Origin of the sequence: Streptomyces sp. AA4 (genome assembly GCF_000158875.1) — a bacterium.
GTDB lineage: Bacteria > Actinomycetota > Actinomycetes > Mycobacteriales > Pseudonocardiaceae > Amycolatopsis.
Genome location: NZ_GG657746.1, coordinates 727,967 through 784,129, shown reverse-complemented (window position 1 = coordinate 784,129; position 56,163 = coordinate 727,967). Strand labels below are relative to the sequence as shown.

Genomic DNA, 56,163 nt, shown 5'->3' with positions numbered 1-56,163 from the left:
TCGGCCTTGATCCCGGCCGCGACTTCGCGTTCGGCGAACGCCGAGTGCCCGGTGTCGGCGAGCACGGTCAGCACCAGGTCCTTGGTCTCGGGGTCGAGCCAGCTGGCGACCTCGCGGTAGAGATCGGCCGCGAGCCCGTCGCCGACATACGCCTTGACCAGCGATTCCAGCCACGATTTGGGCCGGGTGGAGGCGTGCCAGGCGTCCACTTGGGACACGAACGGGGCCATCGCGTCCTCGACCGCGACGCCGTTCGCGGCCAGATGCTTCGAGAGCAGATCGAGGTGCCCGATCTCGGCGGCCGCCATCGAGGCGAGCGCCGCGCGGCCGGCCAGCGTCGGCGCGCTGCGGGCGTCCTCGGCCATCCGGTCGAACGCGGACAGCTCCAGGTAGGCGATCACGCCGAGCAGGTCGACGACGCCTTCGCTGATCGTGGGCGGGGAGACGGCGGGCGCGGACGGCGCTTCGGGCGCGGCTTCGGCGGGGTCGGTCACGGCGACGAGGGTATCGCCGAACCGCAGGCCCGTGCCGCTAAGAGACCGATCCCACGCCGCGCCGCCGCTCCCGGTATTCCCCGGAAAACACCTGACCAGGTACAGTGGGGACGGATAAACAGAGCTTCGCCGCGCCGGACGTCCTTTTCCGAGAGGTCCCAGGAGCGGCGGGAACCAGGCGAACGGCCGGTGCCACCAGGGCGGCCGGGGTTCGCCGCAAGTGTGCGTGCACGCCTCCCAGCGGCATTCCCGGGAGGGCGGCTCCGGCACCACCGGCCTCCACAGCAGAGGCCGCGGTGCGAGTCAGGCCCCCGGTCGAGTGTCGAGTGACAACCCGGCCTGTGCGCGCTGGTCACGAGAGAGGCGATCACCCTGACCGCAGAACAGTCCACAACCGAACAGACCGAACCCGCGCAGGCCACCGCCGCTGTCGCCCTCGAGCACAGCGAGAACGGTCCGGCCGCGCTGGACACGTCGCACCCGCTGCAGGCCGGTGCCCCGGTGACCGAAGAGGCACCGACGTTCGAGTCGTTCGGAGTGAAGCCCGAAATCGTCAAAGCGCTCGCCGAAGCGGGCATCGAGCACACGTTCGCCATCCAGGCGCTGACCCTGCCGCTCGCCATGGCCGGCGACGACCTCATCGGCCAGGCCCGCACCGGCATGGGCAAGACGCTCGGCTTCGGCGTCCCGCTGCTGCACCGCGTGCAGGTGCCCGGCGACGGCACCCCGCAGGTGCTGGTCGTGGTGCCCACGCGCGAGCTGTGCATCCAGGTCGCGAACGACCTGAAGGGCGCCGGGAAGCACCTCGGCATCCGCACGCTGGCCATTTACGGCGGGCGGCCGTACGAGCCGCAGATCGAGGCGCTGCGCAAGGGCGTCGACGTCGTCATCGGCACGCCGGGCCGGCTCCTCGACCTCGCCGAGCAGCAGCACCTGGTGCTCGGCAAGATCCGCGGCCTCGTCCTGGACGAGGCCGACGAGATGCTGGACCTCGGCTTCCTGCCGGACATCGAGCGGATCCTCCGGATGGTGCCGGACGAGCGGCAGACGATGCTGTTCTCCGCCACGATGCCGGGCCCGATCATCACGCTCGCGCGGACGTTCCTGAACCAGCCCACGCACATCCGGGCCGAGGAGAACGACGCGGGCGCGATCCACGAGCGCACGGCGCAGTTCGTCTACCGGGCGCACTCGATGGACAAGACGGAGTTGATCGCGCGGGCGCTGCAGGCCGAGGGCCGCGGGCTCACGATGATCTTCAGCCGCACCAAGCGCACCGCCCAGAAGATCGCCGACGACCTGGTGGAACGCGGTTTCGCGGCCGCCGCGGTGCACGGCGACCTCGGACAGGGCGCGCGCGAGCAGGCGCTGCGCGCGTTCCGCTCGGGCAAGGTCGACGTACTGGTGGCGACCGACGTCGCGGCGCGCGGCATCGACATCGACGACGTCACGCACGTGATCAACTACCAGTGCCCGGAGGACGAGAAGACCTACGTGCACCGCATCGGCCGCACCGGCCGCGCGGGCCGCACCGGCGTCGCGATCACTCTGGTCGACTGGGACGAGGAAGCGCGCTGGAAGCTGATTTCCGACACGCTGAACCTCGACCTGGCGGAGCCGGTGGAGACGTACTCGTCGTCGCCGCACCTGTTCAGCGACCTGGGCATTCCGGAGGGCACGAAGGGCCGCCTGCCGCTGTCGAAGCGCACGCGAGCCGGCCTGTCCGCCGAGAAGGAAGAGGACCTGGGCGGCAAACGCCGAGGCCGTCGCGGCTCTGCTGCTTCCGGGCCGTCGGCTTCGGACGAGGAAGCCCCGCGCAAGCGGAACCGCGCCCCGCGCAAGCGCACCCGCGGCGGTGCCCGCTCGGCCGCCGCAGTCGAAGCCGCGGACGCCGCCGCTGCCTCGTCCGCTTCGGACCAGCAAGAGGACCGCCCCCGCACGCGCCGCCGCACCCGCTCGGGAGCCGACGCGACGGGCCCGGCGACCTCCGCGGGCAACGCCACTCCCGCGACGACGTCCGACTCCGGAGAGACCGGAGACCGCCCGGCACGCCGCCGCCGTCGCCGCCGTCCCTCCGCATCTGATACACCTGCGTCGGCAGACTGAGCGACACACCGGGAGTCAGTTACGTGAACGACCACGGGAACGGCACCGACGAAACGCCCCCCGAACCCGGATCGAACGTAGCGGGCACTCCCGACGAACGCCCCCGGCCGGATATTCCGGCTGGGGCACCGACCTCGGGCGAGCCGGCTTCCGCTGACCGGGACAGGGCTTTGCCGTCTTCGGATGTCGAGCCGACCTCCGGTGGTTCAGTGGCTTTCAGTGGTTCTGCGGCTTCCGGTGGAGCGGATGGGCCTGCTGCGGGTGCTTCCGCGGCAGGCTCGGACTCCGTTGGAAGCACTCCCGCCGCGTCGGCGATCCCGGGTCGGCATACTGCTGAACCGCACAAAACCTCTGCTGACGCCTCCGCGGCTTCCTCTGGCTCTGCCGGAAGTTCAGCTGCAAGTCCGCAGAGCGCTGGGCCCGGCATGCCACCTGCCGACTCTCCTGCTTCCGCCCTGGGCGCTGCCGAAAGCACGTCGGCGATCCCGGGTCACCATGCCGCCGGGACGCACGGACGCTCCGCAGACCCCGCCCCCGGCTCGGCCGGAAAATCGGCCGATACTGGCCCGCAGCCCGCCAGGCCGCGCACGCCAACTGGCGAGTCTTCCGTGCCCACCCCAGGCTCCGCTGGAAGCACGTCGGCAAACCCAGGCGCGCTGACCGCCGAATCCGGCGATGCAGGCAGTTCGTCCGCGCCGACCGCTTCCGATCCGATCGCGCCAACCGGCACGACTTCTGCCGATTCTTCCGGTCTTCCCGCGACAGCCGCCGAAAGGTCCGAGGGACCAGGCGTTCCCGCCACCGGTTCCGTCGCGGCGGGCAGCAGTTCCGCGATCCCACCGGTCACCCCCGAAGAACAAACCGGCCCGATCGCGCGCGTCACCGACGAACCCGCCGGGGTCAGCAGTGCCGTGGCCTACGGGTCCGAAACCCTCCTCCCCCGCACCGCCTCCGCGGCGAATCCCGTTGCGCCGCCAGGAAAAGCCCGTCGCTCGCCGTGGAACCGGGGGCGGGACCGGGTGATCGCGGGGGCGATCGTCGTGGTGGTCGCGGTGGTCGCCGCGATCGTCGCCGCCACCAGCGACAACCTGCACACCAGCCGCGCACTGGCCGACCCGCCGCACGCGCTCCCCGCGCCGCCGACCTCCGTTCCCGGGTCGATGACACAGCTGTGGCAGGCCCCGAGCGCCGCGACGCCGATCCCGATCGGACAGTCCGACACCGTCACCACCGCCGACGGCAGCGAGGTCGCCGGTCGCGATCCGCTCACCGGGCAGATCCGCTGGCACTACACCCGCGAAAACCTGCAACTGTGCACAGTGGACGCCGCGTGGGGCCGGGTGAACGCGGTGTACCACAAGAGCATGGGCTGCAGCGAGGTCACGCAGCTCGACCCGGCCACGGGCCGCATCACCGCCCAGCGCAACGGCGACGCCGAACTCGGCACCCGCCTGGTCAGCGACGGCAGTCACGTCACGACCACCGGCAAACATCTCCTCGACACGTGGCGCGACGATCTCGTGAAGAGCATGGAGTACGGCAAAGTCCCGTTCCTGCAAAACGCGAACAAACAACCGCGCCCCAACTGCACTTACGGAACCGTAGCAGCCGCCGCCGACAAAATCGGCGTGATCGAACGCTGCCCCGGCGACCGCACGGACCGCTTGACCGTCTACAAAGCGACCGCCGAACACGAGGACGAGCCGAAGGTCACCTACACCGCCCTGCTGGCCGGCAAGCGGGCCCGGGTCGTCGCGATGTCGGGCGACCTGACCGGGGTGCTGCTGCCGGATCAGAAGCTGTACGTCGTCTACGGCGCGGACGGTTCGCAAAAAGCGGCCTACCCCATGGATCTCCCCGCCGCGGACACCGCGAACGACCCAGTCGGCGGCACCGAAGCGACGACCCGCACCGCCGCCGGGATGTACTGGTTCACCGGCTCGAAAACCGTTGCGCTGTCCCGAGACGACCTGTCCCCACGCTGGACCCTGGACGGCACGCTCGGCCCCGGAATCACCTTCGCGACCCAGCTGGTAGTCCCCATCCGCGGCGGCCTGGCCGTACTGAACGAAACGAACGGCGCGACGCTGCGCACAGTCGGCATCGACCGAGGTGCCTATGCGGGCCCGGTCCGCCTCACCGCGCTGGGCCCAGTCCTGCTGGAACAACGCGGCCAGAACGTCGCCGCCCTGCGCTGATCCTGGTCAGAACCACCACAACAGACTGAACGCCACCCCCGCGACGACCAGCACGCCAACCCCCGCCGCCACCGCCGCCTTTCCAGCGCGACGGTCGGCAATCCGTTGCAGCGCAAGCATAATCACCGCCGCGACCGGATGCCCGACTAGCTTGAGCACGCCAGGCCCTGGTGCGCCGTTCACGAGACACAACACGCCCACGATCAGCACCCCTACGGCAAGGACGGCCATCCCCGCAGCGACCGAGCCGGTGAACCCATGCCACCACCTTCCCCGGGGCTTGCGCCCCGCGGATGACTCATGACGTTCGGGGGTTGCCTTGGCTGCCGCTTCGTCGCCTGCGGTCGCGTTGTCGCGGGTGGGGGTTTCATGGATAACCGCAGTTGCGCCGTTGGTTTCCGCACCGTTGGGCGATGCCGTGTCATGCATAACCACAGTCTCACGATCAGTTCCCGCGCCGTTGGCCGACGCCGAGCCATGGATAACCGCAGCATCGGATGCCGAGACAGACCGAGCCTCTCCCGCATTGCTCACGGTACGACCGTTTGCCCCTGAGTCATGGATAACTGCGGCCGTGCGCCTCGTTGCCGCGCGGTCATTCGCGGCTTCCCGAAGCGAGGCATCACGACCAATAGCCGCGCGATCCTCCACATCACCGGTCGCGCCTGCCAAGTCAGCGACACCCGACGTGCCGTCGACAGCCGCGTAATCCTCCGCCGCACCGTTCGACTCGCCGCTGTTCACTGCAGCACTGCCGTTTCTGCCCGCGTCACCATCGCGGGCCCCACCCACAGAACGTCCATCCCCGACCCGGCTACTCCTCACCGCGGCAATGTCCTTCCCCACGGCACCGCGGACACTCCGCTCCTGAGCCACCGTCCCGCGCGCGCCGCGTTCCTCGGCCGCTGCGTCATGATCTTCAACCACAGCACCACGAACCGATCCATCACCCACAGCACTCCGGCCCGCCGCAGACCCCCGCGCACTGGCAACCCCGCCACGGGCCGTTTCCTCAATGTCCGGTGACGCCACGATCCTCGGGTCCAATCCACATCTCGGGAAACCCCTACGGCGCAAGCAAATCCCACGGTTGCGCGGCAGGGGCGGTCTGCTGTCCCGCCACGCAGCTCGGGCGGAAGTCGCACCATGCGCAGCGGCGGTCGGGGCGGGCGGGGAACAACACGTCTCCGTCGCCGCCTGCGTCCAGGGTATCTGCTGCCACCCGCAAATCCCCGGCGGTCTCCTCGGCGCGTTCCAGGTGCCGCTTCAAGGTTTCCGGCGTGTGGTCCGCGGCGGCGATCGTGCCGGACGGCAAATGGTGCAACTCGACCTTCGTGCACGGCATGCGCAAAGTGCGCGACGCGGCGACGGCGTACATCGCCAACGCCTGCGAAGCCCGGGCCTCGTGTTCGTCGGGAGCTCGGCGGCCGGTTTTGTAGTCCACGATCACCAGTTCGCCGCCGCGCTGGTCGATCCGGTCGGCGCGGCCTTCGATGATCATCGTCGGGCGGCCGCCGGTGGTGCTGACCGGGGCGGAAACCCAGCGTTCCAATCCCACCGGATCGTCGCTGACGTCGTTGTCCTCCACGTACTCCGCGACCCAGCCCTTCGCGCGCGCACGGTAGCGCGCGGCCTGGTCGTCGTCCGCGAAACCGGCGTCCTTCCAGTGCTCGGCCACCAGCGCGATCGCCCGCTGCGGCGTCCGTTTCGCCACCGGCAGGTCGAAAAGCGCACGCAACGCGTTGTGCACCACCGCGCCCAGCGTGCTGTGCGCCCACGGCCCGGTGCGCTGCGGCGTCGGCCGATCCAGATACGCCAGCCGGTACCGGCGCGGACAATCGTCAAAGGTGCTCAGCCGCGCCGGCGACACCTTGGTGAGCCGCTGCGGTTGCTCGACGCCGAAGTCGAACCCCAGCTGTTCTTTCACGCCGCCCCCTTCCATCGCCGCCCACGCTACGCACCCCCACCGACACTTTCCGGCGCGGGCCGCCGGGCTAGCCGCCCGCGATGAAGCCCTGCACCGAATTCGCGACCAGCTCGACGGCGATCGCGGCGAGCAGCAGACCGGCGATCTTCGCCAGCAGCGTGATGCCGCTTTCCTTGATCAGCCGGATGACCACGCCGGAGAAGCGCATGCACGTGTACAGCACGAAATGCACGGTCACGATCGCGAGCGCCAGCGCGATGTAGGCGCCGAGATGCCCGTCGGCCTGCCGGACGAACACGATGGTCGCCGCGATCGCACCGGGACCGGCCAGCAGGGGCGTGCCGAGCGGGACGAGAGCGACGTTGACGTCCTCGGCCGCCTCGGGCTCATTGCTGCCCGCGTTGCTGGTGAGCAGTTGCAGCGCGATCAGCAACAGCAGCAGACCGCCCGCGCCTTGCAACGCCGGGATGCCGATGCCCAGATACGCCAGGATCGCCTGCCCGGCCACCGCGAACAGCGAGATGACCAGCAGCGACACCAGCACCGCCTGCCGGGCCGCTTTCACGCGCGTGGCCATCGGCTTGCGGCCGACCAGGCTCAGGAACACCGGCACCGTGCCCGGCGGGTCCATGATCACGACGAGGGTGATCGTCGCGCTCATGAAGAGCTTCGCGTCGAAGAAATCCGAGACGGCCATCTCAGCCCTTCACCACTTGGAAGCCGGTCGCCCGCCCCACCAATTCCTCCAGCTGGTCCGGTTCGGTCGTCTCCTGACCGAGCCCGATCGTCTTGTTCGTGCCGTGGTAGTCGCTCGACCCGGTGCGGACCAGGCCCAGCTCGTCGGCCAGCTCGCGGGTGCGCGCCCGGGTGGCCGGATCGTGGTTGGGATGGTCGACCTCGACGCCGGTCAGCCCGCGGGCGGCCAGGTCGCGCAGGGTGTCCTCGCTGATCGTCGCGCCGCGGCTGAACGCGAACGGATGCGCCATCACGGTGACCCCGCCGGCCGCGGTGACCATGTCGATCGCTTCCTCGACCGGCGTGTCGCGGCGCGCGACGTAGTAGCCGCGGCGGCTGTGCAGGTAGTCGCTGAACGCTTCGTCGACGGAGCTGACCAGCCCGGCGCGGACGAGCGCCTGCGCGAGGTGCGGCCGTCCGGCGGGCGAGTCCTCCGGGAGCAGGCCCAGGATCTCGTCCGCGTCGACCGGGAGGCCGTCGGCGGCCATCCGCTCGGCCATCCGCCGCAACCGGGTGCGCCGTTCGACGCGCAGCCGCGTCTGTTCCGCGACGATCGCGGGCGCGGCCGGGTCGAAGAGGTACGCGAGCAGGTGCACGCTGATCTCGTAACCGGTGTCCGGGTCGACCGAGACCGTCGACAGTTCCGCGCCCGGCACCAGCGTCAGCCCGGCGGGCAGGGCCGCGGCGGCCGGTTCCCAGCCCGCGGTGGTGTCGTGGTCGGTGATCGCGACGACGTCGAGACCGGCACGCGCGGCAGCGCCGACGAGCTCAGCAGGGCTGTCGGTACCGTCGGAGGCCGTGGAGTGGGCGTGCAGGTCGATGCGCATCGGACCCATTCTCGACGATGCGCTGCGTCACCTCGGCGCCGGGACCAGTGCCGACGCGCTCCGGCGTCAGCCGACCGGCTTCTTGCCCCGCGCCGCGCGCTGCGCCTTGATCATCGAGAACCGTTCGGCCTGCTTCTGCTTGTCGCCGAACACGAGCTCGGAGATCGTGTCGTAGAACTCCTCGGGCCGCGGCAGGTAGTCGATCCGGTTCAGCGCCTGGATCTGCCCGGCCGATTCGACGACCATCGTGCCGTAGCCCAGCATCCGGCCCCAGGCCGAACGCTGGTAGGTGAGGTCGGTGACCTTGCTGATCGGCATCATCAGCACCTTGGTGGTGAAGACGCCGGTGGTCATCACGAACCGTTTGTCGGTGACGACCAGCCGTTCGACCCACCATTCGATGATCACGTAGGCGAACCGCAGCACCACCGCCAGCGCGACGTACCAGAGGATGTTCTGCACCACCCACATCGAGGGCGGCAGCAGATACGACACCAGCACGCACACGATCAGCAGCGCGGCTGCCTCGAACGTGTCCCAGAGGAGCACCGCCCAATGGCGGCGGATCCGGATGACCCGCCGCTCCGTGTCGAGGAGGTACTCGTCAGGGTCGCGTGGCGCGAACATGGTCCGAGGGTATCCCCTGTCGTCAGTGGAAGACGTTGCTGACGAACGTGATCACCGATTCGGCCGAGCTGCGCAGGAACTCCACAATATTGCTGACAAGTCCCGCGGCATGTCCCGGCTGGGCGATCACGAAGAACAGCACCAACGCGATACCCACGAGTCCCGCAAGCTTCTTCGCGTTCACAGCGATCAATCCCGTCTCTTCCATGACACCCGGAAAACTGACTTTCTACGTTGTACCGCACTGACCACCCACGCGGGAGGAAAGTCCCGCGCATGGGTCAGCCAGCCGCTCGAAGTGTACCGTACGGCTACTCTCCGTGTACAGGTTCCCGAACGCTAGGGGGCGCGGCCGGGGTCGGCTACCGTCGCGGCATGGACGGCCTCGTGCGCTGCGTCGGCGGCATTGTGTTCGACGACCAGGGCAGACTCCTGCTCATCCGGCGCGCGAACGATCCCGGCAAAGGCCAGTGGTCGCTGCCCGGCGGCCGGGTGGAACCGGGCGAAACGGACCACGAGGCCGTGGTCCGGGAGCTTCGCGAGGAGACCGGGCTGGACGTGAGACCGCACACACTGGCCGGTTCGGTCGTGCGCGGCCGGTACGAAATCCACGACTACGAATGCACCTGGACCGGCGGAATCCTCACCGCGGGCGACGACGCCTCCGACGCACGGTGGGTCAACTCGGCCGAACTGGTCAATTTAGACGAAGCGGGCCACCTGGTGGACCAGCTCCTGGTGACTCTGCGTGACTGGAATGAGTTGCCCGCCGCGTAACCCGGAGCGGTTATTTCCGCATTGCCGCATACCGTGTCCGGGATTCGGAACGGATTGCGGAGTTGTCGGAAAGTTTCCCCGTCGTTCAGCTATCCGCGATGAGCACGGAAAATGCGCGGAACGCGTATTCGATATCGCGGAACGCGCATCGGTCCGGCCGTCTCGGCGCGGGCGGGCCGATGTGACTGATGGGGTGAATGTGACACAGGTTACTCAGGGCGCCGACGAGCGCAGGGCGCGGCCGAGCCGGGGATCACCGGCCCGGCCACGCCCGGGACAGCTCAGGGCAGCCAGGTCATCCGCTGCCCGTGCGGCGCCGTCCGGGCCAGCGCGCGGGCCTCGGGTTTCCCGTCTATCCAGCTCGTCAGGCCCAGCACCGCCATCGCGGGCTCGTCCGGAGCCGAGCCGTCCGAGGACAGGTCGTCCCGGCCGGGCAGCACGATCTCCAGCGCGCCCCGGTAGAACTCCTGGCTCACCCACCACACCGGCCGGGCCGAGGACAGCCGCGCCAGCTCGGCCACGAAATCCGCCCGCCGGTCCCCGAGATACGCCAGCGCGTGGCTCGTCAGCACCACCAACGGCAGTTCCGACGGCAACTGCGACGCCGCCGAGGCCAGGTCGTCCACCGCGTCCCCGGTGATCAGCTCCGGCACGTGCTTCCGCTGTTCCGCGGCAGCGGTGCGCAGCAGCCGGATCCGGTCGACCTGGTCGGCCCAGACGCACGCCTCCAGCCACGCCAGCTCGTCCTCGTCCGAGAGGTCCACCGGCGCCCGGTCCAGTCCCGCTCGGGCCGCCACCGCGACCTTCTTCGGCAGCTTCGGCAACCGAGCGCCCGACGCGACGTCGATCGAGCAGTGCAGCCCGACCGCCGCCTTCGCCGGACCGGCCGTGAGCTGCTCCCCGCCGTCGCACTGGTAGCGGTAGCCGAACCGGTCGAGCCCCAGCAGCAATCCCGCGCTGCAGCCGACCTCGAGCAGCGCGATCTTGCCGCCCGCTTCCTTCGCCGCCGCCGCGACCGCCGGGTACAGCAGCGCGGCGCGGCGCACCTCGTTCGTCTGCGTGTAGCGGGTCGAGATGAGCTCGCGGGCCTGGTCCGCGCGCTCCAGCAGGAACGAGCGGAACAACGGCCAGGTCTCGCTGTCGACGCCGTCGAACCCGCCGACCGACGGGTAGTACCGCGACAGCGGGTGGATCGGATCCGCCTGCACCAGCCGGTGCGCGGCGGCGAACAGCAACGTCCCGCGCGCTTCGCCGCCGCGAGCGTCGGCCAGCAGCGCGGCGACGTCGTCGTCCTCGGCCGCGTGCGTCGCGAGGTGGTCATACAGCGGCGAAACCCCGCGCGCCTCCACCTCGGCGAACCTGCGCAACGTCTGCTTGATCTTCTCCAGGGCGATGGCCACCCGTGCTCCTCTTCGCGGCGGATCGATCACTCGTGCGGCGTCGGGCGGCCGGGCTGCTCCCCGCCGCGGGTGTCTCCGTAGGACCGCTTCGGCACCATCACTTTGCGCCGGAACACGCACACGATGGTGCCGTCCTGTTTGTAGCCTCGCGTCTCGACGTACACGACTCCCCGGTCGTCCTTGGACTTCGACGGGGTCTTGTCGAGCACCTCGGTCTCGCCGTAGATCGTATCGCCGTGGAAGGTCGGCTTCACGTGCTTGAGCGATTCGACCTCGAGGTTCGCGATGGCCTTCCCGGACACGTCGGGCACCGACATGCCGAGCAGCAGCGAGTAGATGTAGTTGCCGACCACGACGTTCTTGCCGAAATCCGTCGTCTCGCCCGCGTAGTGCGCGTCGAGGTGCAGCGGATGGTGGTTCATCGTGAGCAGGCAGAACAGATGGTCGTCGTATTCGGTGACGGTCTTGCCGGGCCAGTGCTTGTAGACCGCGCCGACCTCGAACTCCTCGTAATACCGGCCGAATTGCACGCTTGCGCCTCCTGTCCGGGTAACACCTGCCGAACCAGGTGCGACACGTATTCGTGGTGAGGAGTACCCTCAACCATCGGTGATCGCGCGTCAACGCGACCCCTGCCACTTCGCACGCCCTCGCGTGCGCCGGCCGAAAGGAGGTGAGGGACCGCTCATGAGCAGTGGTGATAGTCCGCTCCCTAGTAGTACGTGCGTTCCCGCCTCGCCGGCCGGCCTTTTCCGCTCCTGGTAGGCCCGCGTCCGGGAACTCACGGTGCCGCCGGACGGACGCCGCAGTCCGCCTGGCCGTCGTCTTCGTGCTTCACGACGCCCGCCCAGGAGAACCCATGCCTGCCATTCCCTCGCTAGGCGGCCTTCGCGGCCGCGGCAACAACCGGGCCAAGGCCAATCTCGACCGGCCGATCCCGGTGCCGCTGTCCGCTTATGTCGTCGACTGCGCGGTGTATGTCGACGGCAAGCGGCTTCCCGGACGCTGGACGCACGCCGAGGCGATCCGCGAGGTGCGCAAGCGGCACGCGGGTTTCGTCTGGATCGGCTTGCACGAGCCCGATTCCGACCAGATCCAGGGCATCGCGGACACCTTCGGCCTGCACGAACTGGCGGTCGAGGACGCGCTGGAAGCGCACCAGCGGCCGAAGCTGGAGCGCTACGACGACACGCTGTTCCTGGTGCTGAAGACAGTCCGGTACGTCGAGCACCAGTCGCCGACCACGGCGAACGAGATCGTGGAAACCGGCGAGCTGATGGTGTTCCTCGGCCGCGATTTCGTGATCACCGTCCGGCACGGCAACCACTCCGGACTCGCCCGGCTGCGCCGCGACCTCGACGAGGACCCGGAGCGGCTCGCCCTCGGCGCGGCGGCGGTCGTGCACGCGATCGCCGACCACGTGGTCGACCACTACCTGGAGGTCACCAGCCGGATCGAGGCGGACATCGACGAGATCGAGGCGCAGGTCTTCGCGCCGCGGTCGTCGGTGAGCGCCGAGCAGATCTACCTGATGAAGCGGGAAGTGCTCGAACTGCGGCGCGCGGTGGTCCCGCTCGCCACGCCGGTGTCGCGGCTCGCCGAGGGCTACACGCGGCTGGTGCCGGACGAGGTCCGCTCGTATTTCCGCGACGTCGCCGACCACCTCGCCACCGTCTCCGAACGCGTGGCGGCGTTCGACGAACTGCTCAGCACCCTGGTCGACGCGACGGTCGCGAAGATCTCGCTGCAGCAGAACACCGACATGCGCAAGATCACCGCGTGGGCGGCGATCATCACGGTGCCCACGATGATCGCGGGCATCTACGGCATGAACTTCGACTACATGCCCGAACTGCACTGGCAGTTCGGCTATCCGATCGTGGTCACGGTCATTCTCGCGATCTGTCTGCTGCTGTACCGAATATTCCGGAAGAACGGCTGGCTGTAGCCGCCCTCGCGGTCCCCCTTTTCTTCCCCCGGTCGCAGGAGGTTTGTCTCGTCATGTCCCGGTTGCTGTCCAACCTCAAGTTCTGGGCCCTGGCCCTCTGCCTCGTCTGGATCGTCGGCATCGTCGCGATGATCGCGCTCAACCCCGGGTTCGCGCACGGCATGAAGTGACGCCGCGTGCGCCGTAACCTGGGCGCATGCCGAAAGCGCTGGTGGTGGCCGACGAGGCCGACGAGCGGCTGTGGACCCCGGCGGTCCGCTCGCTGCGGGTCGACCTCGTCGTCGCCGCCGGCGATCTGCCGTTCGCGTATCTCGAGCACCTCGCCGGCATGCTCGACGTGCCGTGCGTGTTCGTCCCGGGCAACCACGACCCGGACCTGAGCGGCTTCACCCGTTACGGCGGACTGTCCATGAAGGACGGTTTCCCGACCGAATGGCCCGGCCCGGCCGGCGGGATCAACGCCGACGGCCGGATCGTCGACGTCGCCGGGCTGCGGATCGCCGGGCTCGGCGGTTCGATCCGCTACCGCGACGGCCCGAATCAGTGGACGCAGCGGCAGCAGGCGCGCCGCGCCCGGCGGCTGGAGCGGCGGTTCCGGTGGCGGAAATGGCGCGACGGCAACGGAATCGACATCCTGCTGACGCATTCGCCGCCGCGGCATCTCGGCGACCGCGAAGACCCGCCGCACCAAGGTTTCACCTGTCTGCACCGCACCATCGACACCCTGCGGCCGCGTTGGCTGCTGCACGGACACATCCACCCGCACGGCGAACCGGTGCCCGACCGCGTGGCCGGCCCCACCCGGATCCGCAACGTGGTGGGCTATCAGGTGATGGAGTTCCCGCGATGACCCGACCGACCGGTTTCCCGCGCGCCGACGCCGAAAACGACTTCCTGCGAGCCCGCCGCCGCCAGGTGCTCTCGCGGCTTTCCACGTGGCTGCGCCGGGAACCCGATGACGTCAACATCATGCTGCCGTTCCACGAGGTGGTGCAGGCGCTCGGTTACGTCAGCGAGGCGCGGATCGGGACGCGAGTGATCACTTTGGACTCGATCGTCGGCACCGTGGACCGGAGCCGCGATTTCGACCGCCGCTTCCGCCCGACCTCCGCTCGCGTCCGGCAACGCTGGGAACGCCTCGCGCTGGCCGCCCGCCGCGGTGAAGCGATCCCGCCGATCGAGGTGTACCGGATCGGCGAATTGCACTTCATCATCGACGGCCACCACCGAGTTTCGGTCGCGCTGGCGCAGGGACTGTCCACAATAGAAGCTTCGGTGACGGTCGTGCGCACCAAGCTGAACCCGAGCGGCATCCGGTATCGCGGCGACCTGATCGTGAAGGACTACCGGCGGCTGTTCCTGGAACGAGTCCCGCTGTCCGGGCACGCTCGTGCGTCGGTGCTGGTGACGGATCCGTGGAACTACGCCCAGCTCGGCGAGCACGTCGAAGCGTGGGGTTTCCGGCTCATGCAGGACGAGGGCCGCTTCACCGACCGCGCGACTATTGCGCAGCGCTGGTTCGACGAGGAATTCACGCCGGTGGTGGCGATGCTCCGGCAAGCGGATCTGATCGGCGACCGCACCGAGGCCGAGGCGTACCTGTGGGTCGCGTGCGAGCGGTACCGGCTGATCCGGACGCATCGCTGGGACGAGGAGGTCATCGAAGCGCTGCGTTCCCAGCAGTGACTTGTCAGGCCGGTCCTGACGTGTCAGGCTAGTCCTGACACTGGGAGGTCATGATGACTTCGTACTGCTCGTTCTGCCTCAAACCGGCCGACGAGGTGGCCAAACTGATCGCCGGCTCGGGGGTCTACATCTGCGACGGCTGCGTCGGACTGTGCGAACAGATCCTGGCCGGGGAACACGAGCCGGGGACGCCCGAGGTGACGCTGTGGGAGCGGAAATCGGACGAGGAAATCCTGGAGAGCATCCCGCGGATGGCGAAGGTCAGCGCGCAGACGGACGCGCGGATCCAGGAGCAGGTGGACCTGCTGCGAGCGCGCGGCGTGGCGTGGGCGCGGATCGGCGAAGCGCTCGGCGTGACGCGGCAATCGGCCTGGGAGCGGTTTTCCGCCGAGCGGAAATAAGAAGGACCCCCTCCCGTTTGGTGGCGGGAGAGGGCCGATCGAGCACAGTGGTCTGGTGGTCGCTCAGTCGCTCGGGATGATGGCCCAGAGGATCAGGTACGCGACGAACTGCGGCCCCGGCAGCAGGCAGGACAGGAGCGCGAGCACCCGGACCTTGCCCGGCGTGGTCCCGAAACGACGGGCGAGCCCGGCGCAGACTCCGCCGATCATGCGCCCCTCCCGCGGCCGGCTCAGCCGGTGAGTGACAGGTGCGGTCATCGTGTTCCCCTCCCGTTTGGGTTCGTGCCTCCATGTCACCACGTCCGGCGGCCGGGCACATCGCTCCTCGGGATGGTCCGGACCCCTAAGGGGTTGGGGTCCGGCATTGGGGAGGAATCGGGGTCGGGGCGGGAACTCGCAGGTCAGAGTCCGGCCGCTAGCCATTCCTCGCTGACGCAGCCCTCCTCGTAAGCCCACGAACCGTCTGCCCGGCCCGCGTCGAGCGCGCGCTTGGCCTCGGCGAGGTTCGCGACTGGCGGGACCGTGAACCCCACCATGCCGAACTGGCCGAGCTGTTCGCCCTCGAAGCCGAACGGGGCGAAATGGTCGATCACCCGGCCAAGGTCGCCGCCGAACGGGCCCTGCGCCCAGACGATCATCCGGATGGTGCAGTTCCCGGACGATTCCACCCGTTCGACCGGCCGGAGCACTCCCTCCTCGTCCCGCTCTACGCGGAAGACGTCGCCTTCGGCCGCGTTCCGGACGAACCACGGAACGTTGGCCAGCCGTACGTGGTCCGGCCGGTCGAGCGGGACCGCCCACAGCCCTTCGCGGCTCACCGGCGGCCAATCGTCGTCCTCGGCAGGGAGGTCGAATACGACCTTGACGTGGGTCGGCCGATCGAGGTCGCTGGGTTGTTCGCGCACCGCCATAGCTTGCCAGCGCCTTCGTGCGGCGTAACGCGGTCCGGCTTTCGGACGCCCCGCTTCCCGTTCGAACCTCTTCGACCAGCGGTGATGACTCAGCGAAGTGTGGGATTTCCCGACGAGGGCTGGATTTTTCGCCACCCACGGTGATACTGCACCCCGTGCGTAACCCACTCGGAGTCCTCGCCGTCGGCTTTTCGGTGCTTCTCGCCGCGACAGCCGGTTGTTCCGCGGAGTCTGCCCCGACTGAGCAGGCGCAGTCCACGCCGGTGCCCTTGACCGCGATCTCGGCGCTCGGGGACTTCGCCACGCTCGACTACTGCAGCCTTCTCGACCCGAAGCGGCTCAAGAACTCCACCGCCGACACGCCTGATTCCTCGTTCACCGCCTGCCAAGCGGACTTCGTGCAGGCCGGACACCCCCGGACGGTCACGATCGGGCCGCTCGCGGCTGAGCGCGATCCCAACGTGCAGGCTTACGCGTACCCGGGCAAGGTGCCGGACGGGGTTTCCGTTCAGCAGGCCGGTTTCGTGCCCGAGCGGACGTGCGGGCGGGCCATCACGTTCGCCGACGGGGTCCGGCTGGCCGTTTCCATCACCGACGGGGACGACCGCGGCAGTGCGGAGGATCGGTGCGCCGCGGCGGACGACGTGGTCGGCGGCGTGCTCGACGCGGTGACCGGCAATCGGGTGCGGCATCCGCAACTGCCCGACCGGTCGTGGGGGCGGGTGGATTCCTGCGCGATTCTCAGCGGATCGGGCGCGCAGGGCGGCGACGCGACGGCCGGACTCGCCGGGCATTCGTGCATTCTCGACAAGGTCAGCCTGGAGTTCGCGGTGGTGCGGCAGGCACCGGCCGGACCGGCGGAAACGCTCGGCAACCGGACCGCTCGGGTCGCCGCCGACGGGGCGTTCTGCCGGGTCCGGACGGTGCAGCCCTCCCCCGCCACGCCGGGGCGAGCGGAGCAGGCGACGGTGAGCGTGGTCGACACCAGCGGTGCGGGCGGCGAGGCGGCTTGCCCGGCCGCCCGCACCGCTGCGGCGACGGTCTTCTCACGGATCCCCTGAACGTCCGTGAAGGGCTCCTTGAGGGAATCTGATTCCCTCAAGGAGCCCTTCACGGACCATCAGCTCAGTCGGAGTAGGTGACGTTCCGCCCGTCGGACGGGTCGAAGAGCTTCACCTTGTCCGCGTCGAACCAGAGCTGCACGTCCTGGTTCTCCGCGGCCGCCGATTCGGCCGACAGCCGGGCCACGATCAGCGATTCCGCGCCGGGGACGTCGGCCGAACCGCTGTCCGCGGCCAGTTCCGCCAGTTCGGCCGAGGTGGCCGCCTCGCCGTCCACGGTGAAGTGCGCGAACTTCTCCGAACCCATCGACTCCAGCACGTCGACGTGCGCGGTGAACGTCGCGCCCTCGCGGCCCGATTCGACCAGGGCGGCGTCCTCGAAGTGCTCCGGGCGGATGCCCATGATCACCTCGCGCGGGGCGTTCGCCGCTTCGGCCAGCCTGCGGATCCGGTCGGTCAGCGGGGTCGTGCCGAGCGAACTGCGCAGCTGCCCGTCTTCGAGCGTGGCCGGGACGAAGTTCATCGACGGCGAGCCGATGAACCCGGCCACGAACAGGTTCGCCGGGTTGTCGTAGAGGAACTGCGGCGAACCGATCTGCTGCACGTACCCGGCCCGCAGCACCACGACCCGGTCGCCGAGGGTCATCGCCTCGGTCTGGTCGTGCGTGACGTACAGCGTGGTCGTGCCGAGCTGCTTCTGGATCTTCGACACCGACGTCCGCATCTGGCCGCGCAGTTTGGCGTCCAGGTTGGACAGCGGCTCGTCCATCAGGAACGCCTTGGGGTTGCGGACGATCGCGCGACCCATCGCCACCCGCTGCCGCTGCCCGCCGGACAGGTTGGCCGGTTTGCGGTCGAGATGCTGGGTCAGGTCGAGGATCTGCGCCGCTTCCTCCACTTTGGACCGGACGATCTTGTCGTCCACTTTGGCCAGCCGCAGCGGGAACGCCATGTTCTCGCGCACGCTCATGTGCGGGTACAGCGCGTACGACTGGAACACCATCGCGATGTCCCGGTCCTTCGGCGCCTTCTCGTTGACCCGCTTGCCGTCGATGCGCAGTTCGCCCGAGGAGATGTCCTCCAGCCCGGCGACCATGTTGAGCGTGGTCGACTTCCCGCAGCCGGAAGGGCCGACCAGGATGATGAACTCCCCGTCGGCGATCGTGATGTCCACTTCGGACACCGCGAGCGCGCCGTCGGGATAGCGCTTGGAAACCTTGTCGAGAACGATTTCAGCCATGGGTCAGCCCTTCACCGCACCGGACGTCAGCCCCGCCACGATGCGACGCTGGAAGAACAACACGAACAGGATGATCGGCACTGTGATCACGACCGCGGCCGCGCACACCTGGCCGGTCGGGTCCTCGAACTGCGAGGACCCGGTGAAGAACGACAACGCGGCCGGCACCGTGCGCGACGACTCGGTGGACGTCAGCGAGATGGCGAACAGGAAGTCGTTCCAGCAGAGGATGAACACGAGGATCGCCGTGGTGAACACGCCCGGCGCGGCCAGCGGCGCGATCACCTTCCGGAACGCCTGGGCCGGCGTCGCGCCGTCCATTTTCGCCGCCTTTTCCAGTTCCCACGGGATTTCCCGGAAGAACGCGGACAGCGTGTAGATCGACAGCGGCAGCGCGAACGTGATGTAGGGCAGGATCAGCCCCGGCCAGGTGTCGAAAAGGCCGAGCCCGCGTTCGATGTTGAACAGCGGCGTGACGAGCGAGACCTGCGGGAACATCGCGATCAGCAGGGAAAGCCCCACCAGCACCTGCTTGCCGGGGAAATCCAGCCGGGCGATCGCGTACGCGGCCATCGTGCCCAGCACCACCGCGATGAGCGTGGAGATCACCGCGATGCCGATCGAGTTCACCAGCGCGTGCAGGAACTCGGTGGTCTGGAAAATGTCCGCGTAGTTCTTGAGCGTCCATTCGGTCGGGATGAAATTGCCGTCGGTGAGCGTCGCTTTCGTCTTGAACGACAGCGAAAGCACCCACAGCACCGGGACGATCGCGAACACCAGCACCAGGATGTCGAGCAGGCCCCAGCCGACCTTGCGGCCGGTGGTGGCCGCGCCTCCGATAGCCATCAGCGCTTCCCCCCGTCGTCCGTGCCGGGCGCGGCGGTGCCGAACACCTTGATGAAGAGGAACGCGATGATCGCCACCGTGATGAAGATCAGCACCGCCATCGTGGAGCCGATCCCGAGGTTGAGCCCCTTGACCAGGTTGTCGTAGGTCTGCATGGACACCGACCCGGTGTCCTGCGCGCCGCCGGTGAGCACGTAGATGTTGTCGAAAATGCGGAACGCGTCGAGCGTGCGGAACAGCAGCGCGACGAGGATCGCCGGTTTCATCACCGGCAGCATCACCTTGGTGAACCGCTGCCACGCGGTCGCGCCGTCCATCGCCGCGGCCTTCAGCAGGTCGTCCGGCACCAGCGCCAGCCCGGCCATCAGCAGCAGCGCCATGAACGGCGTCGTCTTCCACACCTCGGCGAGAATGATGATGAACAGCGACGGCCACTGGTCGGTGAGCGGCGCGACCCCTTCGCCCAGCGCGCTCGCCAGGTACCCGGTTTTGGGCGTCCACGCGAAATACCACGAGAACGCGGCCACCACGGTCACGATGCCGTACGGGATCAGCGCGACGGTGCGCACCAATCCGCGGCCGACGAGCGTGCGGTGCATGATCAGCGCGAGGCCCATGCCGAGCACGAATTCGATCGCCACCGACACGACGGTGAGGAACATCGTCGTGCCGAACGCGGTCCACCAGTAGGAGTTCGTGAGCACCGCGGCGTAGTTGTCGAAGCCGATGAACTCGTGCTTCGCCGGGAACCGCAGGTCGTAGCGCTGCAGCGAAAGCCACACCGAGTAGATGATCGGGTATCCGGTCACCGCGATCATCACGACGAACGCGGGCGCGCACAGCCACAGCCCGAGCCGCCGTTCCGCCTTCTTGCCTTCGGAAAGCGCGGGCTTTCCCTTGCGGTGCGCCGCTTCGTGCGTGGTCGCGGCGGGATCCTGGACGGTCACGGGATCACTCCCTTCGACTGGAGCGCGTCATCGAGCTGTTCCCGCATTTTCTGCGCGGTCGTCCGCGGATCGATCGCCGCCGGCGGGGAGAGGATCTTCGACATCACCGTGGACAGGTTCTGGTACACCGGCGTGAGCGGGCGGATCGCGGCCGTTTTCAGCGCGGACAGAATGGCGTCGCGCATCGGGTACTTCTGGGCCATGTTCGGGTTGTCCGCCGACACCGGTTTCGCCGGGTCCACCGGGACGTCGTCGTGGTACACCGACTCGATCGTCGGCGGCACGCCGTCGTTGATCGCCGAGAACTTCTGGTTTTCCTTGCTGCGCAGGCACAACGCCGCTTCATACGCCTCGGGCTTGTGCTGCGAGTAGGCGCTCACCGCCAGGTCGAACCCGCCGATGGTGCTCTTCGACGGAATGCCGGGCTTCGCCTGCGGGTACACCGTCCACTTGAAATGCGACAGGTCCTGCGGCTTTTCCTCGGCGTAGGAGGCGTACACGAACGGCCAGTTCAGCTCGAACGCGGCGTCTCCGCGCTGGAACGTCCGCCGGACGTCGTCCTCCTTCTGGTTCGTCAGCGACGGGTCGGTGATGCCCGACGACGTGATCTTCTTCAGCAGCTCCAGCGCCTGCACCGCGCCCTCGTCCATCACGACGGATTTCCCGTCGTCGGACAGGATGTGCCCGCCGAGCGAGTCGACCAGCGTGTTGAAGATGACGACCAGGCCCTCGTACTGCGCGCCGGTGAACACGATCGAATACGGTTTGCGCTCGCCCTTGAGCCGCTGCGACATCTGCATCATCTCGTCCCACGTCTTCGGCGGGGCCGGGGTGAGCCGGTCGTCGTACCAGAGCAACTGCACGTTGGTGTTCTTCGGCGCGGCGTAGAGCTTTCCTTGATACGTCGCGGTTTCCAGCGGGCCCTTCAGCACGCCCTCGGACGCGGCGGCCTTGTTCTGGCCGGTCCACTCGTCGACCCAGCCCGCCTCGGCGAACTCCGAGACCCAGGTGACGTCGAGGCCGAGCACGTCCATCGACGTGTCGCCGGCGGCGAGCCGGCGAGCCATCTGGATCCGCTGGTCGTCCGAACCGCGCTGCAGCTTGTTGTAGACGATCCGGTACCGCCCGGCGGCGGTCTTGTTGCAGTTGTCGACGACCGTCTGGAAATGGTCCTCCGGGGAGTAGTAGACGTTGATCGTCGTCCCGGACGCCGTTCCGCAGCCGGCCACCAGGCCGCTGCCGACCAGACCCGCCGCGAGCAGCGCCGCCGCGCGGGTAGGTCCCCGTTTCTTTCCGCTGGGCCGTATCTTCCCCATCCAAGCCTCCTCGCCCATGTGCACACGGCGCCTTCCGGCGCCGCCCCCAGAAAGCACGCCGCGGCGAGGCGGACCCGAGCCAGCACCCCGACGTGCCAGTTGCCGGCAGGCCGCGCTGGAGGACACGACCGGCCAACCGGTGTCGGACAACCTATGCCCGGCGATCACCGGCCGCAAGCAGGGTCGGTAACGATTCAGCCAGGTGCGCGCGAACCATCGGGAAGACGGGTGAAATTCTCCCGTGGACGGGTGAGGTCAGGCGGTGGCGGGCGGCGGGCGGAGCGCCAGTTTGGCGAGCAGCTCGCGTCCCTGCTCGGCGCTGCGCGGCTGGCACAGCACGTCGTACCGGCCGGCGACGAGCTGGCTCGCCGACGAGAAATCACGACGGCCGCGCGAGGTCCGGTAGCCGATCGCGGAGAACGCCAGCCCGGACAGGACGCCCAGCACCAGCCCGGTCAGCAACTGCAGCGCGAATCCGCCCTGGTTGACGAACATCCCCAGCAGCAGCCCGGCGAACAGGCCGAACCACGCGCCCGACATCGCGCCCGCGGCCAGCACGCGGCCCCACGACAGCCGTCCGATGACGCGTTCGACCAGCATCAGGTCGACGCCGACGATCGTCACGTCGGTGACCGCGAACTCGCTTTCGGCCAGGAAATCGACGGCCTGCTGCGCCTCGCCGTAGGTCGAGTACGACCCGATCGGCCAGCCGGTGGGCGGCGTCGGGAGCCTCGGCAGCCCGGCCGGGCCCTGACCGCCGCCAAAGGGACTGCTCACCATCATCACCTGCGCTCGTCCGGTCGGAGGATTCCATCTTGTCAAGAACCGGCGAAGCGCGCGAACTCCGGCGAAGCGGGGTCAGGCTTTGTACTCCCGCAGCAGGCCGCGGCTGATGATGGTTTTCTGGATTTCGCTGGTGCCCTCGCCGATCAGCAGGAACGGGGCCTCGCGCATGAGCCGCTCGATCTCGTATTCCTTGGAGTAGCCGTAGCCGCCGTGGATCCGGAACGCTTCCTGGGTGACCTCGGCGCAGTACTCGCTGGCGATCAGCTTCGCCATCCCGGCCTCGACGTCGTTGCGCGCGCCGGAATCCTTGAGCCGCGCCGCGTTCACCATCATCAGGTGCGCGGCCTCGACCTTGGTCGCCATTTCCGCGAGCTTGAACGCGATCGCCTGGTGCTGCGCGATCGGCTTGCCGAACGTCGAACGCTGCTGCGCGTACGCGATCGCCAGCTCGAAGGACCGGATCGCGATCCCGCACGCCCGCGCGGCCACGTTCACCCGGCCGACTTCGACGCCGTCCATCATGTACGAGAAGCCCTTGCCCGGAGCCTCGCCCAGCACCTTGCCCGCGCCGATCTTGAAGCCGTCGAACACCGCTTCCGTGGTGTCCACGCCCTTGTAGCCCATTTTGTCGATCTTGCCCGGGATCGTCAGCCCCGGAAGCACCTCGCCGAACCCGGACGGCTTCTCCACCAGGAACGTCGTCAGGTTCTGGTGCGCCTTCTCCGCGCCCTCGTCCGTCTTCACCAGCAGCGCGATCAGGTTCGAGGAACCGCCGTTGGTCAGCCACATCTTCGCGCCGTCGATCACGTAGTCGTCGCCGTCGCGGCGGGCGCGGGTCTTGATCGCGGCGACGTCCGAACCGAGGTCGGGCTCGGACATCGAGAAGCTGCCGCGGACCTCGCCGGTCGCCATCCGGGGCAGGAAATGCTGCTTCTGCTCCGCCGTGCCGTGACGGGTGATCATGTGCGCCACGATGAAGTGCGTGTTGATCACGCCGGACACGCTCATCCAGCCGCGCGCGATCTCCTCGACCACCAGCGCGTAGGTGAGCAGCGATTCGCCGAGACCGCCGTACTCCTCCGGGATGGTGAGTCCGAACAGGCCCATTTCCTTCATGCCCTCGACGATCTCCGCCGGGTACTCGTCGGCGTGCTCCAGCGCCTGCGCGTGCGGGATGATCTCCTTGTCCACGAACGACCGCACCGTGGACAGAATCTCCTGCTGCACGTCAGTCAGGCCGGCGGTCCGGGCAAGACGGGCCATCACTGGGCTCCCTTCGGCGGCGACGCCGGCTCCCGGCGCTGGGTTACCGGGGAGTATGACTGGTTCGCGCCCGAGCGGCTATGAGGGTGCTCACGCCCGGCCCCGGTTTCCCCCGTTAAGGTGCGGATAAGGTGCTGATCCACCCGAAACCGCGAAAAGGATCCCGATGAGCGAGGCCAGCGAGGACCGGGACGAGCCCTCCGGCCGCGACGGCTACCTGCACCCGTCCTACGAGCACCAGCCCTATCCGCCGCGGGGCCCGGCTCCCGGTGCGGGGCTCGCGCTCGGGTCGCTGATCTGCTCGATCGCCGGGTTCGTGCTGTGCGCGCCGATGGCCGTCGCGGGGATCGTGATGGGGCACGTCGCGTTCCACCGGGCCCGGCGCGGCCGCGGCACCGGCGGCGCGCTGGCGCTCGCCGGGTTCGTGATCGGCTACGCCGCGCTGATCGTCTGGAGCATCGTCACCCCGCTGATCGTGCGCGCACTGGTCCAGTCCGGGATTTTCGGCTGATGCCGTCCGGAAACCCGGTAGCGTCGGCCGTCGAACCCGGCACCTCGAGGGAGCCCCGATGACCACTCCGTCCGACCGCGATCCGGCGCCGTACGAACCGCCGCCGACCGCGGACCCCGCTCCGTACGAGCCGCCGGCCGCCGCCGAGCCCGCGTCGTACGAGGCCCCGGCGGACGCTCTCTCGTCCCCCGCGGAGACCGGCCCGCCCGTTCCGCCGCCGGGCTGGACCGCGCCCGATCCCGGCCCGGTCGCGGTGCTTCCCGGCGAGCCGCCGGCTCCCGCCGCACCGCCGCCCGCGACGCCGTATCCCGTTGCGGCGCAACCGGATCCGTTTGCGCCGCCACCCGGGTACCCGGGCTTCCGGGCCCCGCCGCCGTACGGCGCGCCCTACCAGCCGTACCCGAACACCAGCGACAGCGGGCTCGCCACCGGCGCGCTCGTGTGCTCGCTGCTCGGCCTGGCGACCTTCGTGCTCGCGGTCCCCGGCCTCGCGATGGGGCACGTCGCGCTGTCCAAGGCCAGCCGCAACGAAGCAGGCGGGCGCACCATGGCGCTGTCGGCCGTCGTGCTCGGCTACGTGGCGATCGCGCTGTGGGTCGGGTTCTTCGGGACGCTGCTGGTCCTCGGCCTGAACGGCTACCTCGACCGCTGATCCGGCACGTCGCTCGCCTCGCTTTCGGGCGGGGCGACCTGTCCGTTGCCGGCCTTGTCCGGGGACACTTCCGCCGACGTGCGCGGCTCCGGCGGCTTCGCGGCCGGTTTCGCCGCCGGGTCGGTCCGCGCGTCCAGGAACCGCAGCAACTCCACCGGGAACGGCAGCACCAGCGTCGAGTTCTTCTCCGCCGACACCTGCACCACCGTCTCCAGCAGCCGCAACTGCAGCGCCGCCGGGGTGTCCGCCATCGTCGCGGCGGCCTGGGCGAGCTTGTGCGACGCCTGCAGTTCGCCGTCCGCGGAGATCACGCGCGCCCGGCGTTCGCGTTCGGCCTCGGCCTGGCGCGACATCGAGCGTTTCATCGACTCCGGCAGCGCGACGTCCTTGATCTCCACCCGGTCGATGTGGATGCCCCAGTCCAGCGCCGGGCTGTCGATCATCAGCTCGAGGCCCTCGTTGAGCCGTTCGCGGTTCGACAGCAGGTCGTCGAGGTCGCTCTTGCCGATGATGGACCGCAGCGACGTCTGCGCGACCTGGCCGATCGCCGACCGGTAGTCCTGCACGTGGACCGCGGCCAGCACCGGGTCGACCACCTTGAAGTACACGACCGCGTCCACCCGCACGGTGACGTTGTCGCGGGTGATGCCGTCCTGCGCGGGCACCGGCAGTGTCACGACCTGCATGTTCACTTTTTGCATGCGGTCAGCGATGGGCAGCAGCAGCGCGAGCCCCGGATCGCGGACCTGCGCGCGCACCCGGCCGAACCGGAACACCAGCCCGCGTTCGTACTGTTTGACCACGCGCACCGCGGAGGCGAGCCACACCCCGCCCGCGACGACCACCGCGCTGACAATCTCGACGATCATGGCAGCTCCCGGGTTCGCCAAAACCCTGATCCACTCACTGTACGCGCGTACGGCAGCCCCGGAAACGGTTTGCGCGGCCGACCAGGATGGGCGTTGTGACCGTTTTGGAAATCCCGCCCGCCTTCGCCGAACGCGCCCCCAAGGTGCTGGGTCCGGAAGCCGTCCCGTGGCTCGCGTCGCTGCCCTCGCTCGCGCAGCGGTACGCCCGGAAGTGGGAGCTGGAATTCGAGGACACCGCCCGGCACGGCTACGTCGGCGTCGTGCAGCCCGCCCGGCGCGCGGACGGCTCCCGCGTCGTGCTGAAACTCGGCTGGGTGGAAGAGGAATCGCGCGACGAACCGCTCGCACTGTCCACATGGGCCGGTCGAGGATCGGTGCTGCTGCACGAATCCGCACCCGAGGACGGCGCGATGCTGCTGGAGCGGCTCGACGACAGCCGGACGCTGGACGGCGAACCGCTGCTGCCCGCCGTCGAGATCATGAGCGAACTCGCCCGTCGGCTCGCCGTGCCCGCGCCCGCCGGGCTCACCCGCACCCTGTCCGGGGTCGCGGAAGAACTGCTCGAAGAGCTGCCCAAGTCCTGGCACGAGCTGGGCGAACCGCTCCCCCGCCGCGAGCTGGACGCGGCGCTTGAGGTGTGCCGCGATCTCGGCCCGGAAGCGGGTAACGCGCTGGTGAACGAGGACCTGCACTACGAGAACGTGCTGTCCGGCACCCGCGAGCCGTGGCTGGTGATCGACCCGAAGCCGCTGGCGGGCGACCTCGAATACGGCGCGCTTTCGTTGCTGTGGAACCGGTTCCGCGAATCCACACTGGACTCGAAACTCGCCGCGAGCGGTCTGGACCGCGACCGCGCGAAGGCTTGGACGCTCGTCCGGGCGGTGCAGAACCGGCTGTGGCACGCCCAGGATCTGGTCGATTTCGGCGGATTGCCCGAGGACGACGACGGCCCGTCCGCCGACGCGCTGCCCGCGCTGACCCGATGGTCCCTGGCTAGCTGAGAATTCGCCGAGTCGCGGCGCGAGCGCGCGGGGGCGTCAGCCGATAGTGTCGGCGCCATGGCAGGCACAAACCGGGTCTACGCGGCACAGCTCGCGGGTCTGCCGGTATTCGGGCCCGACGGGGAGTCGATCGGCAAGGTCCGCGACGTCGTCGCCGGGCTGCGGCTGGACCAGCAGCCGCCGCGGATCCTCGGCATGGTCGTGGAGCTGGCGACCCGGCGGCGGGTGTTCGTGCCCATGCTGCGGGTCACGTCGATCGAACCGAACGCCGTGACGCTGGCCACCGGTTCGGTCAACATGCGGCATTTCCACCAGCGGCCCAACGAGGTCCTGGTGTGCGGTCAACTCCTCGACGCGCACGCGACACTGACTGGCGCGGAGACCCGGGTGACCGTGGTCGACGCGGCGATGGAGCCGACCCGCACGCGGGACTGGGTGCTGGCGAAGCTCGCCGTCCGCGAGCGGTCGACGAGGCTGGCGCTCGGCAGGCGGCGCACCGCGATGCAGGTGCTGCCGTGGAACGAGGTCGCCGGGCTCGGGCTCACCGACCTCGCCGGACAGCCGCAAGGCGCGGGCCAGCTGCTGATGCTCTTCGACACGATGCGCGCGGTCGACGTCGCCGCGACCCTGCGCGACCTGCCGATCAAGCGCAGGCACGAGGTCGCCGACGCGATGGACGACGAACGGCTCGCGGACGTCATCGAGGAGCTTCCCGAGGACGACCAGAAGGAACTGCTCTCCTATCTCGCCGAGGAACGCGCCGCGGACATCCTCGAGGCAATGAACCCGGACGACGCGGCCGACCTGCTCGCCGAACTCGCCCCGGCCGAGCAGAGCAGGCTGCTGGAACTGATGGAGCCCGAGGAATCCGCGCCGGTCAAACGGCTGCTGGCGTATTCGTCGGACACCGCGGGCGGCCTGATGACGCCGGAACCGGTGGTGCTGACGCCGGACGCGACGATCGCCGAGGCGCTGGCGCACATCCGCAACGCCGAACTCCCCGCCGCGCTCGCGAGCATGGTGTTCGTGTGCCGACCGCCCACCGAAACGCCGACCGGCCGGTTCGTCGGCGTCGTGCACTTCCAGCGGCTGCTGCGCGAACCGCCCGCCGAACTGGTGGCCAGCGCGGTGGACACCGACCTGACCGCGCTGCGCCCGGAGGCGACGCTGTCCGAGGTCACCCGGTATTTCGCGGCGTACAACCTGGCCTGCGGCCCGGTCGTCGACCCCGAGGACCACCTGCTCGGCGCCGTCACCGTCGACGACGTGCTCGACCATCTGCTGCCCGACGACTGGCGGGAAACCGGCTTGCACGACGTCACCGACGGGGCCGACAGCGCTGACCTGGAGGAGGCGGACCGTGCCTGATCTCGGCACCGGGCGCAGGCTCGACCAACCGCGCAGCCAGGCCCGCCTGCGGCTGAACATCGACCCGGACACCTTCGGCCGGTTCACCGAGCGGATCGCGCGGTTCCTCGGCACCGGGAAGTACCTGTTCTGGCAGACGCTGATCGTGGTCGTCTGGATCACGCTGAACCTGGCCGCGCTGTCGCTGCAGTGGGACCCGTACCCGTTCATCCTGCTCAACCTGGCCTTCTCGACGCAGGCCGCGTACGCCGCGCCGCTGATCCTGCTCGCGCAGAACCGCCAGGACGACCGGGACCGGGTGTCGCTGGAAGAGGACCGCACGCGCGCCGCGCAGACCAAGGCGGACACCGAGTACCTCGCCCGCGAACTGGCGGCGCTGCGGCTGGCGGTCGGGGAGGTCGCGACGCGCGATTACCTGCGCAGCGAGCTCGACCGGCTGCGCGATGATCTCGACGTGGACTCCAAGCCGCGCAAGGCGAAACAAAGCTGAACTGGGCAGTACGTACGATGGAAGGGTGACTGGTACACAGCAGCTCCCCAGCGTCGACGACGTCCGCAGCGCGCTGAAGGACGTGTACGACCCGGAAATCAAAAAACCGATCACCGACCTCGGCATGGTCAAGGACGTGGCGGTCGGCGACGACGGGCTGGTCACCGTCGGGATTTACCTCACTGTCGCGGGCTGTCCGCTAAAGGCGACGCTGACCGAGGACACCAAGAAGGCCGTCTCGAAGCTCCCCGGCGTCGCCGACGTGCGGGTCGAGCTGGACGTGATGAGCGACGAGCAGCGCACTGAGCTGCGCAAATCGCTGCGCGGCGACGCGGCGGAGCCGGTCATTCCGTTCGCGCAGCCGGGTTCGATGACGCGGGTGTACTGCGTGGCGTCCGGCAAGGGCGGCGTCGGCAAATCGTCGGTGACGGTGAACCTGGCCGTCGCGATGGCCGAGCGCGGGCTGTCGGTCGGCGTGGTGGACGCGGACATCTACGGCCACTCGGTGCCGCGCATGCTGGGCGCGCGCGAGAAGCCGACCAAGGTCGACACGATGATCATGCCGCCGCAGGCGCACGGCGTGAAGGTCATCTCGATCGGCATGTTCACGCCGGGCAACACCCCGGTCGTGTGGCGCGGCCCGATGCTGCACCGGGCGCTGCAGCAGTTCCTCGCCGACGTGTTCTGGGGCGACCTGGACATCCTGCTGCTGGACCTGCCGCCGGGCACCGGCGACATCGCGATTTCGGTGGCGCAGCTGATCCCGAACGCGGAAATCCTCGTGGTGACCACGCCGCAGCAGGCCGCCGCCGAGGTGGCCGAGCGCGCGGGCGCGATCGCGATGCAGACCCGGCAGCGCGTCGCGGGCGTGATCGAGAACATGTCGTGGCTGGAGACCCCGACCGGCGAGCGCATCGAGGTCTTCGGCGCGGGCGGCGGCCAGACGGTGGCGGATTCGCTGTCGAAGTCGGTGGGCTCCACGGTGCCGCTGCTGGGCCAGGTCCCGCTGGACCCGCGCCTGCGCGAGCAGGGCGACGAGGGCACGCCGATCGTGCTGGCCGAACCGGACGCCCCGGCGTCGCTGGTGCTGAAGGACGCGGCGAAGCAGCTGTCGGTCCGGGCGCGCGGGCTGGCCGGGATGATGCTGAACGTCAGCCCCGCCGGTCGCTGATCCTTACGCAGCAAAAGAGGCGTGCCCCCTTCGCGGGGGCACGCCTCTTTTCGTTTGGCCTCAGGAGGCGTGCACAGTCACCAGGAGCGCGCCGGATTCGCGGAGCGTCACCTTGGTGTCGCCCGGCTTCGTCACGGTCCAGTCGATGTCCTCGGGCTTCTTCGCGGACACGTCGGCGGACTTGTCGGGCATGCCCTCGACGTCGACGTTCTGCGGCTGGTCGGACGTCACGGTGATCTTCACCTTGTTGCCGACCTTGACGTCGACGACCCCGGCCGGCGGCGTGACCTTCCCGCCCTGGTAGGCGATGGTGACCAGCACGTCCACGCCTGCCTCGCCGGTCTGCGCGCCGCGCTTGACGTTCGGCTGCTCGCCGGTGGCGCCGCCGTTCCCCGGAGCGCTCGACGGAGCGTTCGACGGGGCCGAAGAGGACGGCATCGCCGGGGCGGGCACCGAAGTGTAGGTCGCGGGCGCCTTGGTGCTGGGCTCGTCGTCGGCACTGCACCCGGCGACGGCGAAGGCGGCCGCAGCGATCGTTCCGGCCAGCGCAGCCGCACGGCGTGACATATCGGGAACCTCCAGGGTCGTTGAGCTGATGCCCTGAGGCTACCCAGCCTGATCAGCGCGTCGCGCGTCGGCTTCGCCCACCTTGACCGGCGCTTCCCGCCGCCCCCGGGATCAGGTCGCGTCCGGGTCGATCGGCGGACGCTCGCCCGGCTTCAACGGCTCCGGCTGCGGCACCGCGGTCTGCGGTTTGATCGTCGGCGCCCCGTTCGAACCATTGGACCCGTTCGAACCGTTGAACTCGTTCCGGAACCCGTTCAGCCCCAGCGGATCCGAATCCCCGTCGAACAAATGCTGCGTGACGACCCGCTTCGGGTCCAGATTGCGCAGGCCGCGCAGGTCTTCGAGGGGTTTGCGCAGCTGGTCGAACTCGGGACCCATCTCCTCGCGCAGCTGCTCGCGCGCGCCGGTCGCGAAGTCGCGGGCCTTGCGGACGCTCCGCGCCATCCAGGCCGCCGCTTCGGGCAGCCGCTCGGGTCCGAGAATGAAAAGCCCCGCGATGATGAGCACGAGGATCTCGCCCCAGCCGACACTGTCGAACACCCGTGAAACCTCCGCTCGGTGCTGCCCCGTCCAAGACTACCCGGGCCGTTTCGCGTCCAGGCAGGCCCAAACGTCGCACGGGAGCTACTGTGCCATCGTTGCCAACCCGGCCACAGCCACGGCCGAATGACTTCGTAGCAACGGTCGCGTGCCGCGCGGGGGTCGGCCTGCTTGAGGCCGGATTGGCAAGAACCGGGTGTCAGTCCGAGCCGAGCGTGACGTCCACCACCAGCAGCGCGCCGTCGCGGGCCAGCTGCACCGGGACGACCTGGCCGGGGTCGTGGCTGCGCACCGCGACGGTCAGTTCGGCGGAGTCGCGCACGACGTGGTCGCCGACCTTGGTGATCACGTCGCCTTCCTTGATCCCCGCGGCCGCCGCCGGTCCGCCCGGCGCGACGTTGCGCACCTGCGCGCCCATCGTGGACGAGCCGGCGACCGTCGAGGCCGAGTTGATGCCGATGTCGGCGTGCTTGACCTTGCCGTCCTTGATCAGCGCCTTGGCGATCTTGATGGCGTAGTCGCTGGGGATGGCGAATCCGATGCCGATGCTGCCGCCGTCGGAGCTGGAGGAGCGGATCGCGGAGTTGATCCCGACGAGCGCGCCGGTCGAGTCGACGAGCGCGCCGCCGGAGTTGCCGTGGTTGATCGCGGCGTCGGTCTGGATGGCCGAATAGGTGACCGGAGCCGCCCCGTTGTCGCCGCCCGCGGTGACCGGCCGGTCGAGCGCGCTGACGATGCCGGAGGTGATCGAGTTCTGCAGCGCGAGCGGCGAACCGACCGCGATCACCGCGTCCCCGACCTGCAGATCGGACGATTTCCCGATCTGCATCACGACCGGGTTGGTCACGTTGACCTTCACCACGGCGAGGTCGGTCTTCTGATCGGCGCCGACGATCTTGGCCTCGGTCCGCGTCCCGTCGTTGAACACCGCGGTGATCTTCGTTGCCGCGTCCCCGACCGCGCTCGCGACCACGTGCTCGTTGGTGAGCACGTACCCCTGCGGGTCGATCACCACGCCGGAGCCCTGCTCACCGCTGTCCGCGCCCGGCTTGACCACCTCGAGCGAAACCACCGCGGGCGACACCCGCCGCGCGATGTCCGCGAGCGATCCCGGGGGCCGCTCCTTGGCCGCCTCCGCCTCGGAAATCGTGGCGCTGCCGGTCAACGCGGAGCCGGTGTCCGCGACCCACCAGCCGACCAGCCCGCCCACCGCGCCGATCAGCAACGCGACGACGCCCAGCATGGCCAACGCCTTCGGCTGCACCCGCCGCCCGAACAACACCTCAGGCAAGCTCAACTGCGCGCCGCTCGGCAGCTTCGGCTTCTCAGTCTCGTCGTCCTCGGGCGCGACCGCGGGCCCCGCCAGCACCGCCCCGGCAGCCGGATCGCGCCACGGATCGCTGGTGTCCGTCCACAACGGATCCTCGGAAGCGCCGCCGCTCTCCCCGGAAGCTTCGAGCGGCCGCTGCAGCCGCACCCCCTCCGCCCCCGGAGGACGGCTGAACGCCTCCGCGAGCGACTCCGGCGTGGGCGGCGCGAGATTGAGCTTCGCCCCGTTCCCGTTGGTCACCGGGGTGTACAGCTTGTCGAACGCCCCCTCGACCCCGTGCGGACGCCCGAAGACAGCCGCCTGCTGCTGGTCGACCACCGGCCGCTCAAGCGGCCGAGGCCCCAACCGGTCCGTTCCGACGGCACCGGACTGATCAGAATTAGCGTTCGGCTGGTCGGTCATCATTCCCCGGGATGCGGTTCAGGTCGGCTAGGAGTCGACGATACCCAAGCCAAGGAAGAGTCTGCCCAGACAGCAGTGAAATGCCTGTTGCCCCCCACCCTCCCACGCTCCCCCTGCCCCTCCCCTGGCAATGCACCGAACGCCACATTGGGTGCATCCCACGCACCGAACGCCACATTGGGTGCATCCCACGCACCCAATGCCACATTGGGGCGCAAGCCCCCGCCCACACACACCGCAGCCGATGCACCCAACGCGGGGCACCCACACCTCCCCCGCCCCCGATACGAAGCCAAAAACACGGCGCTGGGGTGCTTGTCAAGGCATCTTTCCCGCCTTGACAAGCACCCCAGCGCCGTAGTCACACTAAAAAATCGGGGTGCCCGCCTCCACACCGAGGCGCAATGTCGCCGCCAGGCGACGAGCCGCCCCCAGGAGACTCACCGAGCCGCGAACGCAGCCCCAGCCCGCAAAACCTCAGGCCCCTCAGACTCCGGCCCAGGCCCCTCCGGCTCAGCACCCTTAGGCACATTCATCTGCGCCGGAAGCAAATTCGCATTAGGCGTCCGAACCGGTCCGGTCCCAGTAGCCCCTTCCCCGCTATCCGCCGCCGTCCCGACGAGCGCGAGCGCGCTCAGCACGAGCCCCGACACCACGACCCCGGCCCCTTGCGCCGCGCGCTTCCGGCTGAAAGCGAACCGACCGCCGCCGAGCACGTTCGCCGACTGCCCGAGCGGCGCGGTTGTTCCCAACGGCGCCGCACCCCCGAGCACCCCCGCGTCCCGCAGCCCGGCCACCCGGTCCGGCCGTTGAATAGCCACCAGCTGACCGTCAGCGGTCACCGCGAGATTGTCCGGCGTACCCGGCAGCTCGGTGTGCTCCGGAATGGAGCGAAGACTGGCCAGGAACCCGGCCGACATCGACGGCGCACCGGCCTCCCGCACCGCCGCGACGGCCTGCCGCTGCGAGGCCACCTCGGCCGCGCAGCCCGGGCAGCGCGCGACGTGCGCGAGCGCGCGGTCGTGGGCGACCGGCGTCAGCTCGCCGTCGACCAGTGCGACTACCGCGTCGGGCATGAGATGGGATTCGGCGAAACGCCAGCCGGTCATACGGACACCTTCGCAGATTCCTCCCGGGTCGCGCGACGGCGCTCGAGCGACGCGCGCAGCGCCGAGCGGCCGCGGTGGATGCGGCTGCGCACGGTGCCGAGCTTGACGCCCAGCGTCGCGCCGATCTCCTCGTACGACAGTCCTTCCACGTCGCACAGCACGACCGCGGCCCGGAACTCCGGGGGCAGCTCGTCGAGCGCCTCCTGCAGGTCGGGGTCGAGGTGGGTGTCGCTGTAGTGCTGCTCCGGGCTCGGGTCGTCGCCGACGATCCGGTCGGTGTCCTCGGGCAGCCCCTCCATGCGCACGCGCGAGCGGCGGCGCGCCATGTCGAGGAACAGGTTCGTGGTGATCCGGTGCAGCCAGCCCTCGAAGGTGCCGGGCTTGTAGGACGCGAGCGACCGGAAGACGCGGATGAACGTCTCCTGGGTCAGGTCCTCGGCGTCGTGCGTGTTGCCGGTGAGGCGGTAGGCGAGCCGGTACACGCGGTCGGCGTGTTCGCGCACGACCTCGTCCCACGAGGGCGGCGTCCAGGCCGCCTCGGCTGCGTCCACGGTCACCGGAGCGGCTTCCGGCAGTTCGGCGTTCTGCATCAGGGGAGCAGGCACCTCCATCTGGGTCAACTCCTCTTCACCTCTGCCAACGCGGGCCGGGCACACGGTGTTCCCGTGCGGTTGAGACTCAGTCTGTCGGTCTTCCTTATGGAACTCATGAGACCGATCTGAGAGCAGCCTGAGAAGTTGGCCTTTACCCGGTTTTCGGGGGGCTTAACCGGGGCCGGAAGGCGCATACCAGGGAGCCTTCGCTGATTTATCGACAACCAGCGCTAACCTTCGCGCGTGAGTTCGGGGACAGAGGCGGCGGCCGAGACCGGGGCGGTCGGCGCCGAGCAGGTCGACGGGTACCTGCCCGACGACGACGTGCTGGCCGCGGCACGGCTGCGCGCGGTCGACCTCGGGTGCGCCCCGCTGGCCCCCGGAGCAGGCACGACGCTGCGGTTTCTCGCCGCGACGGTCGCCGCGCGGGCGGTCGTGGAGGTCGGCACCGGCTCCGGCGTGAGCGGGCTGTACCTGCTGCGCGGGATGGCCCCCGACGGCGTGCTGACCTCGATCGACGTCGAACCGGAGTACCAGCGCGCGGCGCGCAAGACCTTCCTCGAAGCGGGCTATCCGCCGGGCCGGATGCGGCTCATCGTCGGCCGCGCGCTGGACGTGCTGCCGCGGCTCACGCCCGGCGGCTACGACCTGGTGTTCGTCGACGCCGCGCGGATCGAGTACCCCGGTTACTACGAGCAGGGCGTGGCCCTGCTGCGCCGCGGCGGCGTGATCGTGTTCCACCAGGTCCTGGCCGGCGGCCGGCTCACCGACCCGGCGCGGCGGGACCCGGAGACGATGGCGTTGCGCGAGGTCGCCCGGGCGGTCCGAGAGGACGACCGGCTGATCCCGGCGCTGCTGCCGGTCGGCGGCGGGCTGCTGGTGGCCACGGCCTGCTCGTGAGTGTTCAAGCCGGTTAGAACCCGGCCTAGCCGCTCACGACCCCACCAGCACGCGCCGCTCGCTGCGCACCCGCGTGCCCACCCGCACCGCCACCACGGCCAGTCCCAGCCACACCACGACGGCCACGATCAGCCAGTTCCACCCGGCCCTCCCGTAGACGACGCTGCCGACCCCGCCGCCGACGCTGCTGCCCAGGTAGTACATGAGCATGTACAGGCCGCCGACCTGGCCGCGCGCGTTCTCCGGGGCGTCGGCCGCGGCCCAGCTGTTCGCGATCGAGTGCGCGGCGAAGAACGCCGTCGTCAGCACGAGGAAGCCGAGGACGATCAGCGGCAGCGAGTCCGGAATCGTCAGCAGAGCGCCGACCGCGGTCAGCACCAGCACGCCGACCAGCGCCTGCCGACGGCCGATTCGCGCGGACAGCCGGTTGGCCGTTGCCGACGAAACCGAGCCCAGCGCGTACGACACGAACACCAGCGACGCGATCGCCGGCGACAGGTTCAGCGGCTCGCCGGTCAACCGGAACCCCGCCGCGTTGTACAGCGCGACGAACGCGCCCATGGCCAGCAGCGCGACGGCGTACTGCGCTAGCAAAACCGGCCGCCGCACCGCGGAAAGCAGGCCGACGCCGATGTCGCGCAGGCCTTGCCGCTCCCCTGTCTTGACCGGCGAAGGCGGCAGCATCACCACCGTCACGACCGCGCAGACCAGGGAAAGCCCCGCCACCACATACAACGCGCCGCGCCAGCCGAACGGACCGGCGGTGAACCCGGTGGCCAGCCGCCCGGTCATGCCGCCGACAGTGTTGCCCGCGATCATCGCCCCGACCGCGGCCGCGACGCCGGTCTTGCCGAGCCGTTCCACGAGATAAGCCGTGGCCACGCCCGGGAACCCGGCGATCGCGACGCCCTGGACCGCGCGCAACACCAGCAGCAGCGGGTAATTCGGCATGAGCGGCAGCAGAAGCCCGAGCACCGAGGAAAGCACGACGGACGCGATGATCACCGGCCGCCGCCCGATCGCCTCGGACAGCGCGGCGATCGGCAGCACCGAAATCGCCAGCGCGCCGGTCGCCACGCTCACCGCGAGCGCCGCGCCGCCCGGATCGAGGTGGTACTGCCCGGCGAGCTGCGGCAGAACCGCTTGCGGGGCGTAGAGCAGGGCGAACGACGTGAAACCCGCGGCGGCGACCGCGACCTTCACCCGGCGGGCGGCGGTAAGCATGCCCCTGAAAGTAAGCTTCGCTAATCAATACGTCTAATACGTAGATCTGCCATCATTCATACCGTGCCGAATGAGAGCCTGACCGCGCAGCTCGTCCCGCACCTATGTCTGCTGGCCACGCTGCGAAGCACCGGAAACGTCACTCGCACGGCCGAGCTCCTCGGAGTGCCGCAACCCACAGTCAGCAGGCGGCTGGCGGCGCTTGGACAGGCCCTCGGCGCGCCGCTGACCGTGCCCGACGGCCGAGGCGTCCGGCTCACCCGCGCTGCCGAGTTGCTGGCCGACGCGGCGGAACGCGCGCTGCCCGTGGTCGACGCCGGGGTCCGTCTCGCCCGCGAGGAGATCGAACCGGCGAGCGGCCGCGTCGTGCTGGGATTTCTGCACCTGCTCGGCCGGTCGCTGGTGCCGGAGTTGCTGCGTACGTACCGGAATCAGGCCCGGTTCTCCCTCGTGCAGGGTTCGCTGCAGGACATGGTCAACCGGCTCGTGTCCGGGGAACTCGATCTCGCCCTGCTCGCCCCGGTCGTCGAGGACGAACGACTGGAGACCGTCGTGCTCGACCGGCAGCCGATCCACCTGTCGGTCCCGGCCGGGCATCGGCTGGCCGGCCGGCGCGGCGTGCGCGTGGCCGAGCTGGCCGACGAGCCGTTCGTGCTCCTGGAACCCGGCTACGGCCTGCGCCGGATCACCGACGACCTCTGCGCCGCCGCCGGTTTCACGCCGAAGGTCGCCTTCGAAGGCCAGGAATCCGACACCGTCCGCGGACTCGTCGGCGCCGGGTTGGGGGTCGCGCTCCTGCCGCGCTTCGAACCCGGCTCCCCGGCCGGGGTCGCGGAGGTGCCGCTGCACCCGCCGGTCCACCGGACGATCGGGCTCGCCTGGCGCGCCGGCGAACCGCTTTCGCCCGCCGTGCAAGCGTTCCGGGACCACGTCCTCGGCAGGGCGGGCTAGCCGCCAGGGTGGTATTTGTATCCCGGTGCCGTGCTACCGTTTCCGGTATAGAAATACCGGAACCTGAAGACGCGAGGTAGTCGTGATCGAGCTGAAGACGCCTGCGGAGATCGACCGCATGCACGTGACCGGGCGGTTCGTCGCCGAGGTGCTGACCGAGGTCGGCAAGCTCGCCGACGTCGGCGTCAACCTGATGGACCTCGAACACCACGTGCGCGGCATGATCAAGCGGCGCGGGGCCGTCTCGTGCTACTGGGACTACGCGCCGTCGTTCGGCGAGGGCCCGTTCCGCAACGTCATCTGCCTGTCGGTCAACGACGCCGTCCTGCACGGCCTGCCGCACGACTACACCCTGCGCGACGGCGACGTCCTCACCGCGGACATCGCGGTGACCATCGACGGCTGGGCGGCCGACTCGGCGCGCACGGTCATCGTCGGCACGCCCGCCGAGGAGGACCAGCGGATCATCCGGGCCACCGAGGAAGCGCTGGAAGCCGCCATCGAGGCGTCCCGCGCGGGCAACCGGCTCGGCGACATCTCGGCCGCGATCGAAGCGGTCGCGACCGGCTACGGCTACCCGGTCAACACCGAGTTCGGCGGCCACGGCATCGGCCGCACCATGCACGGCGAACCGCACGTGTCGAACCGCGGCAAGGCAGGCCGAGGCATGAAACTCCGGCCCGGCCTGACGCTCGCGCTCGAACCCTGGCTGGCCCGCACGACGGACAAGATCGTCTACGACCCGGACGGCTGGACCATCCGCTCCGCGGACGGCTCGCGCACCGCGCATTCGGAGCACACGGTGGCGATCACCGAGGGGGAGCCGATCGTGCTGACTCGTCGAGAGGACGAGGCGGCGGGGAAGAACTAGCGTCCGCGCCGCGACGCTCCCCCGCGCGGGCGCCCTCCTCAACCACCCGGGCGGCGAGGTCGTCATCGGTCGCTGGCAGGCAAGAACGAGCCCGCGCCGGTCTGCCGCGGCGGCACCACCCGCTGCGGCAGGGCCGTCAGCTCTCGTAGGAAGCGACGAACTCCACCAACGTCCGCGCCGCGAACCCGGACGCGCCCGGCACCACGTCGTCGTACGTTTTGTCCGCGCGGGCCGGACCCGCGATGTCCAGGTGCGCCCACGGCAGCCCCGCCGTGAACTCGCGCAGGAACAGCGCCGCCATGATCCCGCCCGGACCGCCGGGGGCCTGCCGGACGTCGCCGAGTTCGCCCTCGACACCCGTCGCGTAGTCCTCGACCAGCGGCATCCGCCACCACGCCTCCCCCGCGCGGGCCCCGGCCTCCAGCACCCGGGCAGCGAGGTCGTCGTCGGTCGCGAAGAAGCCGCCGGTGCGCAGCCCGAGCGACACCTTCATCGCGCCGGTCAGCGTGGCTGCGTCGACGATCAGGTCCGGCTTGAACTGGGCGATTCCGTAGGCGAGCGCGTCGGCCATCACCATCCGGCCCTCGGCGTCGGTGTTGCCGACCTCGGTGGTCTGGCCGCCGTAGTGCCGCACTATGTCGCCCGGCCGGTACGAGCCGCCGGAGACGTGGTTTTCCGCCGCGGGCACGAGCGCGGTGACGCGCACCGGCAGGTTCAGCTCCCCGATCGCGCGCATCGCGGCGATCACGGCCGCGCCGCCCGCCATGTCGGTGCGCATCAGGTGCATGCCGTCGGCCGGTTTCAGCGAAAGGCCGCCGGTGTCGAAGGTGATCCCCTTGCCCACGAACAGCAGGTGCTTCTTCGCGCCGCGCGGAGTGTGCGTCATTTCGATCAGGCGCGGCGGCGAAACCGAACCGCCGCCGACCGCCAGAACTCCGCCGAACCCCTTGTCAGCGAGCCATTTCTCGTCTCGCACGGTCACCTCGACCGTGCCGCCCAGCACCTTCGCCGCGGTGTTCGCCAGCCACGCCGGGTTCTTGATGTTCGACGGCGTGTTCGCGAGGTCGCGCGTAAAGGCAGCAGCCGCCGCGAGAACGCGTACGCGAGCGACAGCCTCCGCGTACGCGGGCACAGCGCGCTCGTGCGCGACAACGAGACGTACGGCGGGTACAGGCGGCTTCGGCTCTGTCGTGGTGACCACGAATCGGTAGCCGCCCAGCGACAGTCCAACCGCTAGCTCGGCCGCGTGCTCCGCTGTCGCGTCCTCGGGCAGTACGACCTGGACTGTCCGGATCGGACGGTTCTCCGCCGCTTCGCGAAACGCGCGCGCCAACGCGGCGCCAGTCCGTCGAAAGTCCTTCGGCGCGCCTTCGCCGATACCGGCGAGCCAGCGTGGACCATCGCCGTCTTCGGGCACTTCGCGTACTTCGGCAGTGCGGCCGCTCGCCCCGCTGTCCTCCGCCTCGGCCGGCGCGACCAGCACTGCTCGCGGGACTCCGCGGCGCGTCGCGGCGACGACCTCGATTTCGGGCAGCTTCGTGGGAACGGGTGGTAGCGAGTTACGCACAGCGAGCAACCTTAGGGCGCAGACGAACCGACCCCGGCCTCCAAAAGGAGACCGGGGTGCACAGTGGACAGAGCGGGGAGAGCGCAGGTCAGCCAGTGACCTCCTGCAATGCGGCGCCGAGGTCCTTCGCTTCCTCCGCGGAGAGCTCGACGACCAGCCGGCCGCCACCCTCCAGTGGCACCCGCATGACGAGGCCCCGCCCCTCCTTGGTCACTTCGAGGGGACCATCTCCGGTCCGGGGCTTCATGGCCGCCATAGCGTGCTCCCTCCGTCTCAACCGGCGCGCCCGGGTCGCGCACTCCCATGCCAGCCGGGTCTCGTCCCCCATTGTCCCTCATCAGCGCCCGGGCGCGAACGCGGACCGATCATTTGCCGCCGCATCGGTGCTGGTATGCCGCCCGCCGAGGGTGCGAGACTCAGTACCGAGAACCCGAGCCGCAGCTTCAGAGGAGCATTTCGTGACCACATCCGACGTCCTGTTGACCGCCGACGCCGACGGCGTGCGCACCCTGACCCTGAACCGGCCGGAGGCGTACAACTCGCTGACCGTCGAGCTCAAGGAGCGCCTGATCGCCGAGCTGCGCGCGGCCGCCGAGGACCCGGACGTCCGCGCGGTGGTGCTCACCGGCACCGGCAAGGCGTTCTGCGCCGGACAGGACCTCAAGGAGCACGTCGGCCTGCTGCAGGCGAACGACCCGGCCCCGCTGCACACGGTGAGCGACCACTACAACCCGATCGTCAAGGCGATCACCGGGATGCCCAAGCCGGTCATCGCTGCGGTCAACGGGACCGCGGCGGGGGCGGGGGCGGCCTTCGCGTATGCGAGTGACCTGCGGATCGCGGCTGAGTCGTCGTCGTTTCTGATGGCGTTCGCGAATGTCGGGCTGGGGCCGGATTCGGGGGCGTCCTGGACCTTGCAGCGGCTGATCGGGTACGGGCGGGCCGCGGAGCTGATGTTGATGGCTCGGACGGTGGACTCCGCGGAGGCGTTGCGGATCGGGCTGGTCGGGGAGGTCGTGCCGGACGAGGAGCTGGCGGCTCGGGCGCAGAAGGTGGCCGCCAAGCTCGCGGCTGGGCCGACGGTGGCTTACGCGAAGATCAAGGAGGTGCTGGCGGTGGCTGCGGAGTCTTCGCTGGAGGAGGCGCTGGCTGCGGAGGATGCGGCGCAGACTGCTCTTGGGGCTACTGCTGATCATTCGGAGGCGGTGGAGGCGTTTGTGGGGAAGCGTCGGCCTCATTTTCAGGGGAAGTGAAGGGTTTAAAGAGGAGCGGCTTCGCCGCTGAAAAGAGGGGTTGCGTGGGGCACCCCGAAGTTTGATTGTGCTGACGGTTCGGGGGTGCTTGTCAAGGCGGGAAAGATGCCTTGACAAGCACCCCCGAACCGCAGGGCGGCTTCGTATCGGGGTTGGGGGGAGGGAGTGGGTGCCTCGATTGTTGGGTGCATCTGCTGCGGGTTCGTAGAAAGCCGCGAGGACTTCACGCTGCGCGGAAGCAACCTTTTACGTGGTCGTCTACCATGCCGGTCGCTTGCATCAGGGCGTAGCAGGTGGTGGGGCCCAGGAAGGCGAAGCCGCGCTTCTTCAGGTCTTTCGCCATTGCTTTTGACTCGTCGGTGATCGCTGGGACGTCTGCCATGGTGCGGGGGCGGCGGTGCTTTGCCGGGGCGAAGGACCACAGCAGCTTGTCCAGCGGGATGTCCAGGTTCGCTACTGCGCGCGCGTTTTTCACCGCTGCCTCGATTTTCGCGCGGTTGCGGACGATTCCGGCGTCTTGCATCAAGCGCTCGACGTCCTTCTCGCCGAAGCGGGCGACCTTCTCCGGGACGAAGCCCCGGAAGGCTTTTCGGAAGTTCTCGCGTTTGCGCAGGATCGTGATCCAGGACAGGCCGGACTGGAAGGACTCTAAGCAGAGGCGTTCGTACAACTCGGCCTCGCCGTGGAGCGGGACGCCCCACTCCTCGTCGTGGTACGCCGCGTAATCGGGGGCCGAGTTGCCCCAGCTGCAGCGGGCGATGCCGTCCTCGCCCAGTAGTTCCGTCATTGTTCCCCCATGGAATAGTTTTCCGCGAACCTCGCGAACTGCCGCAGCGAATGGCGGACTCCCAGTGCGAACGCGGGGCGCGCCAGGGGCCAGCCTGCGCGGCCCAGCAGGCCGAAGGGCAGTTTGAGGTGTTCGGCCCAGACGAAGGTGCACTGGCCGGCTCCCTTGGCCAGTACCTGGAACACCCCGGTTCCCTGCACCAGGCTGCCCAGGTGGCGGACCGTGCAGCGCAGGGGCGGTTCCCAGGTCGTGATCTCCATCGTGTCGGTGAAGCCGATGCCGCCGAAGCCGGTGAAGGCCGACAGCTTCGAGCCGACGCTGCGGCCGTTGCCTTCGATGACCCGCACTGACGTGCCGAGCATCCACTCGCCTTGGCGGGCCCAGTCGGTGAGCGCGAGCCAGGTCGTGCCAGCCGGTGCCGCGACGTCGACCGACAGCACCAGGTCACTCACCTGTCGGCCTCCGGTGCGCCGCGTCGCGCGGCTGCTGCGCGGCCTCCAGCCGGGCGACCCGTTCGCGCAGTTCGTCCAGTTCCACGCCGGTCCTGCGCAGCACCCAGTCCACTTCGGACATCTTGTAGCCGCGGAACACGAGCTGGAAGCGCACCTGCCGGACGTCCTCGCCGGTGATGTCCTCGGCGGGCAGACGAGTGGGCGAGCTGCCCGGCGGCAGCGGCGCCAGTTCCTCGCCCCGGCCGAACACCACAGCGGCCAGGAGGAACACCACGGCGGCCACCAGCAGCATGACTACGAGGTAGATCAGCGCGGTCGTCACGCGACGATCGTGGCACACCGCCGCCAGGAACGTCGCGCTAGCACGACAAGTCGGAACGACAGGACCACCCACGCGACCATCAGCAGGCCGCACGGACCGCTGAGGAACAGCCTCGCCGCGTCGACCACCCCGGTCGCTCCGACCAGCAGCAGCACGGAGAACAGGTTGAGGCCCACCGCGATCGCGCCCAGCGTCCGGCAGACCCGGGCCGTGCGCACGCCGTCGAACCGGCGGCTGAGCAACCGCGTGGCCAGCAGCGCGAGGAGGCCGAGCACCGGCACGGCGTAGATCGCGGCGTGGGTGAACTGCGTGACGTACGGGTACCAGCCGGGGTTCGGCGTGGTCAGCCGCGACCAGGGGCCGTAGGTGAAGATGCGCGCCAGTTCCCACGACGTCTGCATCGCGGGCACGCCGAGCACGAGCAGCCACAGCGTACGTACGCCGTTGTGCATGCTCAGTTCCGCTTGGTAGTCACCGACGATCTCGCGGACCTGACCGAAATCCGCTACCGCGCGGCGTTGTGCTTCGGTCTCGCTCCAGCCGCCTTCGCGGTACGCCTCGGCCGCGTCGTGCAGACCGTCGCGTGCTTCGGCGAGCAGATCCGCCTTCGTGCCGCGGCGGCCGATCAGCGTGCGGTCCAGTTCGGCCAGGTAGGCCTCGATGGGGCTGAGCACGGTCGGGCTTGTCGTCGTCATGGTTCCAGTACTCCGCCGATCACCGTGGTGAACTCCCGCCACTGCGTCCGCTCCGCCGCCAGCGCCTGCTGCCCGGCGCGGGTGAGCCGGTAGGTGCGCCGTTTGCGGCCGGACACCACGTCCCACTCGCTGGCCAGCCAGCCGGCGCGCTCGAGCCGCCGCAACGCCGGGTACACCGTGCCGGTGGGCAGGTCGAGCGCTCCGTCGCTGCGCAGCGCCAAAGCCTCGATGATCGCGTAGCCGTGCAGCTTGCGGCCGTCGAGGACGGCGAGCAGCAACGCGTCGAGGTGTCCGCGCAACGTGTCCGCTTTCATAGGTCGCCAGTCTACTCATCTTGTCCTGAGCAGGCTAATCTCCGCCGCCCGCATGGCCGTCCGGGAAAAACCCGGAGATCACCCCGATCTCATAGATTTGCCCGCTACATGTAGCCGCGCTACGTATAGGCTGCCTCGCCATGGACCCACTGCCGATAGCGCGACTCCAGTTCGCGACCACTACCTCGTTCCACTTCCTGTTCGTGCTGCTCACCCTGGGTTTGGTGACCATGGTGGCGATCCTGCAGACCCGGGCGACGCTCCGCGGCGGCGAGCAGCTGCACCGGATGACTGAGTTCTGGGGACGCCTGTACGTGGTCAACTACGCACTCGGAATCGTCACCGGAATCGTCATGGAATTCCAGTTCGGGATGACCTGGACCGGACTGTCCGCGTTCGCCGGGGACGTTTTCGGCGCGCCGCTCGCGATCGAGACGCTGGTGGCGTTCTTCCTGGAATCGACGTTCCTCGGAGTGTGGATCTTCGGCCGCGGCCGGATGAACAAGTGGCTGCACCTGGCGGTGCTGTGGCTGGTCACGCTGACCGCGTACGCCTCCGCGCTGTTCATCATGGTCGCCAACTCGTTCCTGCAGAACCCGGTGGGCTCGCGGATGGAGAACGGCGTGCTGCGCCTGGAAGACTTCGGCGCGCTGTTCGCCAATCCGGCGCTGGTCGCGTCCCTGCCGCACGTCCTCGGAGCCGCGCTGCTGACCGGCGGGTTCTTCGTGACCGGCGTCAGCGCGTACCACTTTCTCAAGCGCACCGGCGAGATCGACTTCTTCCGCCGGTCGCTGCGCATCGGGGTCGTGACTTCGCTGCTCGGCAGCGTGCTCGTGGTCCAGGCCGGGTTCGCGCAGTTCGCCGAGGTCGCCGGATACCAGCCGGACAAGTTCAAGGGTTCGGCCGGCGTCGGGCTGCCGCTCGGAATGATGATCATGGTCGGCTTTTTCGCCTTCTTCGCCTCGCTGATCGGCACGCTCCTGCTGTTCCGCGACTTGCTGCTGCGGGCGCGGCCGGTGCTCTTCCTGATGGTGCCGGGGATCGCCGTTCCGTTCGTCGCCGCGATCCTGGGCTGGCTGGTCCGCGAGATCGGCCGCCAGCCTTGGCTGGTGTGGGGCAAGTTGCGCACCGCGGACGCCGTCGCCGACGTCAGCGGCGGGCAGCTCCTGTTCTCCTTCATCGCTTTCACGCTGCTGTTCGTCGTGCTGGCCATCGCCGACTGGGTGCTGCTCGCCCGGATCGCCAAACGCGGTCCGGCCGTCGCGTCGGCGGAAACCGAACTTCCTGTCCTGAGTGGAGTGTGAACCGTGGTGACGATCTGGTGGGGTGTGCTCGGCTTGCTGCTGGGCGGCTACTTCGCGCTGGCCGGCTACGACTACGGCGTCGGGATGCTGCTGCCCGCGCTCGCCCGCTCCCGCGACGAGGCCGGGCAACGGCGGGTGCTCGGCGCGGTCGGCCCGTTCTTCCTGGCCAACGAGGTGTGGCTGGTCGCGGCGGTCGGGGTGCTGTTCGGCGCGTTCCCGCATCTGGAAGGGCGGGTGTTCGCCGGGGCTTACGTGCTGGTCGTGCTGTTGCTGCTGGGCTTGGTCACGTTCACCGCGGCGGTGCAGTTGCGGAGCCGCCATCCGGAGGGCAGCCGGCGCGGGTGGACGTTCGCCATTACCGCGGGCGCGCTGGTCACGGCGGTCTCGTGGGGATTGTTCCTCGGCAACCTCGTGCGGGGGCTTCCGCTCGACGCGCACGGACGTCCGATCGACGACGTGCTGGCATTGTTCAACCCGTACGCGGTGTTGTGGGGACTCGGCTTTGTCGCGTTGTTCTGCCTGCAGGGCCTGGTTTTCCTCGCGGTGCGCGGTCCGGCGGAGCTGACCGGACGGGTGCGGCGGCTGACCCGGTCGCTCCTGCCTCCCGTCGGGGTTTTCCTGGCGATAGCGACGGTTTGGGGCGCTTTCTCGGTTACCGACGGTTCCTGGGCTGCCTTAGCGGTGGTCGCTGTCGCCTTCGCGGCTTACCTCCTGGTCCTTTTTGGACTCCGCAAGCCGCGGTTGGCTCTGCCCGCCGTCATGCTCCTGAGCGCCTGCCCGGCGTTGCTGGTCGGCGTGCTGCGGTTCCCGGTCGTCTTGTCGTCCAGCGCGGGCTACCAGCTGACCGTCGAGCAGGCGGCCACCACGCCGGACATGACGGCAGTGCTCGGCTGGTTCGCCGCGCCCGCACTTCTCGTGCTGCTTGCCGCGCAGTGGCTGACCTGGCGCGCACACCGCCGTCCAGTCGACGAGAACTCGTTGCTGCACTTCTGAAGGAGTCTCGCCATGCCTGTTCTCCCTGGTCTCCGCGGCTATCTCGTGGCGCTCGCCGTGCTGGGCGCCGGCACCGCCGGCACCGTGCTCGTCCAGGCGGACGGGCTGTCGACGCTGCTCACCGGCGGCGGCGTGTCGGCCGCATTGTTCGTCGCCGTCGGGGCGCGGCTTCTGCTCGTCGTCGCGCAGGGCCTGCTCACCAGTCGCTTCGCCGCATCGGCACAAGCGGGTTTGCGTCGCCGCTTGCTCGACTCGACCGGCGACCCCGGCGTGACCGCCACCCAGATCACCAAAGGCGTCGATGCCACCGCCACCTACCTCACCGGTTATCTACCCGCGATGGTGCTTTCGGTGCTGGTGCCGATCGCCGTGCTGGCAAGGCTTTTCACCGCCGACCTGACCTCCGCCTTGATCGTCACCGCGACCGTTCCGTTGATCCCGCTCTTTGGTGCGTTGATCGGCGCCCACACGAAAGCGCGTACACAGTGGACACTCCTAACGCGACTCGGCGGACACTTCCTCGACGTTGTCCGCGGTTTGCCGACGCTCAAGCTGTTCGGCCGCGCGCAAGCCCAGACCCGCATCGTGCGCGAAATGGCGGATGCGCACGCCGACGCGACCATCCGGACGTTGAAGGTCGCCTTCCTGTCCGCGCTCGTACTGGAACTCGTTGCCACCCTGTCGATCGCGCTCGTCGCGGTGCCGATCGGGTTCCGGCTGCTGTCCGGTTCGATGACCGCGCACACCGCGATGCTGGTCCTGGTGCTCGCCCCCGAGGCTTACCTGCCGTTGCGCGCCGCCGGAGCGAAGTTCCACGCCGCCACCGAAGGACTCACCGCGTTGAAAGAGATCCTCAGCGTGCCCACCGCAGTCCGCCGATCCGGCACCCAAACCCGTCGTCTCGGTCCGCCGGAAGTGGTTTTCGATCGCGTCTCCGTCCACTATGGCGACACCTGCGCACTGTCCGAAGTAGACTTGACGATCCGCCCCGGCGAACACCTGGCCTTGGCCGGGCCGAGCGGTTCCGGCAAATCCACCCTGCTCGCCGTGCTGCTGGGATTCGTCGAGCCGACGTCCGGACGGGTGCTGATCGACGGCACCGACCTGCGCGCCCTCGACCACTCGTTCTGGTTGCGCGACACCGCGTGGCTGCCCCAGCGTCCGACCCTTTTTCGCGGCTCTCTCCAGGAGAACACCGGCGGACGCCGCGTCGATGACATCGTCACCGACCTCCCCGACGGCTACGCCACCCAGCTCGGCGAACTAGGCACCGGGTTGTCCGCCGGGCAACGGCAACGCGTCGGCCTGGCCCGAGCCCTGTCCCGCACGGAAGCCGGACTCGTCCTGCTGGACGAACCCACCGCCCGGCTCGACGCCCGCACGGAAGCGACCGTGCTGGCCGGAGCCAAGGAACTGCTGCCCGGCCGCACCGCCGTCCTCGTCGCGCACCGACCGGCGCTGGCCGCGCTCGCGTCGCGGACCGTCGAACTCCACCACGGGGTGACCGCATGAAACTCCTCCGCGCGACCCTGCTCGCCGTCGGCGCCGAGCTCGCCGGGCTCGGCCTGACCGGCACCGCGGCGTGGCTGCTCCTGCGCGCCGCCGAACAACCTCCGCTCGCCGCGCTCACCCTCGCGATCGTCGCCGTGCGCGTTTTCGCGCTGGCCCGAGGCGGACTCCGGTACGCCGAACGCCTTGCCGGACACGACGTGGTCCTGCGCTACCTCGGTTCCCTCCGGACCCGGGTGTACCAAGCGCTTCTCCCCCGCCGCGTCGCCGAACATTCCGGCGCGGACCTGGTCACCCGCCTGGTGTCCGATGTGGACGCCGTACAGGACGCCATTCTCCGGCTCGCGCTGCCGGCCGCCGTGGCGGGAACCGTCGGTCTCGCGGTGGTGATTTTCGCTGGCCTGGTCAGCCTTCCGCTCGCCGGTATCGTCCTCATTGGACTAGTCGCAACGGCATTTCTGTTCCTCCCGAGAGGCGACGCACCCGGCAGGCAGCAGGAACTCGCCGAACGCACCGTAGAACTCGTCCTCGGCCACGACGAACTCATCGCCTACGGCTGGGAGGAACGAGAAAAAGCCCGCGCCGCCGCGATCATCCACCACCTGGCCGCGGGCACCCGCCGCACCGGCCGACGGCTTGCCCTCGCCGCCGCGGCCGGAGTGGCCGTCCAATTCACGACCACCGCCGCGGTCGCGCTGTTCAGCCCAGCGAGCATCCCGGTCACCGCCGCCCTGACCCTGACCACGATGGCGCTGTTCGAACTGGTCCTGCCGCTGCTGCCGGCCGCCGAGCGAATCCCCGAAATCCGGGCGTCGCTGAGGCGGGTGCGCGCGGTCCTGTCCGCACCGGAGCCCGCCCCGGAACCGATCCCCGGCCCGGGACATTTCCGGCTGACGAACGTCGGCGTCCAGCATCCCGGCCGACGAGCCGCGCTCGAGGGCATCGATCTCGATCTGCCGCCCGGCACCCGGCTAGGCATCCTCGGTCCGTCCGGCGCCGGCAAGACGACCCTGCTGCACGTCCTGCTCGGCTTCGTCTCCCCTACGTCCGGCTCGGTCACCGCCGACGGCCGTCCGGTGGCCGGACCGCACCCCGCCGTGATCTCCGGAGCCCTCGCCGACGCGCACGTCTTCGCCACGACCGTCCGCGAAAACCTGCTGCTCGCGCGGCCGGAAGCCACGGACGACGACCTGCGCGCCGCCTGCGCAACGGCAGGCTTCGACCTCCCGCTCGACCGAGACACCGGCCAAGACGGCGACGCCCTCTCCGGCGGGCAACGGCAGCGGCTGATCCTCGCCCGCGCGGTACTCGCCGCACCGCCGGTCCTCGTCCTCGACGAACCGGTGGAGGGCCTCGACCCGGCACACGGCGACGAGATCCTGGCGCGGGTTCTCGCCCAGGCGAAGGGAACCGTCGTGCTGGTGACGCATCGGCCGGAGCAGGTCATGGGGTTCGACCAGGTGCTCACCCTGGAAGACGGACGAGTGGCGGTTCAGCCCGCCGCGCTCACCGCTCGCGGATGAGCTGGATCGGCGCGTCGAGCGGATCGAGGTGGAACAGGTCGTTCGCGTCGACGTGCGGATGCGGGTCCGGCGAACCGCGGAACAGCGCGACGACGACGTTGGTGAGCCGGACCCGTCCGCCGCCGAGATGCGTGATCCCCTTCGGCTCGTCGAGACCGGCCAGCCATTCGGCCTGCGCCGGGTCCATCACGGCGGTGTAGGTCCCGGTCCGGCCGGAGCGGATCTCGCGGTCCGCCAGTACATCGCCCCAGCGGGCGAGCGTGAGGATCTCGTCGATCGCCAACCGGATCTCGTCGCTTCCCCCGTACTCCATCGGCTGGTACCCGGCCCGGCGGGCGATTCCGCCCCGCCAGTAGCTGGAGTCGTCGCCGGGAACGCTGCGGTACACCGTGTGCCACGCTGGCCGCCCGTGCGAAGGAGCCAGCTCGGCCCAGCCGATCGGGAACCCCTCCCGGCTGCCGTCGTCGGCGCAGACCCGCACGGTCTTCCGGTCCGGCTGCCGAACGAGCAGATTGCGCATCTGAAGCCGGTGCGCACTGCTCGGATCCAGCTGGTTCTTGGCCACGTCCATCGCCCCCGCACGTCGAATCGGATCGGGTTCCGGAACGTAGCGGGCGCCGATGACATCTCGATGAAACTCCGCTGATGTCCTATGTGGACACTACGGCTGCCGCGCGGCCAGCACCTCGCGCATCGGGGGCCGGTCGACCACCGGCACCTCCGTCACGTCCGGCACCCACTCCCCGGACACCTGGACGAACTGGGTGAACCGCGCCGCCTCCGCGCTCGGCGTCCCGCAGCGGGCCAGCGCGGTGCCGAGGATCTGCCGGGCCATCACGCCGAGCTGCAGCAGCGACCGGTTGCGGTGTTTGCGCACGCCGAGGTTGACCTGCGCCAATCCGTCCAGCCCGTAGCGTTCCTCGGCGTCGAGCAGCAGTCCGATCTCCACGCCGTACCCGCCGGCGAACGGCACCGACTCCAGGAACTCGCGCGTGCCCGCGTACTCGCCGCCCAGCGGCTGCACCAGCTCGCCGAGCGCCGGGCGCAGCGCGGACAGCACCGGGCGCGCCAGCAGCTCGGTCACCCGGCCGCCGCCGGTGCTCTCCAGCCGCAGCGGACGGCGGTAGAAGCCCTTGACCAGGTGCACCCCGTCCTCGGTGAGCAGCGGGCCGAGCAGCGACGGCACGAACGCCGGGTCCGGGTCGACCAGGTCGGAGTCGAGGAAGACCACCACGTCGCCGGTCGTCGCGGCGAGCGAACGCCACAGCACCTCGCCCTTGCCCGGACGCGGCGGCAGCTCCGGCAGGACGTCCTCGCGGCGCACCACGCGGGCCCCGGCCGCCGCGGCGACCTCGACCGTCGCGTCCGCGGAGCCGGAATCGACGACCACCAGCTCGTCGACCACCCCGCCGAGCAGCGGGCGCACCGACGCGACCACCGCGGCGACCGTTTCCTCCTCGTCCAGCGCCGGCAGCACGACGGACACGGTCCGGCCGCGTTTGGCGGCGAGGATGTCCGCGGCGCTCCACCCGGGCTCCTGCCAGGTGCGACGGTGAAACCAGCTCATGGAGGCGATCGTGCCATGCTAGGACCGGTGCCCGATCCTCCGGAGGGAGAACCCTTGCTGCCGCTGCTCGTCCGTTTCGTGCTCGGTCCGCTGGTCCGCGCGCTCTACCGGCCTCAGGTGGAGGGCGTGGAGAACATCCCAGAGGACGGTCCGGTGCTGCTCGCCGCCAACCACCGGGCGGCACTGGACACCGGTGTGATCACGTTCACCACGCCGCGGCAGGTCCGGTTCCTCGGCAAGGCCGAGTACTTCACCGGCAAGGGCCTCAAGGGCCGGTTCATCGCGAAATCGCTCGATGCGCTCGGCTACGTCCCGGTCGAACGCGGCAACGCACAGGCCGGGCTCGCCGCGCTCGAAGCGGGCCGCAAGGTGCTCACCGACGGCGGCGTGTTCGCGATCTACCCCGAGGGCACCCGCTCGCTCGACGGACGGCTGCACCGCGGGCACACCGGCGTCGCCGCGCTCGCGCTGTCCACCGGGGCCAAGGTCGTCCCGGTCGCGTTGTTCGGCACCGAGGGCATCCAGCCGAACGGCGCGAAGATCCCGCGGCTCGCCAAGATCAAGGTCCGGTTCGGCGAGCCGCTGGACTTCTCGCGGTACGAGGGACAGGACTCGTCCTCGGCGATCCGCCGGTCGGTGACCGACGAGATCATGTACGCGATCCTGGAGCTGTCCGGGCAGGAATACGTCGACACCTACCACAAGCGGCCGGACGAAAAAGCGTCGTAAGGCGCGTTATCCGGCGGAACGGCTCAGGATGTCGACCAGCTTGTCGGCGTCGGAGGCGACGCTGATCAGTTCACGGGTTTCCGGGCGCAGGAACCCTTTCTCCAGCATCTGATCGGCGAACGCGACCAGCGGCGAGTAATACCCGGCCACGTCGAGCAATCCGATCGGCTTGCGGTGAATGCCGAGCTGCGCCCAGGTCCACACCTCGAACAATTCCTCGAGGGTGCCGACGCCGCCGGGCAACGCGACGAACGCGTCCGACAGCGCGGCCATTTTCGCTTTGCGCTGGTGCATGTCGGCGACCACGTGCAATTCGGTGAGCCCGCCGTGCGCGATTTCCACGTTCGACAGCACTTCCGGGATCACGCCGATCACTTCGCCGCCCGCGGCGAGCGCGGCGTTGGCCACCACGCCCATGGTGCCGACGCTCGCGCCGCCGTAGACGAGGCCGATTCCCCGCTGCGCCAGCAGTTTCCCGACGCCGGCCGCCGCCTCGGCGTACTCCGGCGAAAAGCCCTGCGCTGAACCGCAGAACACACAGATCCGCATCAGTGCGTGTCCTCCCAAGCCTGATAAGACTCCTGCACGACGCGCACCGCGTCGTCGATGTCGTCGGTCAAGTGCAGCAGGTCGAGGTCCTTTTCGCCGATTTTCCCGCCGCCCAGCACGGATTTCGCGATCCAGTCGTACAGCCCGCCCCAGTATTCGGTGCCGAACAGCACCACCGGGAACTTCGTGACCTTCTTGGTCTGGACCAGCGTGAGCGCCTCGAACAGTTCGTCGAGCGTCCCGAATCCGCCGGGAAGGCAGATGAACGCCTGCGAGTACTTGACGAACATGGTCTTGCGCGCGAAGAAATAGCGGAAGTTCACGCCGAGGTCGACCCACGGGTTCAGGCCCTGTTCGAACGGCAGCTCGATGCCCAGCCCGACGGAGAACCCGCCCGCCTCGTTCGCGCCGCGGTTCACCGCTTCCATCGCGCCCGGGCCGCCGCCGGTCATCACCGCGAACCCGGCGTCGGCGAGCGCGGCTCCGATCTTGCGGCCCAGTTCGTACTCCGGGTGGTCGCGTTTGGTGCGCGCCGAACCGAACACGGTCACCGCGCGCGGAACCTCGGCCAGCGCGCCGAACCCCTCGACGAACTCGGCCTGGATCCGCAGCACGCGCCACGGGTCGGTGTGCACCCAGTCGCTCGGCCCCCGCGAGTCGAGCAGCCGCTGGTCGGTGGTGCTGCCCTGGTCGCGCCGATCGCGCCGGAGCACCACCGGGCCCTTGTGCCGCTCCACCGGACGTTCGGGGTACTGGCCGTCGGGAAACTCAGACTGTTCGCTCACCAGCCAAGCCTACGGGCCGGGCGGCCGCGGCGGGCGCCCGAGTCGGCACCGGAGCGTGACGGATCGGTTGCCCGCGGCTGAACGCGGGAAAGCGGACCACCAGCGGGTTCCGGTCCTGCTACCAACGGCCGGTTGTCGGCAACTACCTACGAAAGTCGCCCGGCCCGTCCCAAACCTGCGTTTTCCCTGCTACGGGGGCACTTGCGGGGAATAGTCCCGATCGCGCCCGGGGTCCCGCTGGTCCGTTCAGCGCATTGACCGCCCCCGTGAGCGCTTTTTTACTCACGGTGTCCGCGGCCTGATCAGCCCAGCTCAACGCGTTGCGCTTTTCCCCATCGTGTACCCCGAAAGGACTGTCGATGACGTCCAGAAGAGGGCTCGCCACCGGCATCGCCAGTGTCGCCGGTCTCGCCCTTTCCCTGCTCGCGCTGCCGGTGACCCCGGCATCCGCGGCCCCCGCCCAACCCTCCGCAGACCCGCAGGCCACCGCGATCGCGGCCGCCGACCGGGCCGCCGCCGCCGGCGCGGTCGGGCTCCGCAAGAGCTCGGCCGAGAGCCTGCACCGCGTCAGCACCACCCTGGGCGACGCCGGGCTGTATTACAACTCCTACGAGCGCACCTACGACGGCCTCCGGGTCGTCGGCGGGGATGCGGTGATCGTCGCCGACGGAACGGGCCGCGTGCGCGGCACCGACTCCGCCGAGAGCGCGGCCATCACCGTGGGCACCACGCCCGCGGTCGACGCGGCGCGCGCGGCTTCGGTCGCCCGCGGCCAGTTGCCGACCGTGAGCGCGGTGAGCAAGCCTGATCTGGTCGTTCTCGGCGGCGCACAGCCGAAACTGGCCTACGAGGTCGTCGTCAAGGGCCGCACCGCGAAGGCCCCGAGCAACCTGCACGTCTTCGTCGACGCCGCCACCGGCAAGGTCCTCGACCAGCGCGACGACGTGAAGGCCGAAAGCCCGGCGAAGGCCGCTTCGAACGCCGCGGCCCCGCGCGTGGCGGGCAACGGCAACAGCTATTACGCCGGCCAGGTCAGCATCGACACCAGCGGCTCCGGCAGCTCGTACTCGATGCGCGACCCGAACCGGCCCGGCATCAGCTGCGGCCGCGAGGGCGGCTCGGTGTTCACGAAGTCCAGCAACAACTGGGGCAACGGGCAGGGCACCGACCTCGAAACCGGTTGCGTGGACGTGCTCTACACGGTGCAGACCGAGTGGAACATGCTCAAGGACTGGCTGGGCCGCAGCGGAATCGACGGCAACGGCAACGGTTTCCCGGCGTCGGTCGGCCTGAACGACGTCAACGCCTACTGGGACGGTTCGTCCACCCACTTCGGGCATTCGCAGGACAACCAGCGCCAGGCGACCTCGATGGACGTGGCCGGCCACGAGTTCGGCCACGGCATCTTCCAGAACACGCCGGGCGGCGCGGGCTCGGGCAACGAGAACGGCGGCCTCAACGAGTCCACCGGCGACATTTTCGGCGCGCTGACCGAGTTCTACGCGAACAACCCGGTCGACACCCCGGACTTCACCGTCGGCGAGGGCGTGAACCTGGTCGGCAACGGCCCGATCCGCTACATGTACGACCCGAGCCGCGAGGGCGACCCGAACTGTTACTCGTCGTCGATCCCGAACACCGAGGTGCACGCGGCGGCGGGCCCGCAGAACCACTGGTTCTACCTGCTGTCCGAGGGCAACGCGCCGACCGACGGCCAGCCCGCCAGCCCGACCTGCAACAACAGCAGCATCACCGGCATCGGCATCCAGAAGGCAGGCAAGATCTTCTACAACGGCCTGCTGCACAAGACCTCGTCCTGGAACCACAAGGCGGCCCGCAAGGCCACCCTGCAGGCGGCCGTCGACCTGTTCCCGGGCAGCTGCACCGAGTTCAACGCCACCAAGGCGGCCTGGGACGCGGTGTCGGTCGGCGCGGTCTCCGGCGAGGCCACCTGCACCGGCAACCCGCCCGCGGGCAACGACTTCTCGGTCAGCCTGTCGCCCTCGTCCGCGACTGTCCAGCCTGGACAGTCGGCCACGTCGACGGTGACCACCAAGATCACCAACGGCAACGCGCAGTCGGTGAAGCTGACCGCGAGCGGCCTGCCCTCGGGCGCGACCGCGACGTTCAACCCGGCGACCGTCCAGTCCGGCGGCACCGCGACCGTCACGATCGCCACGACAGCCAGCACGCCGAACGGCACCAGCAAGGTCACGATCACCGCGACCGGCGCGAACGCCACCCACACCGCGGACTTCACGCTCACCGTGGGCAGCGGCAACCCCGGCGGCTGCGGCGGCGTGACGGCGTGGGACGCGAACAAGTTCTACGGTCCGGGCGACGTGGTCTCGTACAAGAGCCACAAGTGGACCTCGTCCTGGTACTCCGTCGGCGCTGAGCCGGGTGCGCCCGGTTCCTGGGCCGTCTGGACCGACAGCGGGGCCTGCTGACGCAGCAACCCGTTCGCAGATACCTCTGAACCAGCCGGGCACGGCGCCTTGTGCCCGGCTGGTTCGCGTTTCGGGCGCTTGTCCAGACCACTCGGCCTGAATTTGTCTAGACCATACGATCGGGGGTAGGCATCCCCCGGCCCGCCGCTTACCGTTTGCGGCACCACCGTTACCGGGGACGGGAGCCGTTGATGAACGGACGGAAGTCACGCTGGTTCGGGACCGCGCTGGCGGCCCTGCTCGCCCTGCCGCTCGCCGGGGTCGCCCCCGCTTCCGCGGCCGCTCCGCAATCGGACACCTGCGCGGTGAAGCCGAGACCCTCCGGCCCGGTCCTGCAGGGCTACTGGGAAAACTGGGACGGCGCGTCGAACGGCGTCCACCCCGGCATGGGCTGGGTGCCGATCAACGACCCCAGCATCGCCGCACACGGGTACAACGTCATCAACGCGGCCTTCCCGGTGATCCTCTCCGACGGCACCGTGCAGTGGGAAGACGGCATGGACTCGACGGTGAAGGTCTCCACCCCCGCCGAGATGTGCGCGGCCAAAGACGTAGGCGCCACGATCCTGATGTCCATCGGCGGCGCCGCGGCAGGCATCGACCTGTCCTCCAGCTCGGTCGCCGACAAGTTCGTCAGCACCATCGTGCCGATCCTGAAGAAGTACAACTTCGACGGAATCGACATCGACATCGAGACGGGTTTGTCAAGCAGCGGCGACATCAACTCGCTGTCCGCCTCGCAAGCAAACCTGGAACGCATCATCGACGGCGTACTGTCGCAAATGCCCTCCGGCTTCGGCCTGACCATGGCCCCGGAAACGGCATACGTAACCGGCGGCTCGGTCACCTACGGCTCGATCTGGGGCGCGTACCTGCCGATCATCAAGAAGTACGCGGACAACGGCCAGCTGTGGTGGCTGAACATGCAGTACTACAACGGCTCCATGTACGGCTGCTCCGGAGACAGCTACGAAGCCGGCACCGTGCAAGGCTTCACCGTGCAGACGCAGTGCCTGGACAAGGGCCTCACCGTACAAGGCACCACCATCCGCGTCCCGGTCGACAAACAGGTCCCCGGACTCCCCGCCCAACCAGGCGCAGGCGGCGGCTACATGGACCCCGGCTCAGTTTCCCAGGCCTACCAAAGCGTCCCCGGCCTCAAGGGTTTGATGGACTGGTCAATCAACTGGGACGGCTCCCGAGGCTGGACCTTCGGCGACAACGTCAAATCGCTGCAAGGCCGCTAAAAGCTGCTGTGGGCCGGGGTGCTGCGTACGTCGCCGCCCCGGCCTCAGCCCACCCACAGCCCGCCGGGAACC

General features: G+C 69.4%; 59 protein-coding genes and 1 pseudogene (1 of these 60 running past the window's edge). 25 read left to right on the top strand and 35 right to left on the bottom strand.

Annotated elements, in window-relative coordinates; translation table 11 throughout:
* Nucleotides 1-494: the 5' portion of a ferritin-like fold-containing protein gene (locus SSMG_RS03845; RefSeq protein ID WP_009072971.1), read on the bottom strand. 205 nt of this gene lie to the left of the window's left edge; the window shows 494 of its 699 coding nt (coding positions 1-494); the start codon lies at nt 492-494; the stop codon falls past the left edge of the window.
* Nucleotides 495-995: 501 nt separating this feature from the next.
* On the opposite strand from SSMG_RS03845, the gene SSMG_RS03840 reads away from it, so the two are divergent.
* Entirely contained in the window at nt 996-2,600 is a 1,605-nt protein-coding gene (locus SSMG_RS03840) for a DEAD/DEAH box helicase (protein ID WP_037712450.1), read from the top strand.
* Between the two features lie 1,019 nt (nt 2,601-3,619).
* Nucleotides 3,620-4,798, top strand: a complete 1,179-nt coding sequence (locus SSMG_RS03835; protein WP_009072968.1) for a hypothetical protein — start codon at nt 3,620-3,622, stop codon at nt 4,796-4,798.
* Nucleotides 4,799-4,804: 6 nt separating this feature from the next.
* On the opposite strand, the gene SSMG_RS45940 is transcribed toward SSMG_RS03835, so the two are convergent.
* The 6 genes from SSMG_RS45940 to SSMG_RS03805 form a co-directional block, all read right to left on the bottom strand.
* Nucleotides 4,805-5,542 (bottom strand): hypothetical protein, encoded by a 738-nt coding sequence (locus SSMG_RS45940; RefSeq protein ID WP_199785790.1) that lies wholly within the window; start codon nt 5,540-5,542, stop codon nt 4,805-4,807.
* A 322-nt stretch (nt 5,543-5,864) separates the two neighbouring features.
* Nucleotides 5,865-6,725, bottom strand: a complete 861-nt coding sequence (locus SSMG_RS03825; RefSeq protein WP_009072965.1) for a PD-(D/E)XK nuclease family protein — start codon at nt 6,723-6,725, stop codon at nt 5,865-5,867.
* 67 nt (nt 6,726-6,792) lie between these two features.
* Nucleotides 6,793-7,422, bottom strand: a complete 630-nt coding sequence (locus SSMG_RS03820; RefSeq protein ID WP_009072963.1) for a MarC family protein — start codon at nt 7,420-7,422, stop codon at nt 6,793-6,795.
* A 1-nt stretch (nt 7,423) separates the two neighbouring features.
* Complete coding sequence (locus SSMG_RS03815; RefSeq protein ID WP_199785789.1) at nt 7,424-8,287, bottom strand: PHP domain-containing protein; 864 nt, start codon at nt 8,285-8,287, stop codon at nt 7,424-7,426.
* Between the two features lie 66 nt (nt 8,288-8,353).
* On the bottom strand, nt 8,354-8,914 hold the full coding sequence (locus tag SSMG_RS03810) for a PH domain-containing protein (protein WP_009072960.1): 561 nt from the start codon (nt 8,912-8,914) through the stop codon (nt 8,354-8,356).
* Nucleotides 8,915-8,936: 22 nt separating this feature from the next.
* The gene (locus SSMG_RS03805) at nt 8,937-9,107 is read right to left on the bottom strand and encodes a hypothetical protein (protein WP_086024945.1); all 171 of its coding nucleotides are present in this window, start codon (nt 9,105-9,107) and stop codon (nt 8,937-8,939) included.
* 182 nt (nt 9,108-9,289) lie between these two features.
* Between SSMG_RS03805 and SSMG_RS03800 the strand changes: the two genes are divergently transcribed.
* Nucleotides 9,290-9,691: an NUDIX hydrolase gene (locus SSMG_RS03800; RefSeq protein WP_009072956.1), complete on the top strand. Its 402-nt coding sequence runs from the start codon at nt 9,290-9,292 to the stop codon at nt 9,689-9,691.
* A 281-nt stretch (nt 9,692-9,972) separates the two neighbouring features.
* Here SSMG_RS03800 and SSMG_RS03795 read toward each other — a convergent pair whose 3' ends face one another.
* Both SSMG_RS03795 and SSMG_RS03790 read right to left on the bottom strand, forming a co-directional pair.
* Complete coding sequence (locus SSMG_RS03795; protein ID WP_009072954.1) at nt 9,973-11,091, bottom strand: DUF2332 domain-containing protein; 1,119 nt, start codon at nt 11,089-11,091, stop codon at nt 9,973-9,975.
* Between the two features lie 26 nt (nt 11,092-11,117).
* Nucleotides 11,118-11,621 carry a MaoC family dehydratase gene (locus SSMG_RS03790; RefSeq protein ID WP_009072952.1) on the bottom strand — a complete coding sequence of 168 codons (504 nt, stop codon included), beginning with the start codon at nt 11,619-11,621 and terminating at the stop codon, nt 11,118-11,120.
* Between the two features lie 329 nt (nt 11,622-11,950).
* On the opposite strand from SSMG_RS03790, the gene corA reads away from it, so the two are divergent.
* The 4 genes and pseudogenes from corA to SSMG_RS46620 form a co-directional block, all read left to right on the top strand.
* Nucleotides 11,951-13,039 (top strand): magnesium/cobalt transporter CorA, encoded by a 1,089-nt coding sequence (corA, locus tag SSMG_RS03785; RefSeq protein WP_009072950.1) that lies wholly within the window; start codon nt 11,951-11,953, stop codon nt 13,037-13,039.
* Nucleotides 13,040-13,235: 196 nt separating this feature from the next.
* Nucleotides 13,236-13,889: a metallophosphoesterase gene (locus tag SSMG_RS03780; protein ID WP_009072949.1), complete on the top strand. Its 654-nt coding sequence runs from the start codon at nt 13,236-13,238 to the stop codon at nt 13,887-13,889.
* The gene (locus tag SSMG_RS03775) at nt 13,886-14,725 is read left to right on the top strand and encodes a chromosome partitioning protein ParB (protein WP_009072947.1); all 840 of its coding nucleotides are present in this window, start codon (nt 13,886-13,888) and stop codon (nt 14,723-14,725) included. The genes SSMG_RS03780 and SSMG_RS03775 overlap by 4 nt, the downstream gene beginning before the upstream one ends.
* 50 nt (nt 14,726-14,775) lie before the next feature.
* Nucleotides 14,776-14,892, top strand: a pseudogene (locus SSMG_RS46620) (ClpX C4-type zinc finger protein); the annotation flags it as partial.
* Nucleotides 14,893-15,189: 297 nt separating this feature from the next.
* Here the strand turns inward: SSMG_RS46620 and SSMG_RS03765 are convergent.
* The gene (locus tag SSMG_RS03765) at nt 15,190-15,384 is read right to left on the bottom strand and encodes a PspC domain-containing protein (RefSeq protein WP_009072943.1); all 195 of its coding nucleotides are present in this window, start codon (nt 15,382-15,384) and stop codon (nt 15,190-15,192) included.
* Nucleotides 15,385-15,527: 143 nt separating this feature from the next.
* Nucleotides 15,528-16,031 (bottom strand): DUF4265 domain-containing protein, encoded by a 504-nt coding sequence (locus SSMG_RS03760; RefSeq protein ID WP_158687985.1) that lies wholly within the window; start codon nt 16,029-16,031, stop codon nt 15,528-15,530.
* Nucleotides 16,032-16,192: 161 nt separating this feature from the next.
* Between SSMG_RS03760 and SSMG_RS03755 the strand changes: the two genes are divergently transcribed.
* On the top strand, nt 16,193-17,098 hold the full coding sequence (locus SSMG_RS03755) for a hypothetical protein (protein ID WP_199785788.1): 906 nt from the start codon (nt 16,193-16,195) through the stop codon (nt 17,096-17,098).
* A gap of 64 nt (nt 17,099-17,162) precedes the next feature.
* On the opposite strand, the gene SSMG_RS03750 is transcribed toward SSMG_RS03755, so the two are convergent.
* From SSMG_RS03750 to SSMG_RS03725, 6 genes are all read right to left on the bottom strand, one after another.
* Nucleotides 17,163-18,338 (bottom strand): ABC transporter ATP-binding protein, encoded by a 1,176-nt coding sequence (locus SSMG_RS03750; RefSeq protein ID WP_009072937.1) that lies wholly within the window; start codon nt 18,336-18,338, stop codon nt 17,163-17,165.
* Between the two features lie 3 nt (nt 18,339-18,341).
* Nucleotides 18,342-19,184, bottom strand: a complete 843-nt coding sequence (locus SSMG_RS03745; protein ID WP_009072935.1) for a carbohydrate ABC transporter permease — start codon at nt 19,182-19,184, stop codon at nt 18,342-18,344.
* Nucleotides 19,184-20,131, bottom strand: coding sequence for a carbohydrate ABC transporter permease (locus tag SSMG_RS03740; RefSeq protein ID WP_009072933.1), 948 nt, complete (start codon nt 20,129-20,131; stop codon nt 19,184-19,186). Before SSMG_RS03740 ends, SSMG_RS03745 begins: the two co-directional genes overlap by 1 nt.
* Nucleotides 20,128-21,447 carry an ABC transporter substrate-binding protein gene (locus SSMG_RS03735; RefSeq protein ID WP_037712444.1) on the bottom strand — a complete coding sequence of 440 codons (1,320 nt, stop codon included), beginning with the start codon at nt 21,445-21,447 and terminating at the stop codon, nt 20,128-20,130. The genes SSMG_RS03740 and SSMG_RS03735 overlap by 4 nt, the downstream gene beginning before the upstream one ends.
* Nucleotides 21,448-21,702: 255 nt before the next feature.
* Nucleotides 21,703-22,224, bottom strand: a complete 522-nt coding sequence (locus tag SSMG_RS03730) for a general stress protein (RefSeq protein ID WP_199785787.1) — start codon at nt 22,222-22,224, stop codon at nt 21,703-21,705.
* A gap of 81 nt (nt 22,225-22,305) precedes the next feature.
* Entirely contained in the window at nt 22,306-23,496 is a 1,191-nt protein-coding gene (locus SSMG_RS03725; RefSeq protein WP_009072929.1) for an acyl-CoA dehydrogenase family protein, read from the bottom strand.
* A 166-nt stretch (nt 23,497-23,662) separates the two neighbouring features.
* Here SSMG_RS03725 and SSMG_RS03720 point away from each other — a divergent pair, with 166 nt between their 5' ends.
* Nucleotides 23,663-24,007, top strand: a complete 345-nt coding sequence (locus SSMG_RS03720) for a DUF4190 domain-containing protein (protein ID WP_009072927.1) — start codon at nt 23,663-23,665, stop codon at nt 24,005-24,007.
* Nucleotides 24,008-24,065: 58 nt separating this feature from the next.
* Nucleotides 24,066-24,659: a DUF4190 domain-containing protein gene (locus SSMG_RS03715; protein ID WP_009072925.1), complete on the top strand. Its 594-nt coding sequence runs from the start codon at nt 24,066-24,068 to the stop codon at nt 24,657-24,659.
* Here the strand turns inward: SSMG_RS03715 and SSMG_RS03710 are convergent.
* A complete protein-coding gene (locus SSMG_RS03710) occupies nt 24,644-25,528 on the bottom strand; it encodes a slipin family protein (RefSeq protein WP_009072923.1) in 885 nt (294 codons plus the stop codon). The two genes, SSMG_RS03715 and SSMG_RS03710, sit on opposite strands and share 16 nt — an antisense overlap.
* Nucleotides 25,529-25,623: 95 nt before the next feature.
* Between SSMG_RS03710 and SSMG_RS03705 the strand changes: the two genes are divergently transcribed.
* Genes SSMG_RS03705 through SSMG_RS03690 form a run of 4 tightly spaced genes read left to right on the top strand, consistent with a single transcriptional unit; the run spans nt 25,624 to nt 29,558 of the window.
* A complete protein-coding gene (locus SSMG_RS03705; protein ID WP_037712441.1) occupies nt 25,624-26,529 on the top strand; it encodes an aminoglycoside phosphotransferase family protein in 906 nt (301 codons plus the stop codon).
* Between the two features lie 57 nt (nt 26,530-26,586).
* Nucleotides 26,587-27,897, top strand: coding sequence for a CBS domain-containing protein (locus SSMG_RS03700; RefSeq protein ID WP_009072920.1), 1,311 nt, complete (start codon nt 26,587-26,589; stop codon nt 27,895-27,897).
* Complete coding sequence (locus SSMG_RS03695) at nt 27,890-28,387, top strand: DUF1003 domain-containing protein (protein ID WP_009072918.1); 498 nt, start codon at nt 27,890-27,892, stop codon at nt 28,385-28,387. Before SSMG_RS03700 ends, SSMG_RS03695 begins: the two co-directional genes overlap by 8 nt.
* Nucleotides 28,388-28,412: 25 nt before the next feature.
* Nucleotides 28,413-29,558 carry an Mrp/NBP35 family ATP-binding protein gene (locus SSMG_RS03690; protein WP_009072917.1) on the top strand — a complete coding sequence of 382 codons (1,146 nt, stop codon included), beginning with the start codon at nt 28,413-28,415 and terminating at the stop codon, nt 29,556-29,558.
* A 60-nt stretch (nt 29,559-29,618) separates the two neighbouring features.
* Here the strand turns inward: SSMG_RS03690 and SSMG_RS03685 are convergent, their stop codons facing one another.
* The 5 genes from SSMG_RS03685 to sigE form a co-directional block, all read right to left on the bottom strand.
* Nucleotides 29,619-30,125 carry a hypothetical protein gene (locus tag SSMG_RS03685; RefSeq protein ID WP_009072915.1) on the bottom strand — a complete coding sequence of 169 codons (507 nt, stop codon included), beginning with the start codon at nt 30,123-30,125 and terminating at the stop codon, nt 29,619-29,621.
* Between the two features lie 111 nt (nt 30,126-30,236).
* Nucleotides 30,237-30,665 (bottom strand): Sec-independent protein translocase protein TatB, encoded by a 429-nt coding sequence (tatB, locus tag SSMG_RS03680; RefSeq protein WP_009072913.1) that lies wholly within the window; start codon nt 30,663-30,665, stop codon nt 30,237-30,239.
* Between the two features lie 199 nt (nt 30,666-30,864).
* Nucleotides 30,865-32,313 (bottom strand): S1C family serine protease, encoded by a 1,449-nt coding sequence (locus SSMG_RS03675; protein ID WP_009072911.1) that lies wholly within the window; start codon nt 32,311-32,313, stop codon nt 30,865-30,867.
* 524 nt (nt 32,314-32,837) lie between these two features.
* Nucleotides 32,838-33,506 carry an anti-sigma factor gene (locus SSMG_RS03670; RefSeq protein WP_009072909.1) on the bottom strand — a complete coding sequence of 223 codons (669 nt, stop codon included), beginning with the start codon at nt 33,504-33,506 and terminating at the stop codon, nt 32,838-32,840.
* Nucleotides 33,503-34,096, bottom strand: a complete 594-nt coding sequence (gene sigE, locus SSMG_RS03665) for an RNA polymerase sigma factor SigE (RefSeq protein WP_199786148.1) — start codon at nt 34,094-34,096, stop codon at nt 33,503-33,505. Before sigE ends, SSMG_RS03670 begins: the two co-directional genes overlap by 4 nt.
* 246 nt (nt 34,097-34,342) lie before the next feature.
* Here sigE and SSMG_RS03660 point away from each other — a divergent pair, with 246 nt between their 5' ends.
* The gene (locus SSMG_RS03660) at nt 34,343-34,999 is read left to right on the top strand and encodes an O-methyltransferase (RefSeq protein ID WP_009072906.1); all 657 of its coding nucleotides are present in this window, start codon (nt 34,343-34,345) and stop codon (nt 34,997-34,999) included.
* A gap of 33 nt (nt 35,000-35,032) precedes the next feature.
* Here SSMG_RS03660 and SSMG_RS03655 read toward each other — a convergent pair whose 3' ends face one another.
* The gene (locus SSMG_RS03655; RefSeq protein ID WP_009072904.1) at nt 35,033-36,223 is read right to left on the bottom strand and encodes an MFS transporter; all 1,191 of its coding nucleotides are present in this window, start codon (nt 36,221-36,223) and stop codon (nt 35,033-35,035) included.
* Between the two features lie 63 nt (nt 36,224-36,286).
* On the opposite strand from SSMG_RS03655, the gene SSMG_RS03650 reads away from it, so the two are divergent.
* Together SSMG_RS03650 and map are read left to right on the top strand one after the other, a co-directional pair.
* Nucleotides 36,287-37,174, top strand: coding sequence for a LysR family transcriptional regulator (locus SSMG_RS03650; RefSeq protein WP_009072902.1), 888 nt, complete (start codon nt 36,287-36,289; stop codon nt 37,172-37,174).
* An 82-nt stretch (nt 37,175-37,256) separates the two neighbouring features.
* Nucleotides 37,257-38,045, top strand: a complete 789-nt coding sequence (gene map, locus SSMG_RS03645; RefSeq protein WP_009072900.1) for a type I methionyl aminopeptidase — start codon at nt 37,257-37,259, stop codon at nt 38,043-38,045.
* Nucleotides 38,046-38,181: 136 nt separating this feature from the next.
* On the opposite strand, the gene SSMG_RS03640 is transcribed toward map, so the two are convergent.
* Both SSMG_RS03640 and SSMG_RS03635 read right to left on the bottom strand, forming a co-directional pair.
* Nucleotides 38,182-39,612, bottom strand: coding sequence for a M17 family metallopeptidase (locus SSMG_RS03640; RefSeq protein ID WP_037712435.1), 1,431 nt, complete (start codon nt 39,610-39,612; stop codon nt 38,182-38,184).
* Nucleotides 39,613-39,700: 88 nt separating this feature from the next.
* On the bottom strand, nt 39,701-39,868 hold the full coding sequence (locus tag SSMG_RS03635; RefSeq protein WP_005155393.1) for a DUF3117 domain-containing protein: 168 nt from the start codon (nt 39,866-39,868) through the stop codon (nt 39,701-39,703).
* Between the two features lie 202 nt (nt 39,869-40,070).
* Between SSMG_RS03635 and SSMG_RS03630 the strand changes: the two genes are divergently transcribed.
* Nucleotides 40,071-40,865 carry an enoyl-CoA hydratase-related protein gene (locus SSMG_RS03630; protein WP_009072891.1) on the top strand — a complete coding sequence of 265 codons (795 nt, stop codon included), beginning with the start codon at nt 40,071-40,073 and terminating at the stop codon, nt 40,863-40,865.
* Nucleotides 40,866-41,088: 223 nt separating this feature from the next.
* Here the strand turns inward: SSMG_RS03630 and SSMG_RS03625 are convergent, their stop codons facing one another.
* From SSMG_RS03625 to SSMG_RS03605, 5 genes are read right to left on the bottom strand one after another with little or no spacing between them, the layout of a single operon-like run.
* Nucleotides 41,089-41,652: a DNA-3-methyladenine glycosylase I gene (locus SSMG_RS03625; protein ID WP_009072889.1), complete on the bottom strand. Its 564-nt coding sequence runs from the start codon at nt 41,650-41,652 to the stop codon at nt 41,089-41,091.
* The gene (locus SSMG_RS03620; protein WP_009072888.1) at nt 41,649-42,104 is read right to left on the bottom strand and encodes an SRPBCC family protein; all 456 of its coding nucleotides are present in this window, start codon (nt 42,102-42,104) and stop codon (nt 41,649-41,651) included. The genes SSMG_RS03625 and SSMG_RS03620 overlap by 4 nt, the downstream gene beginning before the upstream one ends.
* The gene (locus SSMG_RS03615; protein WP_037712432.1) at nt 42,097-42,426 is read right to left on the bottom strand and encodes a DivIVA domain-containing protein; all 330 of its coding nucleotides are present in this window, start codon (nt 42,424-42,426) and stop codon (nt 42,097-42,099) included. Before SSMG_RS03615 ends, SSMG_RS03620 begins: the two co-directional genes overlap by 8 nt.
* On the bottom strand, nt 42,423-43,121 hold the full coding sequence (locus SSMG_RS03610) for a permease prefix domain 1-containing protein (RefSeq protein WP_009072884.1): 699 nt from the start codon (nt 43,119-43,121) through the stop codon (nt 42,423-42,425). The genes SSMG_RS03615 and SSMG_RS03610 overlap by 4 nt, the downstream gene beginning before the upstream one ends.
* The gene (locus SSMG_RS03605) at nt 43,118-43,435 is read right to left on the bottom strand and encodes a helix-turn-helix transcriptional regulator (RefSeq protein ID WP_009072882.1); all 318 of its coding nucleotides are present in this window, start codon (nt 43,433-43,435) and stop codon (nt 43,118-43,120) included. Before SSMG_RS03605 ends, SSMG_RS03610 begins: the two co-directional genes overlap by 4 nt.
* Before the next feature lie 140 nt (nt 43,436-43,575).
* Here SSMG_RS03605 and SSMG_RS03600 point away from each other — a divergent pair, with 140 nt between their 5' ends.
* The 4 genes from SSMG_RS03600 to cydC are packed head-to-tail and all read left to right on the top strand — an operon-like array spanning nt 43,576 to nt 48,764.
* Complete coding sequence (locus SSMG_RS03600; RefSeq protein WP_009072880.1) at nt 43,576-44,739, top strand: cytochrome ubiquinol oxidase subunit I; 1,164 nt, start codon at nt 43,576-43,578, stop codon at nt 44,737-44,739.
* A 3-nt stretch (nt 44,740-44,742) separates the two neighbouring features.
* A complete protein-coding gene (locus SSMG_RS03595; protein WP_009072877.1) occupies nt 44,743-45,732 on the top strand; it encodes a cytochrome d ubiquinol oxidase subunit II in 990 nt (329 codons plus the stop codon).
* Between the two features lie 12 nt (nt 45,733-45,744).
* Nucleotides 45,745-47,244, top strand: a complete 1,500-nt coding sequence (gene cydD, locus SSMG_RS03590; RefSeq protein WP_009072876.1) for a thiol reductant ABC exporter subunit CydD — start codon at nt 45,745-45,747, stop codon at nt 47,242-47,244.
* A complete protein-coding gene (gene cydC, locus SSMG_RS03585) occupies nt 47,241-48,764 on the top strand; it encodes a thiol reductant ABC exporter subunit CydC (RefSeq protein ID WP_009072875.1) in 1,524 nt (507 codons plus the stop codon). The genes cydD and cydC overlap by 4 nt, the downstream gene beginning before the upstream one ends.
* Here cydC and SSMG_RS03580 read toward each other — a convergent pair.
* Both SSMG_RS03580 and SSMG_RS03575 read right to left on the bottom strand, forming a co-directional pair.
* The gene (locus tag SSMG_RS03580; RefSeq protein ID WP_009072874.1) at nt 48,748-49,335 is read right to left on the bottom strand and encodes a hypothetical protein; all 588 of its coding nucleotides are present in this window, start codon (nt 49,333-49,335) and stop codon (nt 48,748-48,750) included. The two genes, cydC and SSMG_RS03580, sit on opposite strands and share 17 nt — an antisense overlap.
* Nucleotides 49,336-49,425: 90 nt before the next feature.
* Entirely contained in the window at nt 49,426-50,331 is a 906-nt protein-coding gene (locus SSMG_RS03575; protein WP_009072872.1) for a glucosyl-3-phosphoglycerate synthase, read from the bottom strand.
* Between the two features lie 27 nt (nt 50,332-50,358).
* Between SSMG_RS03575 and SSMG_RS03570 the strand changes: the two genes are divergently transcribed.
* Complete coding sequence (locus SSMG_RS03570; protein ID WP_286156930.1) at nt 50,359-51,060, top strand: 1-acyl-sn-glycerol-3-phosphate acyltransferase; 702 nt, start codon at nt 50,359-50,361, stop codon at nt 51,058-51,060.
* A gap of 6 nt (nt 51,061-51,066) precedes the next feature.
* Here SSMG_RS03570 and SSMG_RS03565 read toward each other — a convergent pair whose 3' ends face one another.
* Nucleotides 51,067-51,612, bottom strand: a complete 546-nt coding sequence (locus SSMG_RS03565) for a TIGR00730 family Rossman fold protein (protein ID WP_078561059.1) — start codon at nt 51,610-51,612, stop codon at nt 51,067-51,069.
* Nucleotides 51,609-52,394, bottom strand: a complete 786-nt coding sequence (locus SSMG_RS03560; protein ID WP_009072867.1) for a TIGR00730 family Rossman fold protein — start codon at nt 52,392-52,394, stop codon at nt 51,609-51,611. The genes SSMG_RS03565 and SSMG_RS03560 overlap by 4 nt, the downstream gene beginning before the upstream one ends.
* A gap of 359 nt (nt 52,395-52,753) precedes the next feature.
* Between SSMG_RS03560 and SSMG_RS03555 the strand changes: the two genes are divergently transcribed.
* Both SSMG_RS03555 and SSMG_RS03550 read left to right on the top strand, forming a co-directional pair.
* Nucleotides 52,754-54,844: a M4 family metallopeptidase gene (locus tag SSMG_RS03555; RefSeq protein WP_009072865.1), complete on the top strand. Its 2,091-nt coding sequence runs from the start codon at nt 52,754-52,756 to the stop codon at nt 54,842-54,844.
* Between the two features lie 191 nt (nt 54,845-55,035).
* A complete protein-coding gene (locus tag SSMG_RS03550) occupies nt 55,036-56,091 on the top strand; it encodes a chitinase (RefSeq protein WP_037712425.1) in 1,056 nt (351 codons plus the stop codon).
* Nucleotides 56,092-56,163 lie beyond the last annotated feature (72 nt).

Coding starts and splice junctions, on each gene's coding strand:
- SSMG_RS03820 (WP_009072963.1), bottom strand. CDS start 7,422: ATGGCCGTCTCGGATTTCTTCGACGCGAAGCTCTTCATGAGCGCGACG.
- SSMG_RS03815 (WP_199785789.1), bottom strand. CDS start 8,287: ATGCGCATCGACCTGCACGCCCACTCCACGGCCTCCGACGGTACCGAC.
- SSMG_RS03810 (WP_009072960.1), bottom strand. CDS start 8,914: ATGTTCGCGCCACGCGACCCTGACGAGTACCTCCTCGACACGGAGCGG.
- SSMG_RS03800 (WP_009072956.1), top strand. CDS start 9,290: ATGGACGGCCTCGTGCGCTGCGTCGGCGGCATTGTGTTCGACGACCAG.
- corA (WP_009072950.1), top strand. CDS start 11,951: ATGCCTGCCATTCCCTCGCTAGGCGGCCTTCGCGGCCGCGGCAACAAC.
- SSMG_RS03780 (WP_009072949.1), top strand. CDS start 13,236: ATGCCGAAAGCGCTGGTGGTGGCCGACGAGGCCGACGAGCGGCTGTGG.
- SSMG_RS03775 (WP_009072947.1), top strand. CDS start 13,886: ATGACCCGACCGACCGGTTTCCCGCGCGCCGACGCCGAAAACGACTTC.
- SSMG_RS03765 (WP_009072943.1), bottom strand. CDS start 15,384: ATGACCGCACCTGTCACTCACCGGCTGAGCCGGCCGCGGGAGGGGCGC.
- SSMG_RS03750 (WP_009072937.1), bottom strand. CDS start 18,338: ATGGCTGAAATCGTTCTCGACAAGGTTTCCAAGCGCTATCCCGACGGC.
- SSMG_RS03745 (WP_009072935.1), bottom strand. CDS start 19,184: ATGGCTATCGGAGGCGCGGCCACCACCGGCCGCAAGGTCGGCTGGGGC.
- SSMG_RS03735 (WP_037712444.1), bottom strand. CDS start 21,447: ATGGGGAAGATACGGCCCAGCGGAAAGAAACGGGGACCTACCCGCGCG.
- SSMG_RS03725 (WP_009072929.1), bottom strand. CDS start 23,496: ATGGCCCGTCTTGCCCGGACCGCCGGCCTGACTGACGTGCAGCAGGAG.
- SSMG_RS03720 (WP_009072927.1), top strand. CDS start 23,663: ATGAGCGAGGCCAGCGAGGACCGGGACGAGCCCTCCGGCCGCGACGGC.
- SSMG_RS03715 (WP_009072925.1), top strand. CDS start 24,066: ATGACCACTCCGTCCGACCGCGATCCGGCGCCGTACGAACCGCCGCCG.
- SSMG_RS03710 (WP_009072923.1), bottom strand. CDS start 25,528: ATGATCGTCGAGATTGTCAGCGCGGTGGTCGTCGCGGGCGGGGTGTGG.
- SSMG_RS03700 (WP_009072920.1), top strand. CDS start 26,587: ATGGCAGGCACAAACCGGGTCTACGCGGCACAGCTCGCGGGTCTGCCG.
- SSMG_RS03685 (WP_009072915.1), bottom strand. CDS start 30,125: ATGTCACGCCGTGCGGCTGCGCTGGCCGGAACGATCGCTGCGGCCGCC.
- SSMG_RS03670 (WP_009072909.1), bottom strand. CDS start 33,506: ATGACCGGCTGGCGTTTCGCCGAATCCCATCTCATGCCCGACGCGGTA.
- sigE (WP_199786148.1), bottom strand. CDS start 34,096: ATGCAGAACGCCGAACTGCCGGAAGCCGCTCCGGTGACCGTGGACGCA.
- SSMG_RS03655 (WP_009072904.1), bottom strand. CDS start 36,223: ATGCTTACCGCCGCCCGCCGGGTGAAGGTCGCGGTCGCCGCCGCGGGT.
- SSMG_RS03635 (WP_005155393.1), bottom strand. CDS start 39,868: ATGGCGGCCATGAAGCCCCGGACCGGAGATGGTCCCCTCGAAGTGACC.
- SSMG_RS03625 (WP_009072889.1), bottom strand. CDS start 41,652: ATGACGGAACTACTGGGCGAGGACGGCATCGCCCGCTGCAGCTGGGGC.
- SSMG_RS03610 (WP_009072884.1), bottom strand. CDS start 43,121: ATGACGACGACAAGCCCGACCGTGCTCAGCCCCATCGAGGCCTACCTG.
- SSMG_RS03605 (WP_009072882.1), bottom strand. CDS start 43,435: ATGAAAGCGGACACGTTGCGCGGACACCTCGACGCGTTGCTGCTCGCC.
- SSMG_RS03600 (WP_009072880.1), top strand. CDS start 43,576: ATGGACCCACTGCCGATAGCGCGACTCCAGTTCGCGACCACTACCTCG.
- cydD (WP_009072876.1), top strand. CDS start 45,745: ATGCCTGTTCTCCCTGGTCTCCGCGGCTATCTCGTGGCGCTCGCCGTG.
- cydC (WP_009072875.1), top strand. CDS start 47,241: ATGAAACTCCTCCGCGCGACCCTGCTCGCCGTCGGCGCCGAGCTCGCC.
- SSMG_RS03580 (WP_009072874.1), bottom strand. CDS start 49,335: ATGGACGTGGCCAAGAACCAGCTGGATCCGAGCAGTGCGCACCGGCTT.
- SSMG_RS03575 (WP_009072872.1), bottom strand. CDS start 50,331: ATGAGCTGGTTTCACCGTCGCACCTGGCAGGAGCCCGGGTGGAGCGCC.
- SSMG_RS03555 (WP_009072865.1), top strand. CDS start 52,754: ATGACGTCCAGAAGAGGGCTCGCCACCGGCATCGCCAGTGTCGCCGGT.
- SSMG_RS03550 (WP_037712425.1), top strand. CDS start 55,036: ATGAACGGACGGAAGTCACGCTGGTTCGGGACCGCGCTGGCGGCCCTG.